54 protein-coding genes and 1 pseudogene (2 of these 55 running past the window's edge) are annotated in these 54,432 nt (G+C 67.9%); 31 read left to right on the top strand and 24 right to left on the bottom strand.

Annotated elements, in window-relative coordinates:
* Positions 1–23, bottom strand: the 5' portion of a protein-coding gene (locus KEC55_RS16795; RefSeq protein ID WP_282508915.1) for a TonB-dependent receptor. Its footprint begins 2,224 nt before the window's first position; 23 of the gene's 2,247 nt are visible here — the first part of the coding sequence; the start codon lies at positions 21–23; its stop codon lies beyond the left edge, outside the window.
* A gap of 309 nt (positions 24–332) precedes the next feature.
* Here KEC55_RS16795 and KEC55_RS16800 point away from each other — a divergent pair, with 309 nt between their 5' ends.
* On the top strand, positions 333–572 hold the full coding sequence (locus KEC55_RS16800) for a FitA-like ribbon-helix-helix domain-containing protein (RefSeq protein WP_059619278.1): 240 nt from the start codon (positions 333–335) through the stop codon (positions 570–572).
* Complete coding sequence (locus tag KEC55_RS16805; RefSeq protein ID WP_282508916.1) at positions 569–988, top strand: PIN domain-containing protein; 420 nt, start codon at positions 569–571, stop codon at positions 986–988. Before KEC55_RS16800 ends, KEC55_RS16805 begins: the two co-directional genes overlap by 4 nt.
* A 136-nt stretch (positions 989–1,124) precedes the next feature.
* Here KEC55_RS16805 and KEC55_RS16810 read toward each other — a convergent pair whose 3' ends face one another.
* Positions 1,125–2,420: an aspartate carbamoyltransferase gene (locus KEC55_RS16810; RefSeq protein ID WP_282508917.1), complete on the bottom strand. Its 1,296-nt coding sequence runs from the start codon at positions 2,418–2,420 to the stop codon at positions 1,125–1,127.
* A gap of 234 nt (positions 2,421–2,654) precedes the next feature.
* On the opposite strand from KEC55_RS16810, the gene KEC55_RS16815 reads away from it, so the two are divergent.
* Positions 2,655–2,789 (top strand): entericidin A/B family lipoprotein, encoded by a 135-nt coding sequence (locus KEC55_RS16815; RefSeq protein WP_009688930.1) that lies wholly within the window; start codon positions 2,655–2,657, stop codon positions 2,787–2,789.
* Positions 2,790–2,884: 95 nt separating this feature from the next.
* Here KEC55_RS16815 and KEC55_RS16820 read toward each other — a convergent pair whose 3' ends face one another.
* From KEC55_RS16820 to KEC55_RS16830, 3 genes are all read right to left on the bottom strand, one after another.
* The gene (locus KEC55_RS16820) at positions 2,885–3,433 is read right to left on the bottom strand and encodes a permease (protein WP_282508918.1); all 549 of its coding nucleotides are present in this window, start codon (positions 3,431–3,433) and stop codon (positions 2,885–2,887) included.
* Between the two features lie 184 nt (positions 3,434–3,617).
* Positions 3,618–4,559 carry a DMT family transporter gene (locus KEC55_RS16825; protein ID WP_282508919.1) on the bottom strand — a complete coding sequence of 314 codons (942 nt, stop codon included), beginning with the start codon at positions 4,557–4,559 and terminating at the stop codon, positions 3,618–3,620.
* 174 nt (positions 4,560–4,733) lie between these two features.
* Positions 4,734–5,528 carry an AraC family transcriptional regulator gene (locus KEC55_RS16830; RefSeq protein WP_282508920.1) on the bottom strand — a complete coding sequence of 265 codons (795 nt, stop codon included), beginning with the start codon at positions 5,526–5,528 and terminating at the stop codon, positions 4,734–4,736.
* Positions 5,529–5,698: 170 nt separating this feature from the next.
* On the opposite strand from KEC55_RS16830, the gene KEC55_RS16835 reads away from it, so the two are divergent.
* Positions 5,699–6,532 (top strand): molybdenum cofactor biosynthesis F family protein, encoded by an 834-nt coding sequence (locus KEC55_RS16835; protein WP_282508921.1) that lies wholly within the window; start codon positions 5,699–5,701, stop codon positions 6,530–6,532.
* Positions 6,529–7,338, top strand: coding sequence for an SDR family oxidoreductase (locus tag KEC55_RS16840; RefSeq protein ID WP_282508922.1), 810 nt, complete (start codon positions 6,529–6,531; stop codon positions 7,336–7,338). Before KEC55_RS16835 ends, KEC55_RS16840 begins: the two co-directional genes overlap by 4 nt.
* A 94-nt stretch (positions 7,339–7,432) precedes the next feature.
* Here KEC55_RS16840 and KEC55_RS16845 read toward each other — a convergent pair whose 3' ends face one another.
* From KEC55_RS16845 to KEC55_RS16870, 6 genes are all read right to left on the bottom strand, one after another.
* Entirely contained in the window at positions 7,433–8,185 is a 753-nt protein-coding gene (locus KEC55_RS16845; RefSeq protein WP_282508923.1) for a dihydrodipicolinate reductase C-terminal domain-containing protein, read from the bottom strand.
* A 163-nt stretch (positions 8,186–8,348) separates the two neighbouring features.
* Complete coding sequence (locus KEC55_RS16850) at positions 8,349–9,116, bottom strand: DUF4410 domain-containing protein (protein ID WP_282508924.1); 768 nt, start codon at positions 9,114–9,116, stop codon at positions 8,349–8,351.
* 244 nt (positions 9,117–9,360) lie between these two features.
* Positions 9,361–10,707, bottom strand: coding sequence for an ATP-binding protein (locus tag KEC55_RS16855; protein ID WP_282508925.1), 1,347 nt, complete (start codon positions 10,705–10,707; stop codon positions 9,361–9,363).
* A complete protein-coding gene (locus KEC55_RS16860) occupies positions 10,707–11,420 on the bottom strand; it encodes a response regulator (protein WP_282508926.1) in 714 nt (237 codons plus the stop codon). Before KEC55_RS16860 ends, KEC55_RS16855 begins: the two co-directional genes overlap by 1 nt.
* Positions 11,421–11,465: 45 nt before the next feature.
* Positions 11,466–11,771 carry an EF-hand domain-containing protein gene (locus tag KEC55_RS16865; protein ID WP_244137758.1) on the bottom strand — a complete coding sequence of 102 codons (306 nt, stop codon included), beginning with the start codon at positions 11,769–11,771 and terminating at the stop codon, positions 11,466–11,468.
* A 90-nt stretch (positions 11,772–11,861) separates the two neighbouring features.
* Positions 11,862–12,953, bottom strand: a complete 1,092-nt coding sequence (locus tag KEC55_RS16870) for a hypothetical protein (protein ID WP_282508927.1) — start codon at positions 12,951–12,953, stop codon at positions 11,862–11,864.
* Positions 12,954–13,592: 639 nt separating this feature from the next.
* Between KEC55_RS16870 and KEC55_RS16875 the strand changes: the two genes are divergently transcribed.
* The 5 genes and pseudogenes from KEC55_RS16875 to creD all read left to right on the top strand — a co-directional run bounded on the left by KEC55_RS16875 (position 13,593) and on the right by creD (position 19,033).
* Positions 13,593–14,501 carry a sterol desaturase family protein gene (locus KEC55_RS16875; RefSeq protein WP_176049903.1) on the top strand — a complete coding sequence of 303 codons (909 nt, stop codon included), beginning with the start codon at positions 13,593–13,595 and terminating at the stop codon, positions 14,499–14,501.
* A gap of 57 nt (positions 14,502–14,558) precedes the next feature.
* Positions 14,559–15,271, top strand: a pseudogene (locus KEC55_RS16880) (SDR family NAD(P)-dependent oxidoreductase).
* Positions 15,272–15,347: 76 nt separating this feature from the next.
* Entirely contained in the window at positions 15,348–16,070 is a 723-nt protein-coding gene (gene creB, locus KEC55_RS16885) for a two-component system response regulator CreB (protein WP_282508928.1), read from the top strand.
* Positions 16,071–16,085: 15 nt separating this feature from the next.
* Positions 16,086–17,537 carry a two-component system sensor histidine kinase CreC gene (creC, locus tag KEC55_RS16890; protein ID WP_282508929.1) on the top strand — a complete coding sequence of 484 codons (1,452 nt, stop codon included), beginning with the start codon at positions 16,086–16,088 and terminating at the stop codon, positions 17,535–17,537.
* A gap of 101 nt (positions 17,538–17,638) precedes the next feature.
* Positions 17,639–19,033: a cell envelope integrity protein CreD gene (gene creD, locus KEC55_RS16895; protein ID WP_282508930.1), complete on the top strand. Its 1,395-nt coding sequence runs from the start codon at positions 17,639–17,641 to the stop codon at positions 19,031–19,033.
* A gap of 75 nt (positions 19,034–19,108) precedes the next feature.
* On the opposite strand, the gene KEC55_RS16900 is transcribed toward creD, so the two are convergent.
* Entirely contained in the window at positions 19,109–19,531 is a 423-nt protein-coding gene (locus tag KEC55_RS16900; RefSeq protein ID WP_282508931.1) for a RidA family protein, read from the bottom strand.
* A gap of 162 nt (positions 19,532–19,693) precedes the next feature.
* Between KEC55_RS16900 and KEC55_RS16905 the strand changes: the two genes are divergently transcribed.
* On the top strand, positions 19,694–19,891 hold the full coding sequence (locus tag KEC55_RS16905; protein WP_176049897.1) for an oxidoreductase-like domain-containing protein: 198 nt from the start codon (positions 19,694–19,696) through the stop codon (positions 19,889–19,891).
* A 66-nt stretch (positions 19,892–19,957) separates the two neighbouring features.
* Here KEC55_RS16905 and KEC55_RS16910 read toward each other — a convergent pair whose 3' ends face one another.
* Positions 19,958–21,418 carry an MFS transporter gene (locus KEC55_RS16910; protein ID WP_282508932.1) on the bottom strand — a complete coding sequence of 487 codons (1,461 nt, stop codon included), beginning with the start codon at positions 21,416–21,418 and terminating at the stop codon, positions 19,958–19,960.
* Positions 21,419–21,563: 145 nt separating this feature from the next.
* Between KEC55_RS16910 and KEC55_RS16915 the strand changes: the two genes are divergently transcribed.
* Entirely contained in the window at positions 21,564–22,436 is an 873-nt protein-coding gene (locus KEC55_RS16915) for a LysR family transcriptional regulator (protein ID WP_282508933.1), read from the top strand.
* A gap of 60 nt (positions 22,437–22,496) precedes the next feature.
* A complete protein-coding gene (locus KEC55_RS16920; protein ID WP_282508934.1) occupies positions 22,497–22,817 on the top strand; it encodes a DUF7660 family protein in 321 nt (106 codons plus the stop codon).
* A 31-nt stretch (positions 22,818–22,848) separates the two neighbouring features.
* Here the strand turns inward: KEC55_RS16920 and KEC55_RS16925 are convergent, their stop codons facing one another.
* On the bottom strand, positions 22,849–23,751 hold the full coding sequence (locus KEC55_RS16925; protein WP_282508935.1) for a LysR family transcriptional regulator: 903 nt from the start codon (positions 23,749–23,751) through the stop codon (positions 22,849–22,851).
* Positions 23,752–23,849: 98 nt separating this feature from the next.
* On the opposite strand from KEC55_RS16925, the gene KEC55_RS16930 reads away from it, so the two are divergent.
* Positions 23,850–24,827, top strand: a complete 978-nt coding sequence (locus tag KEC55_RS16930) for an NAD-dependent epimerase/dehydratase family protein (protein ID WP_282508936.1) — start codon at positions 23,850–23,852, stop codon at positions 24,825–24,827.
* 349 nt (positions 24,828–25,176) lie between these two features.
* Here KEC55_RS16930 and KEC55_RS16935 read toward each other — a convergent pair whose 3' ends face one another.
* The 5 genes from KEC55_RS16935 to KEC55_RS16955 all read right to left on the bottom strand — a co-directional run bounded on the left by KEC55_RS16935 (position 25,177) and on the right by KEC55_RS16955 (position 30,154).
* On the bottom strand, positions 25,177–25,878 hold the full coding sequence (locus KEC55_RS16935; protein ID WP_282508937.1) for a DUF2848 domain-containing protein: 702 nt from the start codon (positions 25,876–25,878) through the stop codon (positions 25,177–25,179).
* A gap of 49 nt (positions 25,879–25,927) precedes the next feature.
* Complete coding sequence (locus tag KEC55_RS16940; RefSeq protein ID WP_282511491.1) at positions 25,928–27,247, bottom strand: MFS transporter; 1,320 nt, start codon at positions 27,245–27,247, stop codon at positions 25,928–25,930.
* 98 nt (positions 27,248–27,345) lie between these two features.
* Positions 27,346–28,035, bottom strand: coding sequence for a DUF4286 family protein (locus KEC55_RS16945; protein WP_282508938.1), 690 nt, complete (start codon positions 28,033–28,035; stop codon positions 27,346–27,348).
* Positions 28,036–28,134: 99 nt separating this feature from the next.
* Positions 28,135–29,178 carry a LysR family transcriptional regulator gene (locus KEC55_RS16950; RefSeq protein WP_282508939.1) on the bottom strand — a complete coding sequence of 348 codons (1,044 nt, stop codon included), beginning with the start codon at positions 29,176–29,178 and terminating at the stop codon, positions 28,135–28,137.
* 184 nt (positions 29,179–29,362) lie between these two features.
* Positions 29,363–30,154 (bottom strand): SDR family NAD(P)-dependent oxidoreductase, encoded by a 792-nt coding sequence (locus tag KEC55_RS16955; protein WP_282508940.1) that lies wholly within the window; start codon positions 30,152–30,154, stop codon positions 29,363–29,365.
* Between the two features lie 399 nt (positions 30,155–30,553).
* Between KEC55_RS16955 and ypfJ the strand changes: the two genes are divergently transcribed.
* The 12 genes from ypfJ to KEC55_RS17015 all read left to right on the top strand — a co-directional run bounded on the left by ypfJ (position 30,554) and on the right by KEC55_RS17015 (position 43,707).
* Positions 30,554–31,435, top strand: coding sequence for a KPN_02809 family neutral zinc metallopeptidase (ypfJ, locus tag KEC55_RS16960; RefSeq protein ID WP_282511493.1), 882 nt, complete (start codon positions 30,554–30,556; stop codon positions 31,433–31,435).
* 164 nt (positions 31,436–31,599) lie between these two features.
* Positions 31,600–32,328, top strand: a complete 729-nt coding sequence (locus tag KEC55_RS16965) for a helix-turn-helix transcriptional regulator (protein WP_282508941.1) — start codon at positions 31,600–31,602, stop codon at positions 32,326–32,328.
* Positions 32,329–32,406: 78 nt separating this feature from the next.
* The gene (locus KEC55_RS16970) at positions 32,407–32,604 is read left to right on the top strand and encodes a hypothetical protein (protein WP_282508942.1); all 198 of its coding nucleotides are present in this window, start codon (positions 32,407–32,409) and stop codon (positions 32,602–32,604) included.
* Positions 32,605–32,839: 235 nt separating this feature from the next.
* Complete coding sequence (locus KEC55_RS16975; RefSeq protein WP_282508943.1) at positions 32,840–34,342, top strand: aldehyde dehydrogenase family protein; 1,503 nt, start codon at positions 32,840–32,842, stop codon at positions 34,340–34,342.
* Positions 34,343–34,412: 70 nt separating this feature from the next.
* The gene (locus KEC55_RS16980) at positions 34,413–35,753 is read left to right on the top strand and encodes an aspartate aminotransferase family protein (RefSeq protein ID WP_011354541.1); all 1,341 of its coding nucleotides are present in this window, start codon (positions 34,413–34,415) and stop codon (positions 35,751–35,753) included.
* 247 nt (positions 35,754–36,000) lie between these two features.
* Positions 36,001–37,503 (top strand): APC family permease, encoded by a 1,503-nt coding sequence (locus KEC55_RS16985; RefSeq protein ID WP_282508944.1) that lies wholly within the window; start codon positions 36,001–36,003, stop codon positions 37,501–37,503.
* A complete protein-coding gene (locus KEC55_RS16990) occupies positions 37,500–38,087 on the top strand; it encodes a DUF3156 family protein (protein WP_282508945.1) in 588 nt (195 codons plus the stop codon). Before KEC55_RS16985 ends, KEC55_RS16990 begins: the two co-directional genes overlap by 4 nt.
* 63 nt (positions 38,088–38,150) lie before the next feature.
* Positions 38,151–39,089 (top strand): helix-turn-helix domain-containing protein, encoded by a 939-nt coding sequence (locus KEC55_RS16995; protein ID WP_174952483.1) that lies wholly within the window; start codon positions 38,151–38,153, stop codon positions 39,087–39,089.
* A gap of 166 nt (positions 39,090–39,255) precedes the next feature.
* Positions 39,256–40,464: a porin gene (locus tag KEC55_RS17000; RefSeq protein ID WP_282508946.1), complete on the top strand. Its 1,209-nt coding sequence runs from the start codon at positions 39,256–39,258 to the stop codon at positions 40,462–40,464.
* Positions 40,465–40,707: 243 nt separating this feature from the next.
* Positions 40,708–41,946: an ABC transporter substrate-binding protein gene (locus KEC55_RS17005; protein WP_282508947.1), complete on the top strand. Its 1,239-nt coding sequence runs from the start codon at positions 40,708–40,710 to the stop codon at positions 41,944–41,946.
* Between the two features lie 34 nt (positions 41,947–41,980).
* Positions 41,981–42,850 carry a carbohydrate ABC transporter permease gene (locus KEC55_RS17010; protein ID WP_282508948.1) on the top strand — a complete coding sequence of 290 codons (870 nt, stop codon included), beginning with the start codon at positions 41,981–41,983 and terminating at the stop codon, positions 42,848–42,850.
* Positions 42,847–43,707 carry a carbohydrate ABC transporter permease gene (locus KEC55_RS17015; RefSeq protein WP_176049878.1) on the top strand — a complete coding sequence of 287 codons (861 nt, stop codon included), beginning with the start codon at positions 42,847–42,849 and terminating at the stop codon, positions 43,705–43,707. The genes KEC55_RS17010 and KEC55_RS17015 overlap by 4 nt, the downstream gene beginning before the upstream one ends.
* A 32-nt stretch (positions 43,708–43,739) precedes the next feature.
* Here KEC55_RS17015 and KEC55_RS17020 read toward each other — a convergent pair whose 3' ends face one another.
* The gene (locus tag KEC55_RS17020) at positions 43,740–44,762 is read right to left on the bottom strand and encodes a LacI family DNA-binding transcriptional regulator (protein ID WP_282508949.1); all 1,023 of its coding nucleotides are present in this window, start codon (positions 44,760–44,762) and stop codon (positions 43,740–43,742) included.
* 6 nt (positions 44,763–44,768) lie between these two features.
* On the opposite strand from KEC55_RS17020, the gene KEC55_RS17025 reads away from it, so the two are divergent.
* A complete protein-coding gene (locus tag KEC55_RS17025) occupies positions 44,769–45,689 on the top strand; it encodes a phosphatidylinositol-specific phospholipase C (RefSeq protein WP_282508950.1) in 921 nt (306 codons plus the stop codon).
* Here the strand turns inward: KEC55_RS17025 and KEC55_RS17030 are convergent, their stop codons facing one another.
* Together KEC55_RS17030 and KEC55_RS17035 are read right to left on the bottom strand one after the other, a co-directional pair.
* Positions 45,690–46,646 carry an alpha/beta hydrolase family protein gene (locus KEC55_RS17030; protein ID WP_282508951.1) on the bottom strand — a complete coding sequence of 319 codons (957 nt, stop codon included), beginning with the start codon at positions 46,644–46,646 and terminating at the stop codon, positions 45,690–45,692.
* Positions 46,647–46,700: 54 nt separating this feature from the next.
* Positions 46,701–47,312 carry a LysE family translocator gene (locus KEC55_RS17035; protein ID WP_282508952.1) on the bottom strand — a complete coding sequence of 204 codons (612 nt, stop codon included), beginning with the start codon at positions 47,310–47,312 and terminating at the stop codon, positions 46,701–46,703.
* Between the two features lie 87 nt (positions 47,313–47,399).
* Between KEC55_RS17035 and KEC55_RS17040 the strand changes: the two genes are divergently transcribed.
* Positions 47,400–47,927 carry a GNAT family N-acetyltransferase gene (locus KEC55_RS17040; RefSeq protein WP_282508953.1) on the top strand — a complete coding sequence of 176 codons (528 nt, stop codon included), beginning with the start codon at positions 47,400–47,402 and terminating at the stop codon, positions 47,925–47,927.
* An 18-nt stretch (positions 47,928–47,945) separates the two neighbouring features.
* Here the strand turns inward: KEC55_RS17040 and KEC55_RS17045 are convergent, their stop codons facing one another.
* Positions 47,946–49,007 carry an alkene reductase gene (locus KEC55_RS17045; protein WP_282508954.1) on the bottom strand — a complete coding sequence of 354 codons (1,062 nt, stop codon included), beginning with the start codon at positions 49,005–49,007 and terminating at the stop codon, positions 47,946–47,948.
* Between the two features lie 81 nt (positions 49,008–49,088).
* A complete protein-coding gene (locus tag KEC55_RS17050; RefSeq protein ID WP_006496873.1) occupies positions 49,089–49,397 on the bottom strand; it encodes an ArsR/SmtB family transcription factor in 309 nt (102 codons plus the stop codon).
* A gap of 576 nt (positions 49,398–49,973) precedes the next feature.
* On the opposite strand from KEC55_RS17050, the gene KEC55_RS17055 reads away from it, so the two are divergent.
* The 3 genes from KEC55_RS17055 to KEC55_RS17065 form a co-directional block, all read left to right on the top strand.
* Complete coding sequence (locus KEC55_RS17055) at positions 49,974–51,095, top strand: polyamine ABC transporter substrate-binding protein (protein WP_282508955.1); 1,122 nt, start codon at positions 49,974–49,976, stop codon at positions 51,093–51,095.
* Between the two features lie 234 nt (positions 51,096–51,329).
* Positions 51,330–52,874 (top strand): DUF3138 family protein, encoded by a 1,545-nt coding sequence (locus KEC55_RS17060; RefSeq protein WP_282508956.1) that lies wholly within the window; start codon positions 51,330–51,332, stop codon positions 52,872–52,874.
* Between the two features lie 86 nt (positions 52,875–52,960).
* A protein-coding gene (locus KEC55_RS17065; protein ID WP_282508957.1) for an agmatine deiminase family protein crosses the window boundary here: on the top strand, positions 52,961–54,432 show its 5' portion. Its footprint extends 34 nt past the window's final position; the window shows 1,472 of its 1,506 coding nt (coding positions 1–1,472); it begins with the start codon at positions 52,961–52,963; its stop codon lies off the right edge, out of view.

Consider the following 54,432-nt stretch of genomic DNA (forward strand, 5'->3'; position numbering starts at 1 on the left):
AACTCGTCGGGACGTGACTTCATGGTGCGCTTCGACCTCGCGGTGTGGCCCCGGGGCGGTGCGCTGCGGAAATGTGCACGCCATCGGGAATTATTACGATTTGTTTTCAGGCGGCATTCTATGTAATTTCAAGTTAAATGAGAAGCGTTCTTGTTCTCGTTTGTTGGGGAATTGTTGACGAATGTGAAAGGGGGGTGTGGCGGCGAGATTGGCCGAACGGCCGGATATGAAGGGCTTGTCGGGCCGGTTAGAGTGGCTGTGTCGCGGTTCACCTGGTATGACAGCAGATTGCTAACATGACTGCATTGAAAGCAATCTTGACGAGGCGCATCATGCCGGTGATCACCGTTCGAAATCTGCCCGATGAAGTGCATCGAGCACTTCGCATTCGCGCGGCCCAGCATGGCCGCAGCACCGAAGCCGAAGTACGCGACATTCTCGAACAGGCCGTGCTTCCAGGCGGGCGGCTGAAGCTGGGAACGATGCTGGCGGCAATCGGGCAGGAGGCCGGCGGATTCGATTTCGACGCCCAGCGCGACAAGACGCCCGCCGATCCGATGAGCTTCGAATGATCCTTGTCGATACGAATGTCATTTCCGAACCGCTGCGACGCGAGCCGAGCGCGGCCGTGATCGAGTGGCTCGATGCCCAGAATGTCGAGACCCTGTTTCTGGCCGCGACCAGTCTCGCGGAAATGCGGTTGGGCGTGGCTGTATTGCCCGAAGGGCGCCGGCGAGAGTGGCTGCATCAGAGCATCGAGCAGCGCGTGCTGCCATTGTTTCGCGGCCGGATCCTGCCATTCGACGATGCTGCGAGCAAAGCGTATGCGAGCCTTCGTGCACGCGCACGTGCCGCGGGTGCCGCAATCGCGCCTTCCGATGGATTTATCGCCGGCACGGCCGAGGCGAACGGCCTGATCGTTGCCACGCGCGACGTCACGCCGTTCGAGGCGATGGGAATTCGCGTAATCGACCCGTGGGCGCGCTAGCGAGCGCGCGGCTGCTGCTCCCGCAGGCTGCGCCCCAATAGCAAAACGCGCCGTGCGATGCGGCGCGTTCTGCTTCAGGCGAGCGCGCTCGCGAGCCTGAAACGATGGCAGGCGGGCGCGAGCTCCTGGATGCGGTTCAATCGACGCCGTGAAACACCGCGTCTTCCGGCCCGAGGTAGGCCGGCGGGCGCCACGTCGCGTCGCGCATCGAATGCTGGACGAGATTCTCGACGCCGAGCAGTACCGCGAAGATCGCCATCCGCACCGGAATGCCGTTGTCGGTTTGCCGGAAGATGGCAAGGCGCGGGTCGCGGTTCAGGTCGACCGACAGGTCGTTCGCGCCGGGCCGGCTGTCGCGCGGCAGCGGGTGCATGATCAGCGTGTCGGGCTTGCACACCGAGTCGACGAGCGCCTGGTTGATCTGGAAATCGGGCGTGTAGCCTTCGAACGACTCGTCGGTGAAGCGCTCCTTCTGGATCCGCGTCGCGTAGACGACGTCCGCGCCGCGCAGCCCGGCCGCGAGGTCGGTGGTCTGCTCGACCACATGGCCGTTCGTCGCGATCTGGTCGACGATGTAGGCCGGCATCTCGAGCGTCGGCGGCGACACGAGCGTGAACTTCAATCCGCGGTACAGCGCGAGCAGCTTGACCAGCGAATGCACGGTGCGGCCGTACTTCAGGTCGCCGACCAGTGCGATGTGCGCGCCGTCGACGATCTTGCCGAGCCGCGAAAACTCGCGCTGGATCGTATAAAGATCGAGCAGCGCCTGGCTCGGGTGTTCGCCGGGGCCGTCGCCGCCGTTGATCACGGGCAGGTTGGTCGCGCGCGCGAACTCGGCCACCGAACCTTTCTCCGGGTGGCGGATCACGAGTGCATCGACGTAGCCGGCCATCACGCGGCTCGTGTCGTAGATCGATTCGCCCTTGGCCATCGACGAGAAGGTGAAGCCCGTCGTGTCGCACACCGAGCCGCCGAGCCGGCAGAAGGCCGCGCCGAACGATACGCGGGTGCGCGTGCTGGCCTCGAAGAACAGGTTGCCGAGCACTGCGCCTTCCAGCACGCGTGAAATCTTGTGGCGTCGCGCGATCGGCTGCATCACGTCGGCCACGCGGAACAGCGCCTCGACCGAATCACGCGAGAACTGGTCGACCGAGATCAATTGCGGCTTGCCTTCAAACAGGAACTGCTTCGAGAGCCCCTGTTTGTCTACGCTTTGCGTATAGTCCCCGCTATCCGGCGCCGGGCGCTCGACGATTTCCGACACGAAGCGCTCGACGATCTCGGGCATCCCGCGCGATTCCTGCGAGTCGTCGGGCAACAGCCAGGTATCCAGTGCGCGCCGGCTGACGCCGATGCGATTGGCGAACGCTTCGCGGGTCATGTTGAGGCGGCGCATCGCGTCGCGGAGGAAGGCTTGCTGGGGAACGGTCATCGGCGGCTCCTGACGGAAAATATACGCGGTGCGTATATTAGTTCCTGGCACAATGAAGTCAAGGAAAATCTGCTCGAACGGGCTGTGTGGCGCGTGTCACACGTGGTGGCGTCGTACTGGCGCGCCGCGTTCGTCTCCGTATAATCAGATCAGGCCCCGTGCCCGGCATCTTGCCGGGCGCCATGCCGCAAACAATTCGCCCGGTCGGGCTTGCTGATTCGAAGGAGAATGAGAATGACGCGTACGATTGCTGCAATGCTGCTGGTGGTGACCGCCGCGCTCGCCGGTTGCAACACGGTCGCCGGCATGGGCCAGGACATTTCGAAGGGTGGCCAGGCGATCAGCGATACGGCTGAAAAGGCCAAGTAAGCCGACCGGTTCCGGAATGCAGAAGGCGCCGGGCCGTCCCGCGATTGCGGGGCGGCCCGGCGCCTTTTTTTCGGCCGGTGCCGACGCTCGCGGCGTCAGGCGTGTTCGACGAACGCGTAGCGGCCTTCGACCTTGCGCGGCGTGAACCAGCCGTAGTCGGGGAACATCCGGTTGCGCACGTACCAGACGTAGCCCACCAGCAGGGCTGTAATCAGGAGACTCGGCAGCGCGGTCGACGGATCGCGTCCGAGCTCGGCGATGGTCTTCGGCAACTGCAGCAGCGACAGCAGGATGAACGCGTGATAGGCACCGACGCGATGGGTCGCGAAGCCCCAGATGAACAGCAGCGACAGCGGCACGGTCAACGCCAGGAACACGGCTACGAGGCCCGTGCCGGCGCCGCTTGCGAAGAAGTAATACGCGAGCATGAGGCTGATCGCCAGTTGGGCGATACCGAGCGCGATCAGGATCCGGACGTGCACCTTGTTCTTGCGGCAGCGCTCGGGGTCGGGGCGCGATGCGATCAGGTGCGCGAGCACGCGATCCTTGAGCCCCTGTCCGGACAGTTCGGCCAGTGCGTCGGCCTTCCTCGTTCCCGCGGAGAGCAGCACCGCGATTCTTGTTTTGGCTTCCTTCCTGTTCATTGCGTGGCGGATTGTTGTTCGATGGTTGTCAAAGGTCCGGCCACGCGAATATTGCATCTTGCGGAGTGGTGCGCAATCGATTTGCGGTACACGGACACATTCCTACAGTCGCCGGGCGCGCGGGCCAGGGGCCATGTGAAGGGAGGAAGTGGCTGTCGTTGCCGCAATCCCGCGACGACCGCGGTCAGTCGGCGGCGGTTTGCGCGGGGCTGGCCGGCCGGGCGTCGTGCGTGTCGGCGAGCCGCTCGCGCCGCCGCGTCGCGCCGACGAGCATGCCTGCAACGACGAGCGCGATGCCGGCGACTCGCGTGACGTTCAGCGTTTCACCGAACAGCGCGACCGCGAACAGCACGGCCGAGACCGGCGCGACCGCCGTGAACAGCGCAGCCTCGGTTCCGCTGGTGCGCGCCGAACCGGCGTACCAGCACAGGTAGCCGAGCACGGTCGGCACCAGCGCGTAGTAGGCGATTGCCGACACGGCGCCGACGGTCCAGCCGTCTGCGACCGCGCGCCATTCGAATACCGCCGGCACGAGCGCGAGCGCGAAACCAAGGCCCGACATCGCGGTGGACAGCACGAGCGGCGGCAGCGGCGCGGCAAGCCGCCGGTTGAGCAGGATGAATACGGCTTCGCAGGCGACCGCGGCCAGCACCAGTGCATCGCCGGCCAGCGTCTGGAGCGACGGCATCGCGTGGCCGGGGGCGAACGTGACGAACAACACGCCGGCCGTGGCGAGCGCGGCGGCTACCCAGTCGCGCGGCGTCTGCCGCTCGCGCAGCACGATGGCCGCGATCAGCGTCGACATGGCCGGCAGCGTGCCGAGCATCACGCCTGCATCGAGCGGCGACGACAGCTTCGTGCCGTTGATCAGCAGCACCGTATAACCGACGCCGCCTGCCGCGGCCTGGATGACGAGCAGGACGGCGTCGCGCGCGGAAACGCGCGGCCAGCGCATCCGTTGTGCGCGCATCAGTGCGAACAGCAGCGGCGTCGCAATCAGGAAGCGCAGCGCGGTGGCCGCGAACGGCGGCAGGCCGCCGGCCGCGAGACGGCTCGCGATGACGGTACTGCCGACGCCCGCCATCGCGGCGGCGAGATAGAGATAGCCAATCAGTCGGGTCTTCATGCACCGCATCGTCGCGTACGGCGGCAACGTGCGTCTTGAACGAAATTGCAGCGGGGCAGGCGCGTTGAACGCGGTGCGTGTGCTTGGCGGTATGGGGAAGGGTTGCCGTCGCCGTGGCAGCCAGCGCCGAATGCGGTGTGGCCGGCGGCCCGTTGCGCCGGGAGAGCGGTGGCGTCAGACCGCCTGCGCAAACCGCCCCGGCGTGATCCCGAACTGGCGTGCGAACGCACGCGTCAGGTGGCTCTGATCGGCAAAACCGGCTTCGGACGCGGCATCCGCGATCGGCATTCCGCTGGCGAGCAGCGCACGCGCCAGCCGCGCGCGCGACTGGATCAGGTACGCATGCGGCGTGATGCCAAGCTCGCGCGCGAAGCCGCGCAGCAGCTGGAAGCGGCTCACGCCGCTCAGGCCGGCCAGTTCGGCGAGCGAAACGGGGGCGGCCGGCGCCGCGTCGAGCCGCTCCCGGGCGACGCGGATCGCCGGCGCGACGCCGGCCGCAGGCAGCGTGCGGTTCGCATGCCGGGCGAGCAACCCGGCGACGAGCATCACGAGTGCCTCGTCGCGGGCGAGCGGCCTGGATTCTCCCGCGACGATGCGAGCATGCAGCCGGCCGACGGCGGCTGCGAGCCGCGCGTCGCGCACGGCCGGGTGCACCAGCTCGACGCCGCCGAGGCCTTCTTCCGCCGCGACGCCCGCGACCAGCGCCGGTGCGAGGTACAGCATCCGCCAGCGCCGGCCCGTGCCGCCATCGATCGGCGAGCCGTCGTGCACTTCGCCCGGGTTGACCATGATCGCGTCGCCGGCCAGCGCGTCGACCTGCCCGCGGCCGCTCCACGACCGGTGCGCACCGCTGACAATCACGCCGACCCCGAATTCGTCGTGCGCGTGGCGCGGGAACGCGCGGTCGGATTCGAGGCTGATCGCCTCGATGCCTTCGCCGGTGCGTCGGTAGTGGGTGACACGGTGCATGTGCGCTCCTCGCGCCGGTCGCGGCGCGGATGACGTGCACTTTAGCGCGTTCCGGCGCCGCGCGCCCTTCATCCTTTTGGCGGATACCGCGCGACGCGCGCAGCCCGCACCATGTGCACATCGGCAGCGTACACGGCCCGCCGGGCCTGAAGCTGCGCGGGAGACGGCAGGTGGAACGACAGGATCCGGTATTCATTCAGGTTGGCGCGCTCGCGGACGGCTTCGCGCCGGAAGCGAACATCCTCGCGTCCGTCGACGCGCTCGCCGGGCGAACGCTCGCACTCGGCGACGCATCGGGCGCATGGCGCGTCTATTCGTTCGAGCCGGGCGCGTTGCAGTGGCGTGACGCGGCGACCGGCACGGGCGGCCGCGAGCCGTGTCGCGTGACGCGGCTGCGCGACGGGCTGTACTTCGTCGACTACATCGACACGGCGGCCCGCGCGACGTCGGCCAGTCTCGTGATCGATCTCGACAATGGCGTCTGGACGTCGGTCGTCGGCGTGCTGCCGACCGAAGCCGACACGCGCATCGACGCCTTCACGCGCGTCGCACGCGGGCTGCCGCTGACGGGTGTCGACGCGCAATTCCGGCACGGCACGCTCGGTGGTCACGCGCAGCCGGGGCCGCTGCACGCGCCCACGCGCGAGCTGATCGGCAAGCGGACGATGTACCGTTACAGCCCGACCGAATGCTACGAGCACATCTACCTGAACGAGAACTTCTACGCGTGGCAGTGCCTGCAGGGCGTCGAAGGCGGGCTGGCCGATGTCGACCGTTGCCATTACTTCAGGATCGCCGACGAACTGTATCTGTTCGTGTGGCGCGAAAAGGTGGTACCGACGCTGGGCGTCGTCCTGATCGACCTCGCGCAGCGCAAGACCGACGGCAAGATCTTCGGTTATCAGGGCGGCGATTTCGGGTCGCTGTCGAACTTCCAGATCGGCGCTTACGCGCAGGTGCTGAACGAAACCGTGCATCCGCTCGGTGGTGAGGCGCAGCGATGAATGCCGTGCTGGGCAGCGGCCGCGTGCGTGCGGATTTCAGCGGGCGGGTCGTGCTCGTCACGGGCGCCGCGCAGGGGATCGGCGCGGCGATCGCACGCCGTTTCGCGGAATCCGACGCGTTCGTCGCGATCGCCGACCTGAACGGCGACGCGGCGGCTGCGCAGGCCGATGCGCTGGCCAGTGCGGGCGGCGATGCGCGCGCCTACCGGGTCGACGCAGCCAGTCGCGACGAACTGGGGGTACTCGTCGCGGCAGTCGAGCGCGACGGCGGCCGGCTCGACGTCGTCATTCATAACGCCGCGTATTTTCCGCTGACGCCGTTCGCGCAGATCGACGAGCCGACGCTCGAACGAACGCTGTCGGTCAACCTGTCGGCGTTGTTCTGGCTCGCGCAGGCCGCATTGCCGGCATTCGAGCGTGCGGGGGCCGGGCGGCTGCTCGTCACGTCGTCGGTGACGGGGCCGCGCGTCGTCTATCCGGGGCTCGCGCATTACGCGGCGTCGAAGGCCGGCGTGAACGGCTTTATTCGCGCGGCGGCGCTGGAACTCGCGCGTCGCAACGTGACGGTCAACGGCGTCGAGCCGGGGATGATCCGTACGCCGGCGGCCGGCAATCTCGGCGACGCGTCGGTCGCGGCGCAGATCGCACGCGACATTCCGCTCGCGCGGATGGGCGAGCCGGAGGACATCGCGAACGCAATGCTGTTTCTCGCATCGGCCGATGCGGCGTACATCACGGGGCAGACGATCGTCGTCGACGGCGGCGCGACCTTGCCGGAGAGCGGTGCAGTGCTGGGAGACGGGTAACGGTGGCGCGAGCCGGCGTGAGCAGCCGCTGCGGCAACGGCGCGGCCGGCTTTGCGCGGTGAGCCGCGCCAAGCCGGCGCGCGCGTCGCGTCGATTACAGCCAGCCGTTGCGGATGAATTCGACGATCGAATATTGGCGATTCTCGAGATCGTGCTGCCGGACGGCTTCGACGATGCGCGATACGCCATCCGCATAGGGCGTCGCGCCGTACACGCGCGACTCGAACTGCAGGCTGCATGCGCCGTCGTCGATGCGGATCCGGTGCACCGCATGGCGGCCGAGCTGATCGTCGGGGATGCCGAATTCGCTGCGCTGCACGTCGGGGTCGCGCACGGAGCGGATGTCCTCCGGCCGCACGCCGAGCGACTGGCCAATGCCGACGGCCGTGCCGGGCACGGACGTCTTGCCGGCCTGATGCGACTCGGTCAGGCTGATTTCGCAATCGCGAAACAGGTGGCCGCTGGTTTCCAGCATGCTCATGAACTTGAGCATCAGGATGTTCGTGTTCGGACAGAGCACGACCGGGAAATCGTGCGACGCGGTTTCGAGGTCGGAGCCGGTGGACAACTCGATGAGTGGCGACGCGGTGGCCTGGCAGAACGCAATCGCGGCGGGGAGTTCGCGGCCGGAACCGGCGTGCACGACGATCGATCGGGCGTCGATACGTCGCGCGTCGCTACGTCGGGCGTCGATACGTCGCGCGTCGATACGTCCGGCGTCGCTACGCGTTGCGTCGGTTTGCGGGCTGTCCGACCACGGCATCACGCGACAGGTTGCCGGATCGAGCTTGTGCGCATTGAGCAGCTCGTTGGCCAGCTTGCCGGTTCCTACGACGATTACTTGCATGGCATTGACGGGTTGGGATTCAGGATTCGAGCAGGGGTGGCGCGGGTAGTCGGGGGGGCCGGTACGGCGATCGCGGCGCGCGTCGCGCCGGACCGGCCTCGCGCATTATGCCCGGCCGCCCGCATCCGTGCCCGCCGGCCCGTGCCCGTGACGTCGCGGCGCGTCAGCTTGCCGACACCGTCGGCAGCCATGCATTCGCCGCATTCTGCGCGGCGAGTTGCTTCGCGATCGAGCGCGCGAGGCGGTCGGTATCGGATGCCACCGTGTCGTGCTTCGCTTCCGACGCACCGTGCAGGCCGGCGCCGACTGCCGCCGATGTCGCGAGGCGGCCGGCCACTGCGCCCACCCCGGCGGTTTCGACCATGCCGGGCAGGTGGCCGCTGTTCGCGCTGGCCGAGAACGTCCCGAGCGGCTGCGGTGCGCCGTGCGCCGGCTGGAACAGCACGGTGACCGATGCGCCCACTTCGCTCTTGCCAGCACCGAGCCCGATCAGGATGCGGCGGCGGCGGTTGCCGGCGTCGATCGTATCGAACCGGCCTTCGATTACCAGCGCGTCGCGGCCATCGGGGACCGGGCCGCGCAGCGCGGGAATGCCTTGCGACCGGAGTTCGCGCACGAGCGCGTCGGCGAGTTGGTCGCGGGTCTTCAGCGCGCTCTGCTGGCGCTTCGCGTCGGCGGACGAACCGGTGGCGAGCGTCGTGAGCTTGTTGATCATTCCCCCGTCGACCTTGACGTCGGTGGTATCCACGCCGAACGCGGATACATAGACGACATCCGCATGGACCTGCGGCAGCGTGCGGGCCGCAGGCGCTGCGGCCGTGGTCGTGGTTGCCGTCGATGCGCAGCCGGTCATCGCGAGCGCGCCGGCAATCAGCGCAGCGGTGGTCAGACGTTTGGCATGGGCAGCCAATGTGTGAAGGGAAGGGAACATGTCGATCTCCGTGGCCTGGATGAATTTGCCGATACTGTCGCGGCATTCAGGAACGCGAACGATCGGAAGCGGGGCGTGATTGCTGGCGAGGGAGAGGTTTCATGCCGCTGCGCAACACGCAGGCGCAAGTATGCGGAGGTCGGGTGTCACGCGCCACGCAGGAATTATGTCGGCGCATGTCACATGCCGGAGCGCGTGGCAGCGCAACGAACTCGGGCCATCAAGCCATCAGGCTGTCAGGCCGTCACGCCGACAGTGACGGCCGGGCCGGCGCGGACGGATCGAGCGGCAGCGCGACGACGGCTTCCAGGCCGCCGCCATCGCGGTCGCGAAACGTCAGCGAACCGCCATGCAGGCGGGCGATCCGTTCGACGATCGCAAGGCCGAGCCCCGTGCCGCCCGCATGGCTGCGCGCATTCGCGCCGCGGCTGAACGGCGCCTTGAGACGTTCGAGTTCGGCGGCGCCGATGCCGTTGCCGCGATCGCTGACGACCGCATATGCGATGCCGCGCTCGGTCCAGGTCCGAACGCCGAGGCCCGTGCGGCCGTAGACGACCGCGTTCTGCATCAGGTTCATCAGCAGCCGCATCAGGCTGATCGGGCGGAATGCAAACGCGGGCACGTCGCCTTCGTCGAATTCGAATGCGTGCCCGAGCCCCGCGAAATCCGCGACGAGCTGGCCGATCAGCGCATTCAGGTCGCCGGTTTGCGGGGTCTCGCGCTCGCCGCTGCCCGCGTAATCCATGAATTGCTGCAGGATCGTATCGATCTGGTCGAGGTAGTGCTCGGCCGACGCGGTGAGCGCGTCATGCGTGCCGCGCGGCAGTGCCATCGCGATCGCCAGGCGCAGCTTCGTGAGCGGCGTGCGAATGTCGTGCGACACGCCGGCCAGCATCAGCGAGCGGGTCGCTTCCGCCTGTTGCAGCGCGTCGGCCATCCGGTTGAACGCGCGGCTCACGTCGGCGATTTCGGTCGGGCCGTCGGTCGGCAGGGGCGGCGGCCGCTCGCCCGCGCTGACGCGCTGCGCCGCGCGCGCCAGCGCATCGAGCGGCCGGTTCAGGTGGAGCTGGATCAGGTAGCCCGTCAGCGCCGCGAGCAGCGCCAGCGCGACCGACAGCACAAGGGCCGTCGTGATGCCGCTCGCCTGCGCGTCGGCGGCCATCGGCAGCGGTACCCATACCGGCGAGCCGGCAGCATGGAGCCGGATCCACAGGCGTTCGTCGTCGCCCGACTGCCACCGTGCCGGCAGGTCGGGCGGCAAGTGGCGTTCGAGCGCCTGCATGAACACGTCGCGCTGCCAGGTGCGGAAGAAGGCCGCGAGGTTCGGCGCATGCGGCGGCGCGGCAGGCGGCGGCGACGCGTGGCCGCCGAGCTGCGCGACGATCGTGCGGCTCGCGTCGGGCGGCAGGCCGGCCAGTGTCCGGTCGAGCAACTGCACGTAGTCGGAGAAGATGATCGATGCGCGCTCGATGTGCGGACGCTGCACGTAGTGCAACAGAACGCCGAGCGAACAGACGAGCGACAGCGCGACGAGCGCGACCAGCAGCGCGATGTTGCGCGCGAGCAGCGAGCGCGGCAGCGGGATGCGCATCACGATTCGACGCCGGCCACCAGCATGTAGCCGATGCCCCAGACCGTCTTGATGAAGCGCGGCTTGCCAGGATCGTCCTCGACGATCTGGCGCAGCCGCAGGATCTGTACGTCGACGCTGCGGTCGAGGGCGGCGTGGTCGCGGCCGCGTGCGCGGGCGAGGAGGTTCTCGCGGCTCACCGCGCGGTTCGGCGACGAGCCGAGCGCATGCAACAGCAGCATCTGCGCCGAATGGATCTCGACGGGCACGCCGTCGCGCATCAGCGTCTGCTGGCCGACGTCGAACGTAAACGCGCCGAAGCGCAACCGTTGCGACGTCACCGTCGGTTCGCCGGCCGCCATCTTCTGACGCCGCAACAGCGCCCGGATGCGGGCCACGAGTTCGTCGGGGAGAAACGGCTTGGCCAGGTAATCGTCGGCGCCCGTCTCGAGGCCGACGACCTTGTCCGCTGCGTCGCCTTTCGCGGTGAGCATCAGGATCGGCAGCGTCTGGCCTTCGGCACGCAGGCGCCGGCACACGCTCAGGCCGTCCTCGGGCTCCATCATCAGATCGAGCACGAGGAGGTCGTACGGTTCGCGCTGCAGCAGGCGGTCGAGCCGCTTGCCGTCGGCCACCGCGCGGACCTGGAAGCCGTGGCCGGTCAGGAAGCGCTGCAGCATGTTGCGCAACTCGGCTTCGTCGTCGAGCACGACGATCCTGCAGGTCTGTTCCATCGGCTGCCTCCCGGTGCGTGCCGCGCGGCCGGACTCGCGCCGCGATCAGCGGGCCGCCATGCGCTGGCGCATGAAACCGGCGAGCTGCGCGAGCGTGACGTAGCCGTTGTGCTGCACGTCGATCTCGTCGAAATGCTGCGCCACCATCGGCATGCCCGCGGCGGCCTGCTCGCGGGTGAGCTTGCCGTCGTGCGTCGTGTTCGCGTTGGCGAAGCGGGTCTGCAACTGCATCAGCGCATGTTCGGCGCGTGCGCCGCCGGCCGCCGCACCCGGCGGCACCTGCTGGGCCGACGCTGCTGCTGAGACGATACACAAAACGACGGCGGCAATCATCTTCTTGATGGACTTCATGGGGTTTCTCCTTGCGTGGCCGACGGTCTGCGCCGGCTGGGTGGTTGATGAAACTGAATCGGGTGGCATGCGAAACGGATCGATGCGGGATTACGCCCAGTGCGCGGGAACCCAGACGCGGCCGGCCCAGTGGGCCGGCACCCAGACGACGGCGCGCGGCGGGTGAGCGACATACACGGCGCGCGGGGCGACGTACACGGAGCGCGGCAGCGGCGGTGCGAGGTACAGCACCTTCGGCGGCGGCGGCGCGACGTAGACGACGCGCGGCGCGGGGGTGACCACGACGGCCTTCGGCGGTGCGACATGCACGACCTTCGGCGGCGGGGGCGGCGGCGTGACGATGACGGCAGCCGGTGCGGGCGGCGCTGCCGCAACCACGACGGCGGCCGGTGCTGGCGCCGGCGCGGCAACGGCGACCGTGGCGGTAGCCGGCGCTGCCGCCACGACCACGGCGGCCGGCGGGGGCGGTGCGACGGGAACCGGGATCGGCACCGGCACGGGCACCGGCCCGCCAGCCACGACGACCGCGCCGCCCGCTGCCGTGCTGCCGTGGATCACCGTCGTGCCGCCGGCCGACACCGTGCCGCCATGAACGATCGTCGAACCACCCGACGTCGTCACGACGCCCGGCGCTACGCGCGTCGCGCTGCCGGAGTGCGTGACGCTCCCGCCGTCCGTGCCGGTCACGGTGCCCGAGCGCGAGCAGGTCGAGCCTGCACAGTTCGTCGATGCGGCGTGGCTGGCCGTGTTGCCGCCCGAACCCGTGATCGTGCCGCTCGACGTGTACTGGCCCGGGCCGTTGCGTGTCACGCTGCCTGACGTCGACGCGCTGCGACCGTCCGAGCCCGTCAGCGAACCGGTGTGGGAGCAGGTGCCGTCCGCGCAGCTCGTGTCACCGCTGTGCTCGACCGAGCGCCCGTTCGGGCCGACGGCCGTGCCGCTGTTCGAGAACTGGCCCGGCGCGGTGCGCGTGACGGTGCCCGTATTGGTGGCGAGACCGCCGCCGGGGCCGATCACGCCGCCCGCATGCGAGCAGCTGCCACCGCCGCACGAACCGGCATGCGCGCCGCTGTAGGTGCCGCGCGGCGTGTAGGCCGTGCCGTGGCCGGACCAGCCGGCGAAGGCCGGCGCGCTGGCGAGTGTGACGAGGGTGGCGGCGGTGACGAGGAAGCGGGTTTTCATCGGGTGTCCTTGCGGTTCGTTTCGGTGCACGCGGTGGCGTGGCGACGGGACGAACTTTAGGACGGCGACGCGCGCCCGTCGCGTCATGAAAGATGTCGCGGTGTTACACGCGGCGCGGTGTTTTTCGGTACGACGAATGCGCGCATCGGTCGCGTCGGGCGCGGGTGTGCCGCGCCAGGCAAGGCCGACGGCGATGCAGTGGCGACAGGGTGATGTTGGGCGGCCTCGGTCGGCGCATGTCGTCCACGGTCCGGCGATGTGTCGCGGTGACATGCGACGACATATTTGCCGACCGGTTCATGGATGCGCCGTGTCGATCCACATGCGTCGCACCGTCGACGTCGAATCCGTCGACATGTATTTCACACGCCGCCGGCTGGCTTCGCCACGACATGCAGCGACACATTTCTCGCTGGGTGAACACACGCCCGACAGCCGCCGGCCCGATTCCCCCTCCATGAATGCCCGCGACCGCCGTCCACCGCGCGAACGCATTGCACCGCGACATACCGCGACACACGGCGACATATTTCCTGCGTGGCCTTTCCGTTCCTCGCCCACTACAGTGCGTTCCATTCGACGCGACGGCAGCACGTGCCGCCCATGACGCGTCCGACTCAACCGAAGGAAAGACCCATCATGCTCACCACCACCGGAAAGCTCGCGTACTTCGTCACGCTCTTCATCGTCGCCGTCTCGCTCGTCGAGGCGGCCGTGCTCACCTGGCGCCGCAGCCGCCAGCCCGAACCGTTCGACTGGAACGAGGTGTGGCTGTCGCTGGCCGATCTCGCGGGCCGCAAGCTGCTCGCGCTGGTGCCGCTGTCGCTCGCCACGCCGCTGTTCGATTTCGCGTGGGCGCACCGGCTCTTCACGATCCCGCTCCACAGCGTCGCGCTCGCGCTGCTCGTGTTCGTCGGGCAGGAGTTCTGCTACTACTGGTACCACCGCGCGTCGCACCGCGTGCGCTTCTTCTGGTCGACGCATGCGGTGCATCATTCACCGAACCAGTTGACGCTGTCGTCCGCGTTCCGCCTCGGCTGGACCGGCAAGATCGCCGGGGCCGCGATGTTCTTCACGCCGCTCGTGTGGCTCGGCGTGCGTCCGGAAGCCGTGCTCGCGATCCTGTCGTTCAACCTGATGTACCAGTTCTGGTTGCACAACACGTGGATGCCGAAGCTCGGCTGGCTCGAATACGTGTTCAACACGCCGTCCGCGCATCGCGTGCATCATGCGTCGAACCTCGATTACCTCGATGCGAACTACGGCGGCGTGCTGATCGTGTTCGACCGGCTGTTCGGCACCTATGTCGCCGAGCGCGCCGACGAGCCGTGCCGCTACGGCCTCGTCACGCCGACGCGCTCGCGCAATCCGTTTGTCGTCGAGCTCGAGCACTGGGCGAGCCTGGCGCGCGACGTCGCGACGGCACGCGACGTGTGGACCGCGATCCGTTTCGTGATGCTGCCACCGGGCTGGCGGCCGGGCAACCAGGGCGAAACGACGGAGGAACTGCGCCGCCGCAGGCTCGTCGCCGTGCGCACGGATGCGTGAACGGCGCTACGCTGTCGAAACTTCGTCCATTCACCCTCGATCCTGGAGAACCTATCGATGGAACACGACCTGACAGGCAAGGCAGTCGCGATCACCGGTGGCTTCGGCCACCTGGGCGTCGCAACGGCTGCGTGGCTCGGCGAGCGCGGTGCACGCGTCGCGTTGATCGGGCGCGGTGCGGCTCCGGCGGCGCAGGCGCTGCCCGGCGTGCCGGCCGATGCGCTGCGCATCGGCGGAATCGATCTCGTCGATCCGCAGGCTGCCGTGCGGGCGCTCGAATCGATCAACGGCGAATTCGGCCGGGTCGACGCACTGCTGAACATCGCCGGCGCATTCGTGTGGCAGACCGTCGCCGACGGCGATGCCGCCACGTGGGACCGCATGTACGAACTGAACGTGAAGACGGCGCTGAACGCGTCGAAGGCCGCACTGCCGTACCTGGTGGCGAGCCCGGCCGGCCGCATCGTCAACATCGGCGCGGGCGCGGCGTTCAAGGCCGGCGCGGGCATGGGCGCGTATGCGGCCGCGAAGGCCGGCGTCGCGCGGCTCACCGAGGCGCTGGCGGCAGAACTGCTCGACCGCGGCGTGACGGTGAACGCGATCCTGCCGAGCATCATCGATACGCGCCGAACCGCGCGGACATGCCGGACGCGGATTTCACGCGCTGGGTGCGGCCGGAACAGATCGCGGCGACGATCGGGTTCCTGCTGTCGGCCGATGCGCAGGCGATCACCGGCGCATCGATTCCGGTGAGCGGCCGCGTGGCGTAACGCGTCGGGGAGGGGCTGACCGGGCCCGGCCGTGCGTACAATGTCGCACCGGATTGCGCGACCCAAACCCGAGACCATGAATCAGCCCAATATCCTGATCGTCGAAGATGAAATGGCGATCGCGGACACGATCGTCTACGCCCTCGGCACCGACGGCATGCAGACCGTCCACTGCACGCTCGGACAGGCGGCGCTCGACCAGCTGCGCGACACGCGTTTCGATCTCGTGGTGCTCGACGTCGGCCTGCCGGACCTGAGCGGCTTCGAAGTGTGCCGGCGGCTGCGCACGTTCACCGATATTCCGGTGATCTTCCTGACCGCGCGGCACGACGAGATCGACCGGATCGTCGGGCTCGAAATCGGCGCCGACGATTACGTGGTCAAGCCGTTCTCGCCGCGCGAGCTGGCGGCGCGGGTGCGCGTGATCCTGCGCCGCTTCTACCGGACGGCCGCGCCGGAACCGGCGCCTGCGCCCGCGCCCGCGCCCGCGGCCTCGCCGGCCGAAACGTCGGCCCCCGGCTTCACGCTCGATACGGACGGCGCGCGCGTATCGTGGCTCGGCCACGCGCTGGACCTCACGCGCTACGAATTCGGCCTGCTGGCGCTGCTGGTCCGGCATCCGGGGCGCATCTATTCGCGTGAACAGCTGATGGACCTCGTGTGGCACGAGGCATTCGATTCGGCCGATCGCACGGTCGACACGCACATCAAGACGCTGCGCGCCAAGCTGCGCGCGATCGATCCCGAGCGCGACCCGATCCGCACGCATCGCGGAATGGGTTATTCGCTGCAACCGTAACGACCGGCACCGCCCATGCATATCGGCCTGCGCATCTTCTTCGGTTTTTTCCTGATCGTCGGTCTCGCTGCGCTGATCACGCTGCGCGTGTTCGTGCAGGAGGTGAAGCCCGGCGTGCGCGAGGCGATGGAGGACACGCTCGTCGATACCGCGCAGGTGCTCGCGACGCTGGCCGCCGACGACATGGCGAACGGGCATATCGCCGACGGCGCGTTCGCGCGTCAGCTCGGGAAGCTGCACGAGCGTCCGGTCAGCGCGAACGTGTGGGGCATCCAGAAGAACGCGATCGGCTACCGCCTCTACATCACCGACGCGCACGGCATCGTGCGCTACGACTCGTCCGGCAGCGCGGTCGGGCAAGACTATTCGCGCTGGAACGACGTGTACCGGACGCTGCGTGGCGAATACGGCGCGCGCAGCACGCGCAGCGATCCGAACGACGACAGCAGCACCGTGATGCACGTCGCGGCGCCGATCCGGCGCGGCAACGAGATCATCGGCGTGCTGACGATCGCGAAGCCGAATCAGACGGTCGCACCGTTCATCGCGCGCAGCCAGCGCAAGATCATGCTGTACGGCGCATTGCTGATGGGCGGCGCGATCCTGATCGGCGTGGCGTGCACGTGGTGGCTGGTGCTCGGGCTGCGGCGCCTGCAGCGCTATGCGCGCGCGATCGCGGCCGGCGAGCGCGCGGCGATGCCGCTGCAGGGCGCGAACGAGCTGGCCGAGCTCGGGCGCGCGGTGGAAAGCATGCATCAGCGGCTGGAGGACCGGCAGTACGTCGAAACCTACATCCACACGCTCACGCACGAGATGAAGAGCCCGCTGGCCGCGATCAGCGGCGCGGCCGAGCTGCTGCAGGAAGACATGCCGGTCGCGAACCGCCGGCGTTTCACCGAGAACATCCGCCGCCAGGCCGGCCGCCTCGAACAGATGATTCGCAAGCTGCTCGCGCTGGCCGAGGTCGAGCAGCAGCAGCGCCTGTCGGTGCACGAACCGGTCGCGCTGCGGCCAGTGCTCGAACAGCTCGTCGACGATATCGAGCCGCGCGCGCGGCAGCGCGGCGTGAGCCTGCGGATCGACGCGAACGATGCGGCCGATCCGGCGGTCGTCGAAGGCGATCCGTTCCTGCTGCGCCAGGCGCTCGGCAACCTGCTCGACAACGCACTGGATTTCGCGCCGCAGGGCAGCACGATCCGGATCGCGCTTGAACGGCAGCCGGCGGGCAGGGCGCAGGTCGCGGTCGTGCGCGTCGACGACGACGGCCCCGGCGTGCCCGACTACGCGCTGGCGCGCGTGTTCGAGCGTTTCTATTCGCTGCCGCGCCCCGACGGCCAGGATCGCAGCACGGGCCTCGGGCTGTGCTTCGTGCGCGAAGTCGCGATGTTGCACCGCGGCCAGGTCGCGCTCGCGAACCGCGACGAAGGCGGCGCATGCGCGACGCTCACGCTGCCGTCGGCCGGCTGACCGCTTCACCCTCGCCACACATTCGCTTCACGCCGGCTTCAATCGCCCTTCACCGGGGCCGCTCATGCTGACCGCATCTTCCACTTCGGTATCCGTCAGCAATGAATCGAGTCCTGTTGTTCAAGTCCGTGATCACCGCGTTTCTTGCGCTGGCGATCCTGATCCCGCTGCAGATGGTCCAGAGCATCGTGCGGGAACGCGCCGACTATCGGCAGAGCGCGCTGCAGAGCATCTGGGCGAGCTACGCGGGCCCGCAGACGGTGACGGGCCCGGTGCTCGTCGTGCGTTACACGGAAGTCACGCGCGTGCGCGACGATTCGCCGGCAGGCGGCAAGACCAAGACGAGCCTGAGGAGCGAGACGAAACGCCTGCTCGTGTTTCCGAGGACGCTGAAACTCGACGGCACGCTGTCGGTCAACGTGCGCTATCGCGGCATCCACAAGGCGCTGGTGTACGGGCTCGACAGCCGGATGACGGGCACGCTGCCGTTGCCGGACCTGAAGAAGCTGCCGCAGGCCGACGGCCACGTGAGCTTCAAGATCGACAGCGCATATGTCGCGCTCGGCATCGGCGATCTTCGCGGGCTGAAGGCGCAACCCGACCTGCGCATCGGCGGCAAGCCGCTCGACGTGGAGCAGGGCACGCTGCTCGACAGCCTGCGCCAGGGCGTGCACGCGAACGTCGATCTCGCGGCGCTGGCGGAGTCAAACGCCGGCGCGGCGATCGTGCCGTTCAGCATCGGCCTGCCGCTGGCGGGGGCGGAATCGGTTGCGTTCGCGCCGGTGGGCGACCAGAACGACTTCTCGCTGAAATCGACCTGGCCGCATCCGAGCTTCGGCGGCGAGTTCCTGCCGGCCGAGCGCACGATCGACGCGCGCGGTTTCACGAGCAACTGGCACGTGACGTCGTTCAACACGAAGGCGCGCGAACAGGTCGCGTCCGGCAACGGAGGGGGCGAGATCGAGATGGCGTCGGTATCGGTGATCGAACCTGTGAACGTCTATCTGCAGGCCGAGCGCGCGACGAAGTACGGTGCACTGTTCGTGATGCTTACGTTCGCGAGCTTCTTCATGTACGAACTCGTGAAGCGGCTGCGCATTCACCCGATCCAGTACACGCTGGTCGGCCTGTCGCTCGCGCTGTTCTTCCTGCTGCTGTTGAGCCTGTCCGAGCACATCGCGTTCGGCTACGCGTATCTCGCGGCGAGCGGCGCATGCATCGGGCTGCTCGGCTTCTACCTGTCGTTCGTGCTGCACAGCGTGAAGCGCGGCGCGACGTTCACGGTGCTGCTAGCGATGCTGTATGCGGCGCTTTACGGGTTGCTGCTGTCGGAAGACAACGCGCTGATGCTCGGTTCGCTGCTGCTGTTCGCGATTCTCGCCGGCATCATGACGTTGACGCGCCGGGTCGACTGGTATTCGCTTGGCGCGGCTTGGCAGCCGCTGGCCGACAAGCAGGGTGCGGCGGCCGTGAAGCCGGCGGCGCCGGCGAAGTAAGCGCACGGGTCGCGCGCCAGCGCGCCGGTCGGGAATGCCGAGGCCGGCGCGTGATGTCGTGCGCGCCTTCGCGTTTCATGTGGGCGATGCGGGCCGGTGAAAGCGCGCCTGCGGAATCTCGGCGACGGCCGTGATTTCGATCAGCAGGTCGGGATGGTAGAGCCGTTCGACCTGAACGGTCGTCGTCACCGGATAGGGCTCGACGAAATACTGCTTGCGGATGTCGCCCGCCTGCATGAATGCGTCGATGTCGGTCGCGTAATGGACGAGCGAGATCACGTCCTGCATCTGCCCGCCCATCGCGGCCAGCACGGCGCGGATGTTGTCGAGCGTCTGACGTACCTGGGCGCGCATGTCGCCCTGGCCGACAACCTGCCCGTCGCGGTCGAGCGCGACTTGCCCCTTCAGGTGCACGATCCGCCCGTCGCCCTGGATCACGGCCATCGAGAACGCGCCGAACGGCGCCCAGACTTCCGGCGGATTCAAGGCTTCGGCCATTGCGCGGCTCCGGTGGGGCGGGAACGGGGCGAGCGCCGCCGATCGCGGCGCCCGGCTATCGCCGCATTATGGCGGCATTCATCGTCGCTTCGCCCGGTTTGCCGAAAGCGGCGCTGGCCCGGATCGACCTATACTTGCCGTTCCACATCACCGGACCACGCCGTGCCGAACCAAGTTTCAGGGGATCCGTCCGTCGACGATCCCCGTCCGACCCCACCTGTCCAACCCGAACTGGAAGACTGCTGCAACAGCGGCTGCTCGCCGTGCGTCTTCGACCTGTATGACGAAGCGCTTGCGCGCTATCGCATCGAACTGGCCGAATGGGAGGCGCGGCAAGCGCAGCGCAAGCAGCACCATTGAACCGGGTGACGCCCGTTTCCTGTTCCCGCCCCGGTTGGCCTGCCGGCGAGTCGGCTTCCAGCCCGTTTACGCGCCTGCATGCAGCCGACGATGCAGCGGCCCGAGCGCCGTCGACAATGCGACGCACGCCAGCAACACGACCGTCAGCGTGAACATCGACGTCCTGAATCCCTGTACGTAGTCGGCCGCCGCCGGATGCATGCCGAGCCGCGCGAAGAACACGCCGCCGATCGTCGCGGCGCCGACGGCCGCGCCGATCTGCAGCATCGCGCTGACCATGCCGGACGCGACGCCCGCGCGGGCCGCATCGACTTCCGCGAGCACGATCCGCACGACTGACGGCAGCACGAGCCCTTGCCCGATTCCGATCGCCGCGATGCCTGCATAGAAGCCGGGCCCCGGCGCGCCTTCGCGCGCGAGCGCGGCAGCGATCGTGACGCCGGCCGCGAGCATCACGAAGCCGAGCGTGAGCACGCGATAGCCGCCGAACCGGCCGACGAGGCGCGGCATCAGCAGCGGGCTCGCGAGGAAGCCGAGCCCGAGCGGCAGGATCGCGAACCCCGACGCGAGCGGCGACCAGTTCAGGCAGCCCTGCAGATAGATCCCGTAGCTCAGGAAGAACGCGCTCAGCATGTAGAACAGGAACGCGAGCAGGAGCCCGAGCGCGACGACCGGGTTGCGGAGCAGGCGCACGTCGAGCAGCGGATCGCGGCCGCCGGCGAGCCGGCGCGATTCGACCGCCAGCAGCGCGCCGAGCATCGGCAGCGTGCCGACGAGGCACGCGATCATCCACAGCGGCCAGCCGGCTTCGCGACCGTGCGTGAGCGGATACACGAGCATCAGCAGGAACAGCGACATCAGCACCGTGCCTGGAACGTCGATGCGCTGGCCGCGTGGCGGCCGGTTTTCCGGAATGAAGCGCCAGCTGCCGATCAGCGCCAGGATGCCGATCGGCAGATTGACGAGGAAGATCGCGCGCCAGCCGAGCCCGAACGGATGCAGGCTGATCAGCGCGCCGCCGCCGAGCTGGCCGATCACGGCCGCGAGGCCGAACGCGAACCCGTAGAAGCCCATCACGCGTACCTGTTCCTGCGGACTGAACACGCTGCGGATCGTCGCGAGCACCTGCGGCGCGAGGATCGCGGCGAACAGGCCCTGCAGCACGCGGCCGCCGACGAGCACCGTGCCGTTGCTGGCGAGGCCGCACAGCGTCGACGCGAGCACGAAGCCGGCCATGCCGATCATGAACATCCGCTTGCGGCCGTACAGGTCGCCGAGGCGGCCGCCGGTGATCTGCACGACCGCGCTCGCGCACGCATAAGCCGACACGACGAGCTGCAATTCGGCCGGTCGCGCGCCGATGCCGTCGCGGATGGCCGGTAACGCAAGATTCACGATGAAGTAGTCGAGCGGCGGCAGAATGGCGCCGACCAGCAGGACCACGAGTGCCCAGCCGTGATGGCTGCGCGGCGTCGCCGCGGCAGCCGCGCCGGCCGGCGCGCAGGGAGCAAGGGTGGGGTTCGTCATGGAAGCAGGGTCCAAAAAATGAGGGCCGTATGTGCGGGTGGCGCACGCGGGCCGTTGACCCCGTATTCTGGCGACGGCCTATGGTTCGGAAAAGCGGGAAAGAGTGGTAGCATCCATCGGGTTATTCGATGGATGGAGGATGGCGATGCGCGGTTTCGATCTGGACCAGTTGCGCACGTTCGCGGCGGTCGCGGATGCCGGCAGCCTGTCGGCTGCCGCGCCGCTGCTGCACCTGTCGCAGTCGACGGTCAGCGAGCAGGTGCGCAAGCTCGAATCGCGCGCCGGCGTGCCGCTGTTCGTGCGCAGCAAGCGCGGTGTCGAGCCGACGCCGGCCGGCACGCGGCTGCTGCAGCACGCGCGGCGCATCGTCGCGCTGAACGAGGCCGCGTTCGACGAGCTGCGCGGGCAGGCGATCAAGGGCGAGCTGCGCGTCGCGATCACCGACTACTACCGCACGAATGAAGTGGCGGGGATGCTGGCGCGGCTGCGGGAGTGCTATCCGCAGTTGAGCCTGCACGTGAGCGCGATGAAGAGCGTGGACATCGAGGCGGCGCACGCACGGGGGCAGATCGATCTCGGCGTCGTGATGAACATGTCGAGCGGGCCGTTCCGGCCGGCGTCCGGCGATACGCGCTGGGTGCTGCGGCGCGAGCCGCTGTCGTGGGTTGCATCGCCCGCGCTCGCCGAGCAGTTGCCCGAGCCGCTGCCGCTCGTGCTGCTGCCGGACGACTGCATGATGCATCAGGTGGCCGTGCGTTCGCTCGACGAGCAGCACACGCCGTATGTGCTCGTGCACAGCGCGTCGGGCGTCGCGGGGCTGCAGTCGATGCTGGCGGCGGGGCTCGGGGTCGGCTGCCTGTGCGCGTCGGCGATCGGCGACGGCCTGATGCGGCTCGGCGCGAAATACCGGTTGCCGCCGCTGCCCGACGCGGTGTTTTCGCTGACGCCGCCAACGCCGGGCGAACGCGAGACCGTCACCCAGGCGCGCGAGGTGCTGTCGCGTCAGTTGCTGATGTAAAACCTTGCCGCGCGACACGCGGCGGCGCGTAACCGAGAGGCGCGCCAGGGGACCACAAGCATGAACGACGATCTGAAGAACCAGATGGCCGACAGGCTGCAGGATGCGCTGGAACGTGTGGTCGACGAGCGCTCGCTGATCCATTTCCTGCGCGTGCTCGGCCATGACTGGCACAAGGAGCGGCAGCTCGAGGCCGACCTGCCGCCGTCGCCCTACGCCCGCGCCGCGCTCGGCTGGGAAAACCGCGCGATCGGCGAGTACCTGGAGGCGATGGTCGATTGGGCCGAGGCGTCGGAGGAGGGGCTGCGTTTCTACGAGGTGCCCGAGAGCCCGTGGCGCCGTATCGCGGACATCCTGTTCGCCGGAAAAAGCTACGAGTAGCGCGGCCCGCGCGATTCACGCAAGCCGCGGTCTATTCGGCGGCCTCGCCATCGGCATACGCGCGCAACCCGTTGGCCAGTGCGTCGAACACGGCACGGCAGCGCGGGCTCGTGCGCAGGTCCTCGTGCATCACGACCCAGGTTTCCAGCTGCATTGCAAGGTGATCCGGCAGCACGCGCACGATCCGCGCGTCGCGTTTCGCGAGTGCCGACTGGCAGAAGCCGATTCCGTAGCCGGCGCGGATCATCGCGAGTTGCGCGAGGTTGCTGTCGGTGCGCAGCGCGAACGCATCGCGCTTCCATAGCGGCATCCCGCGCCCCGCCGAGCGGATGAACGGCGTGACCGTATCGAAGCCGATCAGCGCGTGATGTGCGAGCGCGTCGATCGTCGCGGGTGTCCCGTTGTGCGCGAGGTAGTCGTCGCGCGCATACAGCCCGACCTCGATTTCGCCGACGCGCCGCGCGACGAGCGCGTCCTGCGCGGGCGGCGCCATCCGGACCGCGATGTCGGCCTCGCGCTTCAGCACGTCCTGGATGCGGTCGGTCGGCACCAGTTCGATCACGAGCCCCGGATGCGCGCGCCGCAACTGCGCGAGCATCGGCGGTAGCACCTCGACGGCGATCACGTCGCTGGCCGAGATCCGCACGATGCCGCGCACGCCCGCGCCGTGGCTCGCGGCCGCGCGCTCGAACGCAGCGGCCGCGCTGCGCAGCGCTTCCGCGTGGCCGCGCAGCGCAAGCGCCGCCTCGGTCGGCAGCAGGCCCGACGGCGAGCGCGTGAACAGCGTCTGGCCAAACGCGGCTTCGAGCGCCGCGACATGGCGGCCGGCCGTCGGCTGCGTAATGCCGAGTGCGCGCGCCGCACCGGAAAGCGAGCCCTCCGTCAGCACCGCAAGGAAGGTCCGGTAACGTTCCCAGTTCAAATCGATGGTCATGCATAAATGTATAGCTGATCTTCTGGGTTAGGCAATTTCTTGTTGATCGCCGGCGCGCCAGAATGCGTCTCACGATGGTTCATTCAAGGAGCGCGGCAATGACGACGAACACAGGCGGGACGCAACGGCAGGCACTCGTGCTCGGTGCGAGTGGCGGGATTGGCGGGGAAGTCGCGCGGCAGTTGCGCGATGCGGGCTGGCAGGTGCGCGCGCTCAAGCGTGGGCTCGACGCCGGGGTCGTGGAACGCGACGGCATCGCGTGGATGCGCGGCGACGCGCTGGATCGCGAGGCGGTGGTCCGTGCCGCACGCGGCTGCAGCGTGATCGTGCATGCGGTGAACCCGCCCGGATACCGGAACTGGGCGCAGCAGGTGCTGCCGATGATCGACAACACGATCGCGGCGGCGCGGGCCGCGCAGGCGACCGTCGTGCTGCCGGGCACGGTCTACAACTTCGGCGCCGACGCGTTCCCGGTGCTGCGGGAAGATGCGCCGCAGCATCCGTCGACCCGCAAGGGCGCGATTCGCGTCGAACTGGAGCGGCGGCTGCAGGACGCCAGCGAGCATGGCGTGCGGGCGATCGTCGTGCGTGCCGGCGATTTCTTCGGGCCACACCTCGGCAACAGCTGGTTTTCGCAGGGGCTGGTCAAGCCCGGCCGGCCCGTCGCGGCCGTCAGTGTGCCGAGCCGCGGCGTCGGCCATCAATGGTCGTATGTGCCGGACGTGGCCCGCACGATGCTCGAGCTGATCGAGCGCCGTGAGACGCTGGAACCGTTCGCGCGCTTTCATCTGGGCGGGCATTGGGACGCGGACGGCACGCAGATGGCGAAGGCCGTGCAACGCGTCGCGCAGCGGCACGGGATGCGGCCGGTGCTGCGTGATTTTCCGTGGTGGCTCGTCTGGGCCGCGGCGCCGTTCGTCACGACGCTGCGCGAATTGCTCGAGATGCGTTACCTGTGGCGCGATCCGATCCGGATGGACAATGCGCGCGTGACCGCGGTGCTCGGCCGCGAGCCGGTGACGCCGCTCGATACGGCGGTGGAAGCGACGCTGGCGGGGCTGGGGTGTCTCAAGTGAGTCAGGGCCCGTGCCACGGCTACGCCCGGGCACGGGAAAGCGTCATCGCGAATCGAAGCACCGCGGGACCACAATTCTCCACATACCCGCGCGCGTCCGGTGCGCATCATGTCGGTCAATACCGATAAGGCGAAAACGGGGGCGCGATGTGGTATCTCGGATGGAAAGTGTCGGTTGCGGGAGCAATCATGTTCACATTGAGTGGCTGTACCAACCTGGCAGGTGTGCTGTACTGCGACAACTCGCAGTTCAACTTCCCGGACTACCACTGCTTCGAGTCGTACAGGTAGGAACAGGCGCGACGACTGAACGCCGCCGCGCCCGCGTCCCGTGCGGTTTGCCGTTGCCGTTACGCCACGACGGGCAACACCTCGACCGCATACCGGTGCCGCAGGCTGCGCCCGAGCACCGGATCGTGCAGTTCCATTTCGAACGCATCGCCGTCGCCCATCGCGGCAATCGCGCCATGCACGGCGACGGTGCCGCCATACATCGCGCAGCGCGCGGGCATCGTGCGGCGGTCGTCGAAACGCTGCCACAGCAGCTCCGGCGCGAGCAGGCCGCTCACCGCGCCGTGCTGGTACGCAACCCGCTCGCCATCGCGCGCAATCAGCCACGAACGCATCTCGATCGCATCCCAGTGATCGGCGACGTCCGCATAGCGCCACGCATCGCGGCCGAGCGGTTTCGCGCATACCTGTTTCGACACCGCGACGCCGTACGCCTCGACTTCGCGATCCGTATGATCGGACCCGACCGTGACCAGCGTGCCGGCCGGGCTGTCGACGAGCACGCACTCGATCTCGCCGCCCGAGCGCGCACCGAGCACGCCGATCGACGGCGCCTGCGTGAGCAGCGCGGACGAGACGCGGTAGAAGCACGGCGTGGTCGACGGCGGCGCAACACCGAGTGCTGCGAGTTCGTCGATATGCGCCTGGATCGCGGCCGGGTCGCGGCCGGCCCAGCCGGCAATCACGACGCGCTCGATATCGGCGTCGACGGCGGCCGGCGCGCCTTGGCGGGAAATCACGTTGAACGACAGGGCTTGCATGCGGATATCCGTTTGAAGTGCGAAGAAAGGAAGCGGCTGACGGCGACGCTCAATCCTCGAGCGGTCGGTGCGCGGTCTCGCGCGCGGCGAGCAGCGCGATCGACGTGACGACGAGCGCGGCGGTGACGTACAGCGATACGGCCGTCGTCGTGCCCGTCTGCCGGAACAGCGCGGCGATCACGAGCGGCGCGAAGCCGCCGCCGACGATGCCCGCGAGCGTGTACGCGAGCGATGAGCCGGCATAGCGCACGCGGGTCGGGAACTGCTCGGTCACGAACGCGCCCTGCGGGCCGTACATCACTGCATGGATCACGAGACCGATCGCAACGGCCGCGACGATCGCCGTGGGGCGTGCCGAATCGAGCATCGTGAAGAACATGAACGCCCACACGATGCCGGCGATCGCACCGGCGAGATACACGGGGCGTCGGCCGAAGCGGTCCGACAGTGCGCCGAAGAATGGCACCGCGAGCGCGTTGCACGCCGTGCCGATCATCACGGCCGTCAGCGCGACGGGGCGCGACAGATGCAGCACCGTCGTCACGTAGGTCAGCGTGAACACGACGATCAGCGCATACAGCACGTCCGAGCCGATCCGCGAGCCGCCCGCGATCAACAGGCGCTTCCAGTGATACTTCAGCACGTCGGCAACGGGCACTTCGGCGGTCGCGTGCGATTCGGCGAGTTGCTCGAACTGCGGCGTTTCGTCGACGCCGCGCCGCAGCCAGAAACCGAACACGACGAGCAGCGCGCTGGCCGCGAACGGCACGCGCCAGCCCCACGACAGGAAGTTGTCGGACGTGGTCGACAGCGTCACGAGTGCGATGCAGCCGGTGCCGAGCAGCGTGCCGAATGACGGGCCGATCTGCGTCCACGACGCGGACAGGCCGCGCCGGTTCTGGTCGCCATGCTCGACCGACAGCAGCACCGCGCCGGCCCATTCTCCGCCGAGCGCGACGCCCTGCACGAAGCGCAGCGCGACGAGCAGGATCGGGCTCAGGATGCCGGCCTGCGCATAGGTCGGCAGCGCGCCCATCAATGCGGTCGTCACGCCCATCAGCACGAGCGTGAGCATCAGCACCGCGCGGCGGCCGATGCGGTCACCGAGGTTGCCGAACACGAACCCGCCGAGCGGGCGCGACACGTAGCCGACCGCATAGGTCGAGAACGCGAGGATCGTGCCGGCCAGCGGATCGACCGACGGGAAGAACAGGTGATTGAAAACGAGCGCGGCGAGCGTGTTGTAGATCGTGAAGTCGTACCACTCGAGCGACGTACCGATCATGCTCGCGGTCGCGAGTCGGCTGGTGCGGACGCGGCGGGGCGCGTGGGCGGCGGGCTGGGCGAGAGTGCTCATGGTATCGGGCAGGTCGTGACGGATGACGGGAGGAAGCACACGGCCGGCGTGCCGGCTGTGTGCGAGTGCGGTACGGCGGGCGCCGGTGTTCGGCGTTTGGCGTTCGACGTTCAGGCAGGCAATGCGGCGGCGGTAGCCGGATCGGCTTCGGCGTCGCGGTACGTCACCTGCAGCGGCGCGGCGGCGCGCCACAGCAGGTCGAACGTACGGACGTCGTCGTGCCCGGCGAGCACGGCGGCCACACGGCGCGTCGTGGCGGCATCGCTGCCCTCGACCAGCACGAGCGCGTCGGCGGCCGGGCGGGCGGCCGCATCGGCGCCGATCGGCGCGGACAGGTCGGGCGTGGTGCGGAAGAGTCGTGCGGCATGGATGCCCGGTTCGTGCAGGGCGTCGTCGAATCGCTCGCGCAGTTGCGGCACGTCGATGCGCTCCGGCGGCAGCACGAACAGCGCGAGGTGCGCGCCTTCACCGTCGCCGGCCTCGATCGTCAGTTCGCCGACGCGCCGCTGCGTGCCCGTCATGCGTTCGAAGTTCGCGAGCGACCACGCGGTCTGCTGCGTGAACGCGCGCCGGTACGCATCGCCGCGGAATACGTCGAGCGCGTCCGTCACGTACAGCGCGAGGTACTTGCGCGGGCCGCTGTCGGTCGCGCGAAAGCGCCGCGCATGCGTGAAGCCCGGAATCGCGACACGTTCCTGCATGTGCTCGCGGTCGTACCACGCGTTGAAATCGGCTTCGTGCGCGGGGTCGATATCCGTCCAGACGCAAAGCTGGCCGTGCGGAAGGGGAAGGCGGGTCATCGCGGGGTTCCTCGTGACGGGGGTGTCAGGAACCGCAGTTTCCCGAAGACGGGCCGCGCCCGTCCAACAAGAAAACAAATTCGCGGTGAACAGGTTTTCTTATGAGCGGCGCGGGCGGCGTTTCGCGGCCGCGGTGGCCGGTGCGGCTTTCGGCGTGCGCGTCGTTTTTGCCGGCGTATTCGTTTTCGTCCTGGTCGCCTTTCGAGCGGGCGTTGCGTCGACCCGATCGGGCGCGACCGGTGCGGCCGGCTTCGCGTGGCTGGCGGCGGCCGTCATTGCGCGTGCGACTTCGCTCGCGAGTTCCGCGATGCGCGCGGCCACCGGCAACCCCTGGCTGCGGTACGTCGCGACGAGCGGCAGCGCGGGGAATTCGGGTTCGACGTCGAGCAGTTCGAGCGCGCCTTCGTGCAACTCGCGCCCGATGATCGCGGGCGGCAGTGCGGCCACGCCGAAGCCGTCGGCGACGAGGCGGATCATCGCGGCGACCGACGTGATGCAGTTGATGCTGGCCGGCCGCTCGACGGCCGCGAACAGCCGCTCGATCGTCGCGTGCGGCCCCGAGTGGCGCGAGAAGCTGATGATCGGAAACTCGGCCAGGCGTGCGACGTCGAGCGGCTGGCCGCCGAGCCCGAGGCGCGGGCTGGCGGCCCAGCGCACCGGGAATTCGCACAGCGGCAGGTTCGTGAAGTCGGGGCCCGGCACCGGGTCGGTCTGCAGGATCAGGTCGACGCCGTCGGTGCTGAGCAAACGGATCAGGTGCAGCGTCGTGTCGCTCGTGATCTCGACGTCGAGGCGCGGATAGCGCTCGCGCAGTTGCGCCATCAGCGCGGGGAACCAGCTGTGCACGATCGATTCGATCACGCCGATGCGAATCAGGCCCGCGTCGCTCGCCGCATCGATGTCGCGGCGCATTTCGCCGTCGAGCCGCACGATCCGCTCCGCGTACGCGAGCATGCGCCGGCCCGCGGGCGTGAGTGTGGCCGAGCGCGTGTTGCGGTCGAACAGGCGGACGTCGAACGCCTCCTCGAGCGACGCGATGCGGCTCGATACGGCGGCCTGCGTCGTGTGCAGCTTTTCGGCCGTGAGCCGGAAGTTTTCCAGCTTCGCGAGCCAGACGAAGGTTTCAAGAAACCGGATGTTCATCGATGTCCGAACTGTGAGGCGGCGCCGGGTGGGGCGGCGGGATCGGTCGATGGTAGCGGATTTTCAGCGCGGGGAAACGGGTGGGCGGCGCGGCGAGTGCGTCGCGGCGGGTACAGGCGCCCGCGGCCCGGTGCCGGCGCACTGCCCGCCGCGGCGTGTCACGCGGCTGGCGGGCCGATATGCGTCAAAGCCGGTCGAACGCGAGCGTCGGCACGTCGACGACCATCGCGCCGCCGTCGGCGACGAGCGTCGCGCCGGTCACGAACGACGCATCCGGCGACGCGAGGAACGCGCAGACGGCCGCGATTTCGTCCGGTTCGGCCGCGCGCCGCAGCGGCACGTCGGCGCTGACGCGTGCGTATGCACCATCGAGCGTGTCGCCATGGGCGGCCATCAGCGGTTCCATTTCGGCATCGGCCATCGGCGTGCGGACCCAGCCCGGGCACACGGCGTTCGCGCGCACGCCGTGCGGGCCGTAGTCGCGTGCCAGCGAACGCGCGAGCCCGAGCAGCGCATGCTTGCCGACCGTGTAGCCGCATACGCCGGGCCCGGCCGCGAGCGCCGCGATCGACGCGACCAGCACGATGCTGCCGCGCTGCGCGATCAGGTCGGGCAGGCACGCGCGCGCACTGACAAACGCGGTGTCGAGGTTCGCGTGCATCGCGTTGCGCCACTGCGCGTCGTCGGTTTCGTCCGCGCGGCCGACGCCGTGGCCGCCCGCGCACGTAACGAGCGCGTCGACGCGGCCGAAGCGTTCGGCGATGCGCGGCAGGAACCCGGCCCAGTCGGCGGTGCTCGCGGCGTCGCCCGCGAGGACGAGGCCGCCGGTTTCGGCGGCCAGTGCGTCGAGCGGCGCCTGACGGCGCCCGATCAGCACGACGCGGTCGCCGCGGCTGGCGAAGCGGCGCGCGCACGCGGCGCCGATGCCGGTGCCCGCGCCGGTGATCGCGATCGTGCGGGGTTGCGGGTGCGTCATGTCGTTCTCCGGAAAGGTGTCGTTACCGGCCACTTTAGGCGGCGCCGGCGCGCGACGGTATCGGCCGAAAGGATGAACGGGGGTCGTCCGGACGGCCGGGGCGGTCATGGCCCATTTTGCAAAGGCTGACGATGTGCGGCGCCGAATCGCTCTATCCTCCACATTTTTGCGACAATTCACGAAAGCCCGGCAAAATAGCGCGGGCGAGCGCGCGCATCGACGCGCGGCGGGCCGGTCGCGCCGATTCCGTCGTGCGAGCGGGGCGGGCGGCCGGATCGGCACGAGCGTGCATCCGATGCGCAGGTATCGCGTCCGCCGATGGATCGTGTCGCCGCCGCGTATCGCCCGGTTGCGCGCTGGCGCGGCCGGACCATCGACAAGAACAGGGAGGGGCCGGCAATGAGGCTGGACGACGAAAGAGAAAGCATGAACGTCGAGGATCGCCGCGGTGCCGGCGGTTTCGGCGGCGGGCGCGGTGCGACGATCGGCATCGGCACGATCGTGGTCGCGCTGGCCGCGTCGTATTTCTTCGGGATCGATCCGCGCGTGGTGCTCGAGGGCGCGTCGGCGCTGCAGGGCCGCCAGCAGCAGGCGCAACCCGTGCCGGCGCAACGCCAGGGCGCGGCGACAAACGATCCGGGCGCGGTGTTCACGCGCAAGGTGCTCGCCAACATCGAGGACACGTGGACGGGTGTCTTCTCGACCCAACTGCACGCGCAGTATCAGGCGCCGAAGCTCGTGATGTTCACGAACTCGACGCCGACCGCCTGCGGCACGGGCCAGACGGCGATGGGGCCGTTCTATTGCCCGGCCGACCGCAAGGTGTATATCGACCTCGGTTTCTACGACGAACTGCGCAAGCGTTTCGGCGCGGGCGGCGATTTCGCGCAGGCCTACGTGATCGCGCACGAAGTCGGCCATCACGTGCAGAACCTGCTCGGCATCTCCGACAAGGTCGACGCGGCGCGCCGGCGGTCGAGCCAGGCGCGCTCGAACGCGTTGTCGGTGCGGATGGAACTGCAGGCCGACTGCTTCGCCGGCGTGTGGGCGAACAACGCGCAGCGCGCCAACCAGAGGCTGATGGAGCCGGGCGATTTCGAGCAGGGGCTCAAGGCGGCGGCGGCCATCGGCGACGATCGGCTGCAGCAGCAAGGGCAGGGCTACGTCGTACCGGAAAGCTTCACGCACGGCACCAGCGACCAGCGCGTGTACTGGTTGCGGCGCGGGATGGAGTCGGGCGAGGTGAGCGCCTGCGACACGTTCGCCGCGAACGCGCGCTGAAAGACGGCGCGCGCACCGTCGCGCGCCCGTATCGTCCCGGCTGAACCGGCCGCCGCGGGCGGACCGGGACGATTTGCCGATTTGTGCTCACCGGCGCTTTTCGGCGCCGGTAGGCTGGCCCGGACTTCGTTACGCGATCCGTTCGCCCGCCAGCCGACTCCATCATGCCGACCCTCTCCGTTCCCGCCGACCAGGACGCCGCCGACTGGCAGCGCGCGCTGCGTGCATGCGTGGATGCGTTCGACGCGTTCGCGAGCCCGTCCGCGATCGTGTTTTATCGGCTCGACCAGAGCGGCGAACCGGCCGATTTCGAGCTGTTCGGGATGCCGGAATCGATGCACCGCACCTATGTCGCGCGCTACCGGATGCTCGATCCGCTGCATCCGTCACGCTGCGCGGCGGGCGACTGCGCGGTCGTGACGCTTGCCTCCCAATTGCCTGACGAAAGACGCGAGGCGTCCGCGTACTGGACCCGTTTCCTGCGGCGGCACGACGTGGCCGACGTCGTCGAAATCTGGCTGCGCGACGCGGGCCGCACGGTCGGTGCGTTCTCGCTGTTGCGTTTCGGGAAGGGGGACGCGAGCGGCAACAGCACGGCAGGGCGGTTCGCGCCCGGTGAAGTCGACGCGCTCGCGCGGTTGCAGCCGGTGGCCGAAGCCGCGCTGAGCCCGCTGCTGCGCGCGCGGCGCGGGATCCACCGGATCGGCTGCGAAGAGCGCCTGACTTATCGTGAGGAGCAGATCGCGCGCCTCGTGCGCGACGGCCGCTCGAACAAGGAGATCGCGCGCGATCTCGCGCTCGGTCAACCGACGATCAAGACCCACCTGATGCGTATGTATCGCAAGCTCGGCGTGTCGAACCGCACGGAGCTGGTCGGGGCTTTGTTCTTGTAATTGTTCCGCTCGCTGGCCCTTGAGATCGTGCAGTACCATGCGCGATCGTCGTTTCCATAACAACCAAGGGACCGAAAAATGGACGTCGCGATCATTGCCGCTTCGCTTGTGGTCATCGCCTTGAGCCTTGCGCTGCCGATTTTCATCATCAGAACGGCCAGAAGCGGGACGTACGATTCGCTGTACTTCCTGATCCCGCTTGCGCTCGGTGTTTACTGGCTGGATTACCAGGCATACGACTTCCTCGCATCGATGGCGCACGGTTTCAGAAACTAGCCATTCGACGACCGGACTCGCAGTCAGGTAGCTGGACAGCGGTTGTCCGGGCCGATATCGGCCCGGTTTCCGGCCTCGCCCCGCCAGACGTCCCCGCGGGGTTCGAACCCGCCACCTTCCCCCCCACGCGCTGCCAATTTGCGCTCACCGGGCGTGATCCCTCGTCGATACAGTGGTTCGACGCCCGCGTGCCTCACCGGCACGCGGTCCAGCCACGACAATCCTCGAGACGCCCATGAGCAACACGAACTTCGTCGCCGTCAGCGACACCGTGCGCACTTTCGTTGCGCGCGATTTCGGCCTCTTCATCGACGGTGAAATGCAGCCCGCGCACGCGGCTGCGCGGCTCGACGTGTACGACCCCGCCACGGGCGAGCGGCTCGCAACGGTCGCGGATGCCGACGCACACGACGTCGACCGCGCGGTCGCCAGCGCGAAGCACGCGTTCGACACGCGCGTGTGGAGCGGCCTGCGCCCGGCCGACCGCGAACGCATCCTGCTGAAACTCGCCGACCTGATCGAAGGCGACGCCGAAACGCTCGCGCAGCTCGAAACGCTGAACCAGGGCAAGTCGATCCACGTGTCGCGCGCGATCGAAGTTGGCGCGAGCGTCGAATACGTGCGCTACATGGCCGGCTGGGCGACCAAGATCACCGGCCAGACGCTCGACGTGTCGATCCCGTTCCCGCCCGGCGCGCGCTATACGGCCTATACGCGCAAGGAGCCCGTCGGCGTGGTTGCCGCGATCGTGCCGTGGAATTTCCCGCTGATGATCGCGGTGTGGAAGCTGATTCCCGCGCTCGCGGCCGGCTGCACGATCGTGTTGAAACCGTCGCCGGAAACGCCGCTCACCGCGCTGCGCCTCGCCGAACTCGCACGCGAAGCCGGTGTGCCGCCCGGCGTGTTCAACGTCGTCACGGGCGGCCGCGTCTGTGGCTCGGCGCTCGCGAGCCACCCGTCGATCGCGAAGATCTCGTTCACGGGCTCGACCGCGACCGGCAAGCTGGTCGGCGCGGCGGCCGTGCAGAACATGACGCGCTTCTCGCTTGAGCTCGGCGGCAAGAACCCGATCGTGATGCTCGATGACGTCGACGTCGCGCAAGCGCTCGACGGCGTCGCGGCCGGCGCGTTCTTCAACCAGGGCCAGGTGTGCGCGGCCGCGTCGCGCATCTATGTGCACCGCAGCAAGTTCGCGCAGCTGGCCGACGGCCTCGCGGGCGTCGCGCAATCGATGAAGCTCGGCGCGGGCCTCGACACGACCGCGCAGATCAACCCGCTGGTATCCGCGCACCATCGCGACAAGGTCGTTCAGCACATCGAAGGCGCGCGCCGCGCGGGCCTCACGTTCCTCGCGGGCGGCACGCCGGCCGACGACCTGCCCGGTTACTACGTGAAGCCGGCCGTGATCGCCGATCCGCATCCGGACAGCGCGATCGTACGCGACGAGGTGTTCGGACCGGTGATCGTCGTCGTGCCGTTCGACGACGCGGCCGAGGCCGTGCGTCTCGCGAATGCGTCGCCGTACGGCCTCGCCGCGAGCATCTGGAGCAACGACCTGAAGCGCGTGATGAACCTCGTGCCGCAGATCGAGGCCGGCACCGTGTGGGTGAACTGCCATATCCCGCTCGATCCGTCGATGCCGTTCGGCGGCTACAAGCAATCGGGCATCGGCCGCGAATTCGGCCAGTACGCGATCGAAGGCTTCACCGAAACCAAATCCGTCTGCATCGCGCACTGACGCGCGGCATCAACCTCGAACCCTGAACCCGAACGACCCAAGTTCAAACGATCCGACAGTGGAGACTGCAATGAGCTACAACGAAGCGAAATTCTGGCATCCGATGGTGCACCCGAACGAGATGAAGCAGCGCAAGCCGATCCGCATCGTGCGCGGCGACGGCTGCTACGTGTTCGACGAAGAGGGCCGCAAGCTCGTCGACGGCGTCGCGGGCCTGTGGAACGTGAACGTCGGCCATAACCGCCAGGAAGTGAAGGACGCGATCGTGCGCCAGCTCGACGAGCTCGAATACTTCCAGCTGTTCGACGGCATTTCGCATCCGCGCGCGGAAGAACTGTCGAAGAAGGTGATCGACATGCTCGAACCGGAAGGGATGCGCCGCGTGCTGTACAGCTCGGGCGGCTCGGATTCGATCGAGACCGCGCTGAAGATCGCGCGCCAGTACTGGAAGGTGCGCGGCCAGGCCGACCGCACGAAGTTCATCTCGCTCAAGCAGGGCTACCACGGTACGCACTTCGGCGGTGCGTCGGTGAACGGCAACACGGTGTTCCGCCGCAACTACGAACCGAACCTGCCCGGCTGCTTCCACGTCGAGACGCCGTGGCTGTACCGCAATCCGTTCACGCAGGATCCCGAAGAACTCGGCCGGATCTGCGCGGAAATGCTCGAGCGCGAGATCCAGTTCCAGAGCCCCGATACGGTCGCCGCGTTCATCGCGGAGCCGATCCAGGGCGCGGGCGGCGTGATCGTGCCGCCGGCCAACTACTGGCCGCTCGTGCGCGAGGTGTGCGATCGCTACGGCGTGCTGCTGATCGCGGACGAAGTCGTGACGGGCTTCGGCCGCAGCGGCAGCATGTTCGGCAGCCGCGGCTGGGGCGTGCGCCCGGACATCATGTGTCTGGCGAAGGGGATTTCGTCGGGCTACGTGCCGCTCGGCGCGACGGTCGTGAACGCGCGGATCGAGGACGCGTTCGCCGCGAACGCCGATTTTGGCGGTGCGATCATGCACGGCTACACGTATGCGGGCCACCCGGTTGCATGCGCGGCCGCGATCGCGAGCCTCGACATCGTCGTGAAGGAAGACCTGCCGGCGAATGCGGCGAAGCAGGGCGCGTATCTGCTCGAGGCGCTGAAGCCGTTCGCGGAACGCTTCGCGGCGGTCGGCGAAGTGCGTGGCAAGGGGCTGATGCTTGCGCTCGACCTCGTCGCGAACAAGGACACGCGCGAGCCGATCGACCCGCTGTCCGGCTATGCGAACGCGGTCGCGGAAGTCGCGCGCGAGAACGGCGTGCTGGTGCGACCGGTCGGCACGAAGATCATCCTGTCGCCGCCGCTCGTGATCCAGCGCGAACAGCTCGACCGGATCGTCGACGCGCTCGCGGCCGGTTTCGAGGCCGTGCCGTTCGCATGACGCCATGACGGGGTAGTCGCACGACGGCAAACCTGGGGCGGAGCGTGTGAATGCCGCCGCGGGTTTGCCGATTTGCGCTATGACCGGATTATTTTGCCTGCGTATTTTTTCGACATCGGATCACGATGTGATCGACAGGGGACCCGGGTACCGAAGCGCTGAAGCGCCGCCCCGGGCCGACCGCAAAGCATGTGGCCTCAGCCGCCGACGAAGCGCCGGTTCAGGCCAGTCAAGGAAGGAGACAAAGATGTCGGGATGGTCAGGAGTGACCGGCGCCGCGGGCGAGTCGTCCGCAGGCTCGCCGGCGGAAGCGGGTGGCGGCATCGGGCTGAAGGCCGGTGCGGTCGGTTTTCCGACCGCGCTGGCGAGCGCCGTCGGCCTCATCATGGCGAGCCCGGTGATCCTCACCGCGACGTCGGGCTTCGGGATGGGCGGCTGGGCGTTCGCGGTCGCGATGATCATCGCGTTCGTGATGATGCAGGCGCAGGCCACCACGTTCTCCGAAGCCGCCGCGATGCTGCCGACGGCCGGCTCGGTCTACGATTACCTGTCGTGCGGGCTCGGCCGCTTCTGGGCGATCACCGGCACGATCTCCGCGTATTTCCTCGTGCACGTGTTCGCCGGTACGGCGGAAACGATCCTGAGCGGCATCATGGCGCTCGTCAACTTCGAATCGCTGAACGCGGCGTTCGAGAAGCACAACAGCTCGTGGCTCGTCGGCGTCGGCCTCGTGGTCGCGTTCGCGATCACCAACATCATCGGCATCAAGGTGTTCAGCAAGCTGGAGATCGTGCTGACGGCCGGCATGTGGCTGTCGCTGATGATCTTCGGGATCCTCGGGCTCGCGGCCGCGCCGGCCGTGCATCTCGACGGCTGGTTCGGCGGCTCGGAAGTCGGCACGTCGGTGCCGGCCGTGCTGTCGCTGGTCGGGATGGCGATGTTCATGTTCGTCGGCTGCGAGTTCGTCACGCCGCTCGCACCGGAAATGAAGTCGCCGGGCCGCACGATTCCGCGTGCGATGGCGATCGGCCTCGTCGGCGTCGCGATCTGCATGTTCCTGTACGGCGCGGCGATCCGCCGCCAGGTCGCCAACGTGCCGGTGAGCCCCGACGGTCTTACGCACCTGCTCGACACGCCGGGCGCGATTCCCGCGTTCGCGCTGCAGGTGCTGGGGCCCTTCGGCCGCATCTGGTTCGGTATCGCGTTCCTGTTCGCGGGCGCCGCGACGATCAACACGCTGATGGCCGGGCTGCCGCGCATCCTGTACGGGATGGCGATCGACGGCGCGCTGCCGCGCTGCTTCGCGTACCTGCATCCGCGCTTCAAGACGCCGGTGGTCGGCATCGTGGCGGCGGCGATCGTGCCGATCTTCCACGCGTGGCTGATCAACGGCAATCTCGACAGCATCCTGCACCTCGTGCTCGCGGCGACCTGCGCGTGGGGCACCGCATACCTGCTCGTCACGGCGTCGGTCGTGATGCTGCGCATCCGCCGCCCGGACCTGCCGCGCCCGTACCGGTCGCCGCTGTTCCCGCTGCCGCAGATCGTGTCGAGCGTCGGCATCGTGCTCGCGATCTGGTACATCACGCCGCCCGGCATGAATCCGCGCGACATCTACGTGCCGTTCGGCGCGATGCTCGGGCTCACCGCGCTGTACGCGCTGTTCTGGACGCTCGTCGTGCAGCGCCGGCATCCGTTCAAGCCGGTGCCGGTCGAGGAAGTGCTGCGCAACGAGCACGTCGCGTCGTGAGGGCCGCGCTTGCCCGCTGGCGCACCGCGCCCGACGCACCGCCGCCAGGCCATCGGCCCGGCGCGATCGCCGCGCGCGTGCTCGCCGACCTGCAGGCCGCGCGCGACGCCGACGGTGCCGGCGGCGCCACCGCGCGGCTGCCGAACGGCGTGCGCGTGAGCGTCGACGAGCGCGTCGAGCGTCAGTTCCTGATGCATACGGTCAGCGTGAAGGTGGCGGCGACCGCACACGGTCCGGCCGCGCAGGGCAGTGCCCGTGTGCGGCAGACCGGCTGGCTGCGCAGCACGGGGATCGACGCCGTGCCTGCATCGGGATGCGACCCCGTATTCGCTCGCACGCTGACCGCGCTGGTCGCCGAGCCGTCGCTGGCCGACGCGCTGCGGCCGCTGCACCTGACCGATTGCACGATCGACGCGTGCGACGGCCGCTGGACGCTCGCGATCGTGCCGTTCGGCGGCAGCGAGGTCGTGAACCGGATGCCGTCGTTCCGCCGCTACGTTCGCCTGACGGGCGAGCAGGCTGCCGCGCTGTCGGCGGCCTTGCTTGCGTTCGAAACCGCACTACGCAGGATTTTGCACGGGTAAGCTGTGGCGTTGCGCGCCGGGGGAACCCGGCGGCCGCGTTTAGGGGTTTTACCGGAGATGCCGATGCTGTTCCAGTCACGCTCACACGAAGACGTGCACGATCACGGGCTCGCGATCGCGGGCTGGCATCAGGTCTACCGCCAGATGACGCCCGGCCGCTTCAAGGGCACCGTCACGCAGGTGCTGTACGACGATTTCCACTTCTTCCGCGAAACGACCAACCGGCGCGTCGCGCAAACGGGGCTTGCGCCGGCCGGGCGCACGTCGCTCGCGGTGCCGCTGTCCGTGCCGCTCGCGGGCACCTTCCAGGGCCAGCCGATCGACGGTTATGCGCTGCTCGCGCTGCGCGCCGGCGAGGATTTCGAATTCCACACGCCGGAAGGGATGGGGCTCGTCGGGATCAGCGCGGCGTCCGACATGGTCGACGAGCTCTGCGAGGCCGAATTCGGCGCGTCCGGCGCGCGCAAGCTGCGGCATGTGACGCGGCTGTCCGACGAACAGGGCGTCGCGCTCGGCGTGCGGCTGTCGGCGCTGATCGACGAAGCGCAGCGCAATCCAGGCCACCTCGAATACGCAGCCACGCGCAAAATGTTCCGCGACGCGATGCTCGGCATGTTCCTCGACGCGCTCGAACAGGGCATCGGCGTCGAGCGCCGTGACATCACGCACGCGACCTACAGCGATATCGTGAGCCGTTGCGAGAAGCATCTGCGCGACCGGCCCGAGGAACCCGTCACCGTGCTCGAACTGTGCCGCGCGCTGCGCTGCAGCCGCCGCACGCTGCAAACGAGTTTTCAACGCGTGGCCGACGTCACGCCGGTCGGCTATCTGCGCACGATCCGGCTGAACGCGGTGCGCCGCATGCTGCGCACGACGTCGGTGCAGCAGCTCGGCGTCGGCGAGGCCGCTGCAAGCTGGGGATTCACGCATCTCGGCTATTTCGCGCGCGAGTATCGCGACCTGTTCGGCGAGCTGCCTTCCCAGACGACGCGTCCCGAATGATGCGCGCGCCCTGCGACGGCGCCGCCCTGCGCCGTTGCGGGCAGCGCATTCCACCGTTTGCCGATTTGCGATAGAGGTCCTGAATTTTCGCTGGATAGAGTCCTGTCACCCATATCGACAACACCATCGATTTGCACTGCGAATCGATGACCACAGAGGGCGGGACATGAAAATCGGACGACGACTGGCCGCAGCCGCGGCGACGCTGGGATGCATGCATGCACACGCGCAGACCTCGGGGAGCGTGACGCTGTACGGCACGGTGGATACCGGCATCATCTACTCGACGAACCAGCAGTTCACGCGCGCCGACGGCAGCACGGGCGGCGGCCATGCGTGGCAGATGGGCGGCGGCAACCTCGTACCGTCCCGCTTCGGCTTCCAGGGCGCCGAGCCGCTCGGCGGCGGGCTCGATGCGGTGTTCACGCTCGAGCAGCAGTTCCTGTCCGCGAACGGGCAGGCGCTGCAAGGCGGCACGGCGTTCAGCCGGCAGGCGTGGGTCGGGCTGCGCCAGGACGGCATCGGCACGCTCGGCCTCGGCCGTCAATACGACTCGTACACGGACATGCTCGGCGCGTACGTGTCGAGCAACAACTGGGCGACGCCGTACGGCTCGCATCTCGGCGACGTCGACAACCTGAACGCCGCGTTCAACTTCAACAACGCGGTGAAGTTCACCAGCGCCGATTTCAACGGCCTCACGTTCGGCGGCACGTTCAGCTTCGGCGGGCAGGCCGGCGACTTTTCAGCGAAGCGTGGTTATGCCGTGGCCGCGACGTACACGCGTGCGCCGGTGGCGTTCTCGGTCGGCTACCTCGACCTGCACCAGCCGCTCGACGCGGCGCTCGGCGGCGCGAGCGGCTACATCGGCGATTTCGCGTGCAGCAACCCGGGTGCGATGTACTGCCTGCTGCAGGATGCCGGCTCGATGCGCGCGTTCGGCGCGGGCGGCTCGGTCACGCTCGGCGCGGCGACGGTCGCGCTGACCTACACGCATACGCGCCTCGGCGACAGCCGCTATTTCTCGACCACGGCGCAGCCGCGCACGCAGGCGTTCACGTTCGACATCGGCGAGTTGAACGTCACGTACATGTTCACGCCCGCGCTGCAGGGCGGCGTCGCGTACATCTTCAATGCAGCGCATACCGACGGGCGCGGCACGACGCGGTTCCACCAGGTGAACGTCGGCACGAACTACAGCCTGTCGAAGCGCACCGCGCTGTATGCGGTCGCGATCGGCCAGATCGCCAGCGGGACGGGGCTCGGCACCGACGCGGACGGCAACGCGGTGAACTACGCACAGATTCCGGTGCTCGCGAACAGCAACTCGAGCCGGCAACTGGCCGTGATGGCCGGGATCCGCGTGAACTTCTGATCTGGCCGGGAAGGTCCGGCCGGGGAGGTCTGGCCGGGAAGGTCCGGCCGCGGAGGCCGGGCCGAGGCAGCCAGGCGGGCGGGGCGGCCAGGTACGGCGGCTGCCTCTCTCGCCGCGTGCCATAAATCCTTAACGATCGGCGTGAACAATGGCGTTCGCATCAGGCGGCCAGAAGCACCGCCCGCGTTGCACACGTGTGCAACGCATGGCTGTCCCGCCACCACGTCGAACGAGAGAGACCTCATGACCTTGCTGAGCCGCCTGCGCGCGCTGTCCGCCGCCCTTGCGTTGTCCTTCGCCGCCACGCACGCCGGTGCCGCGGATCTCGTCATCGCGGGCCGCGACGACATCTACGGCAAGGGGCTGGCCGACGCCGTCGCCGGCTTCAACAAGCTGCACCCGGGCACCGAGATCGAGCTGCTCAAGCTGCCGAACGCGAACCTGTACCAGAAGCTCAAGCTGTCGATGCGCGAAGGCACCGGCACGTACGACCTCGTGATGATGGACGACACGTGGGCGCCCGAATTCATCGGCAACGGCTGGTTGAAGCCGCTGCCGGCATCGCTCGCGGACGCCGATCTCGTGCCGTCCGCCGTCGCGCTCGGCCGCAACGCGGCCGGTGCGCTGTACGCGCTGCCGATCGTCGGCAACGTCGAGATGTTCGCGTACCGCAAGGACCTGCTCGCGAAGTACAAGCTGCAGCCGCCGCGCAACTGGGACGACGTGCTGAAGATCGCGCAGACCATTGGCGGCGCGGACAAGAGCATGTCGGGCGTCGTGTTTCGCGGCACCAAGGGCAACCCGGTCGTGACGGGCTTCCTGCCGATCCTGTGGGCGTACGGCGGCGACGTATTCGATCATGCCGGCAACGTGACGATCGATTCGCGCGAAGCGCAGGCCGCGCTGAAGACGTTCCTCGCGCTGAAGGCGTCCGCGCCGAAGGATGTCGACGTGTACGGCGCGGCCGAAGTGCGCGATGCGTTGCAGCGCGGCACGGCCGCGCAGTCGATCGAGGTGTGGCCGGCATGGGTGCCGGCGCTCGACGATCCGAAGCAGTCGCGCGTGGTCGGGCAGATCGCGCTGCAACCGCCGCCCGGGCAGACCGCCGGCCCGGCGCCGATGCTCGGCATCTGGCAAATGGGCATTCCGAAGGACGCGCCGCACGCGAAGCTCGCGCAGGACTTCCTGGCGTACCTGACCAACCGCGATACGCAGACGCGCCTCGCCGGTATCGGCATTCCGCCGACGCGCCGCAGCGTGTTCAACGATCCGGCGCTGGTGCGCCAGTACCGCTGGTATCCCGATCAGCTGAAGGCGCTCGAAGCCGGCCGTGCGCGGCCGCGCGTGAAGGACTGGCAGCAGGTCGAAAGCATTCTCGGCGACCAGCTGCAGCTCGCGCTGACGGGGCAGGCCGCGCCCGACGCGGCGCTGCGCCAGGCGCAGCAGAAGATCGCGCAGGCGACGGCCGCGGCCGGCAAGTGACGGCGCGCGTCAACTCGGTGGCCGGAGGTCGCGCATGAAGTCCTTTGGCCGCAGCCTGCCGTTCGTCGCGCTGCTCGGGCCCGCATTGCTGGTGCTCGCCGCGCTCGCCCTGTATCCGGTCGCACAGGTGCTGATCGATTCGTTCTGCCAGGTCGACTACTCGGCCGGGCGCCGCGCATTCACCGGGCTTGCGAACTATCGCGCGGTGCTCGGCGACGATGCGTTCACGGCCGGCTTCGGCAACACGCTGCGCTTCACGATCGTCGCGTCGCTGGCCGAAGTCGCGCTGGGCTTCGGCCTCGCGCTGCTGTTCGTGCGCGCGTTTCCGGGGCGGCGCATCGCGCTGCCGCTCGCGATCCTGCCGATGATGCTGTCCACGCTCGTGTGCTCGGCGATCTGGCGCAACTGGCTCAACTTCGACGGCTTCCTGAACGCGCTGCTCGCGGTGTTCGGCATCGACGGCGTGCGCTGGCTGTCCGATCCGCATCTCGCGCTGTGGTCGCTCGCGCTCGTCGACGTATGGCAGTGGACGCCGATGGCGTTCCTGATCGTGCTGGCCGGGTTGCAGTCGATTCCGCAGGAACTGTACGAAGCCGCACGCACCGACGGCGCGAGCGAGTGGCAGTGCCTGCGCGACATCACGCTGCCGCTCGCGGCGCCGCAGATCGGCCTCGCGCTGCTGCTGCGCTCGATCGACACGTTCAAGCTGTTCGACAAGGTCTATGCGCTGACGGGCGGCGGCCCTGGCAATGCGACGCAGACCTTGTCGACCTATATCTACGACACGGGCTTCCGCTTCTTCAATGTCGGGCCGGCGAGCGCCGCGTCGGTGCTGATGCTCGCGGCGTCCGCGGTGCTGGTTTCGGGGTACGTATGGCAGACGGTTCGCAAGCGGCGCGCATGACGGCGCATCCCGCAGGCATCACGGGCGCGCGAACGGGCGCCGCATTCGGTCGCGCGATGCCGTGGGTGTTGCGCATCGTCGCGCTCGCGCTGTTGCTGCTGCCATGCCTGTGGATGGCCGGCGCGGCTTTCATGCCGACGCTCGAACGCCTCGATCATCCGTTACGAATCTGGCCGGCCGCGCCGACGCTCGAGCATTTCGCATCGGTATGGTCCAACGGCATTGGCGCGCCGCTGTTCAATTCGCTGCTGGTCGGGTTCGGCACGACGTTGCTGGCGCTGGCGCTCGCGTTTCCGGCCGCGTATGCGCTCGTGCGGTTGCGGTTTCCCGCACGGCTCGACCTGCTGTTCCTGGTGCTCGTGCTCGCGTTGAAGCTGATGCCGCCGATCACGATCGCGGTACCGCTGTTCGCGCTCGCGAAGCGGCTGCACCTGCTTGATTCGACGCTTGGTCTGATGCTCGCGTACCAGATTTATGCGTTGCCGATGGCGATCTGGATGCTGCTCGCGTTCGTGCGCGAAGTGCCGATCGAGTACGAAGAAGCGGCGTGCATCGACGGTGCCGGGCTCGCGCGACGGCTCGTGCAGATCGTGCTGCCGCTGTGCGCGCCGGGGCTGATCGCGACCGCGATCTTCGTGTTCATCGCCGCGTGGAACGAATTCCTGATCGCGCTGCTGTTCGTGTCGACGCCGAGCCGTTTCACGCTGCCGCTCGCGATTGCCGGCTACGTGACGGAGAACGGTATCGACTGGGGCGACCTGATGAGCGCGGGGCTGATGGCGTCGCTGCCCACGCTGGCCGTGGCCGGCTATGTGCAGCGCTACCTGTTGCGCGGGTTCGCGGGCGGGCTGAAGTGACGCGCGGCCGCGCCGCGCCCGATTTCATTCCGTCACACGCAGCTGTCCCGCACCACCTGCGTGACCGGCACGACGCGCGTGCGCGACGGGCCGTCGAAGGTCTGCATGCGGTCGGCGAGCAGGTCGATCGCTGCATGCGCGAGGCCGCGCGTGTCCTGCCGCAGCGTCGTCAGCCGATACGCGTCGTACTCGGCAGCCGGGATGTCGTCGAAGCCGATCACGCACAGGTCGTCCGGCACGCGCAACCCGAATTCGCCGCGCGCGACATCGATCACGCCGAGCGCGAGCAGGTCGGACGAGCAGAACACGCCATCGGGCCGTTCGCGCGCCGCGAACAGTCGCCGCGCCGCGTCGATCCCGCTGGCATGGGTGTCGGACGGCGTGTCGATCACGTGCGCGAGCGTCGCGTCGAACGCATCGCCTTGCCCGATCGCGTGTTCGAATGCCGTGGCGCGCGACCGCGCGCTGTAGCTGGCGCCGCGCGGCCCGACGAACGCGAGCCGGCGCGCGCCGGCCCGCACGAGCCGCTGCGCCGCATGGACGGCGCCCGCCGCGTTGTCGCTGACGACGACATCGGCGCCCGGCAGGTTCGCCTCGCGGTTGATCATCACGACCGGAATCCGGTGTTCGAGATACTGCTGCGCGACCGACAGCGGCGGCGACGCGGACGTCATCACGAGCCCCGCGATCCGGTAGCTGAGCAGTTGTTCGAGCGATTGCCGGACCTGGCGCGGATCTTCCGCGTTGGTCACGAGCGGCGTGAGCGCACGCTGCCCGAGCGTGGCCATCAGGTCCGACAGCAACCGTGCGCGGAACGGGTTCTCGAACCCGGCCGTCACGACGCCGATCATGCTGCTGCGCTGCGTGATCATGTCGCGCGCGATCAGGTTGACCTGGTAGCCGAGCGCGCGCGCGGCGACCATCACGCGTTCGCGCGTCTGCGGTGCGATGCTTGCCGTCGGCGAAAATGCGCGCGACACCGCGGAGCGCGAGACACCGGCCCGCGCCGCGACATCCGACGCCGTCACCCACGGTTTTCTTTCCTTGTCATTCATCGATTCATGATCCCTTCGAGCCACGAAACGTGCATGCCGCTCGCCGACTGGATGTCGGCGCTCGACGATGCGCGGCTGCTGCATACGCTGACCCTACCGGGCAGCCATGACACCTGTGCGTATACGGTCGACGATTTGCTCGTGCGCACGCAGCGCGCGCCGCTCGACGCGCAGCTCGCGCATGGCGTGCGGCTGCTCGACATCCGCTGCCGACACGTGCGCGATGCATTCGACATCCATCACGGCGGCATTGCGCTCGGCATGACGTTCGACGACGTGCTGGCCGATTGCATGCGCTTTCTCGACGAACATCCGCGCGAATGCATCGTGATGTCGGTGAAGGATGAATGGCCGGCGCACGCGTGCACGCGCAGCTTCGACGCGACGTTCGACGCGCATCGCGCGCGGCATCCACGGCTGCGCTGGCATGCCGGCGGCACGCTGCCCGCGCTCGGCGACGTGCGCGGCGCGATCGTGCTGCTGCGGCGCTTTCGCAGCGGCCGGCCGCTCGGCATCGACCTGACCGCGTGGCCCGACAACGCGACGTTCACGATCGATCATCCCGACGGCGCGTTCGTGATCCAGGACGAATATCGCGTGCCGGTGGCTGCATCGATCGCGTGGAAGTGGCGTGCGATCGACGCGCTGCTGACGCACCTGCCATTGCCGGACAGCGGCCGCTGGGCGATCAGCTTCTGCAGCGGGACGGGGATGGGCGCGAATCCGTCGGTCGTTGCACGCGGTGACGGCAGGGTGCAGGGCATTCATGCGCGACTGGCCGAACGGTTGCGCGAGCAGCGCGGCCCGTATGGCGCGATGCTGCTCGATTTCTGCGATGACGATGATTGGGCGCTGGTGCGTGCGCTGATCGCGTGCAACGACCATGCGCCGGAGCAGGGCGTCTGGCGCAAGGCGTTTCGCTGCTAGTCAGCGCAGATTCGCGTTGAAGAACGCGAGTGCATCTGCGTCGAGTGTCTGGTGGAAGGCCACGCGATCGAAGCCCTTCGCGTCGGTGCAGATGTCGGGCGCATTGCGTGCCAGTTGCTCGGGGCATGGCGCCAGAAAGGCGAAATGCGCGGCATTCGGCACGACGTGGAATTCCGGCCGTTGCGGCAGCAGGGCGGCCAGCGCGGGCGCCATTTTCGGCTCCACGCCGTCGCCGCCTGCTTCGGATGCCCAGAGCTGAATCGGCGCATGCACGCCCTTCAGCGTGTCGGCGGTCGGGAATTCGTCGAACGGATCGGCGAGCACGTAGGCCTTGATGCGCGGATCGTGCGTCGGCGGCGCTTTCGGCAGGTCGCCGTCGTGGATTTGCCGGCAGATCGGCCAGGCCGGGTCCGGGCAGGGGATCCCCGCATGCATGAAGTCCGGGTTGGCGCCGGCCAGCACGAGGCCCGTATAGCCGCCGCGCGAGAAACCGAAGAAACCGATGCGCGCCGGATCGATGCGCGCGGCATCCGGCGCTTTGGCCAGCATGTAGTCGACCAGGCGCTTGATGTCGGCCGGACGCTCGGCGAATTCGCCCAGGTCGGCCGCGCGGCTCATGTCGGAGAACGTGTCACCCGGATGGTTGATCGCCGCGACGACGTAGCCCGCGTCGGCAAGCGTTTCGGCGAGGTCGTGGTGACCGAGGAACGTGCCGCCGTGACCGTGCGAGATCACGACGAGCGGCAGCGTGTCGCCGACGGTCGGGCAGTCGCGCCGCCCTTTCAATTCGAAAGGCCCGATCGTGAGTGTCTGCGCGGCATCCGCGCAGGGCGTCCATATGATCGCCTTCAGTTCGGGGCCGCCGGCGTCGGCAGGAATCTTGGCAAACTTGACGCCGGCCGCGTGCGCGACCGTTGCGGACAGGCAGAGCAGGACAGCCGGCAGCCAGGTTTTCATGTGCAGTCCTGAGGCAAGGGCAGCGGGCGCGCGATGTGCGCCGGAAAGGGGCGCTTACCGCGTCGCGATCGCCACCGCCGCACCGGCCATCGCCGCCGCGCTCGTGCGATTCGCCATCCGCTTCGCACGCGTCGACGTCAGGAACGCGCGTGCGCGCGACGCGAGCAGCGACCAGAAGCAGTCGGTAAGGATCAACACGGCGAGCATCGTACCGACCAGTTCGGCCCACGCAGCGATACCGACGTGGGTGAGGTCGACGATGGTCGGCAGCAACGCGAGATAGAACACCATGATCTTCGGGTTGCCGAGCGTCACGAGCATGCCGGCGACGAACATGCGCCACGGCGACTGGCCACGCGGCAGGTCGTCCGCACCCGTGTCGGTCGGCGCGGTCCACATCTTCCATGCAAGAAACAGCAGGTACGCGACGCCGAGCAGCTTCAGCACGATCAGGCCCGTCGCGAACGTGCGCGCAAACGCGGACAGCCCCGCGACCGCGAGCGTAAGCCACAGCGCTTCGCCGAGCCACATCGCCGCAAGGAACGGCAGCACGTCGCGTACGCCGTTCGTCAGCACGCGTGCGACGAGCGCTGCGACGCTCGGCCCGGGCGTGCCGGCGGTGACCAGCAGCGCGAAGGCGAAGACGGCGAGGGCGGATAGCGTCATGGCGAGCCTCGTGGGTCGGGCGTTAGAAACGTATGAAGTTTCGATTATAGTGACGGCCGTTCCAGACTGTCTGCCTGAATTGCCGTCATGACTGCATCGATCCTGATCCGTCCCGCCACGCCGGAAGACGCGGCCGCGATGGCCGCCGTGGAAGTCGCCGCCGCGCAGCGGTTTCGCGACATCGGCATGACCGACATCGCCGACGGCGAGCCAACCGATGCGGCCGCCGTGCTCGTGCGCATCGACGATGGCCGCGCGTATGTCGCGGTCGATGCGCAGGGTGCGTGCGTCGGGTTTGCGTTCTACCGGCTGCTCGATCCGCAGCGGTTGTATCTGGAGGAACTGGATGTCGCGCCGTCGCATGCCGGACAGCGGATCGGCGCGCGCCTGATCGAGCAGGTGATGGCGCGCGCGGCGCAGGAGCACGTCGAGCAGGTCGTGCTGTCGACGTTTCGCGATGCGCCGTGGAATGCGCCGTACTACGCGCGCCTCGGTTTCAGCATCGTCGACGATGCATCACTCGACGATGCGCTGCGCGCGATCCGCGCACACCACGTCGCGCTCGGTCTCGACGAAACACAGCGCGTGTTCATGCGCGCGGACGTGCGCGCCTGAACACGTGCTGCCCGGCCGTCAGGCCGCGTCGCTCAGTGCCGGGTAATCGGTGTAACCCGTTTCGCCTTCCGCATAGAACGTCTCCGGCACCGGCTTGTTGAGCGGTGCGCCGAGTTCGAGGCGGCGCGGCAGGTCCGGGTTCGCGATGAACAGCTTGCCCCACGCGATCGCGTCGGCGCTGCCGCTTGCGAGCGCGGCCTGCGCGGTGTCGAGCGTGAACTGCTCGTTCGCGATCAGCGGGCCGCCGAACGCTTCCTTCAGGCGCGGGCTCAGATGGTCACCCGAATACGATTCACGCGTGAAGATGAACGCGATCTTGCGGCGGCCGAGCTCGCGAGCGACGTAACCGAACGTTGCCGCCGGATCGGAATCGCCCATCGTGTGCGCGTCGCCGCGCGGCGCGAGGTGCACGCCGACACGGCCGGCGCCCCACACGTCGATCGCTGCGTCGACCACTTCGAGCAGCAGGCGTGCGCGGTTTTCGATCGGGCCGCCGTACGCATCGGTGCGGCGGTTGGTGCTGTCCTGCAGGAACTGGTCGAGCAGGTAGCCGTTCGCGCCGTGGATCTCGACGCCGTCGAAGCCGGCCGCCTTCGCGTTCTCGGCACCCTTGCGGTAGGCGGCGACGATGCCCGGGATCTCGTCGAGTTCGAGTGCGCGCGGCGTCACGTACGGGCGCTGCGGACGCACGAGGCTCACGTGGCCGCCTGCGGCGATCGCGCTCGGCGCGACGGGCAGGTCGCCGTTCAGGAACACCGGATCGGAGATCCGGCCCACGTGCCAGAGCTGCAGCACGATACGCCCGCCGGCCGCGTGCACGGCCTGCGTCACCTGCTTCCATCCTTCGACCTGCGCGTCGGACCAGATGCCCGGCGTGTCCGCATAGCCGACGCCCTGCGGCGTGACCGACGTTGCTTCGGTAATGATCAGGCCGGCCGATGCGCGCTCGGCGTAATAGCGCGCCATCAGTGCATTCGGCACGCGCGCCGCGCTCGCACGGGAGCGGGTGAGCGGCGCCATCACGATGCGGTTCGGCAGGGTCAGGTCGCCGAGGGTAACGGGATCGAACAGCGTAGGCATGGCAGATAACCTCTTCACGAAAGGAGGGAGCGCCGTCGCGTCATGTGCGGCGGCGCACCGCATGGCCGGTTGGGCCGTTGGCTAGAGTTCGCGGCGCAGGGCGTCGTGAAATGCGTCGATGACGGCCTCGTTGCGTTGGAAAAACGCCCACTGGCCGATCCGCGTCGACGTCACGAGCCCCGCGCGCTGCAGCGTGGCGAGGTGCGCGGAGACGGTCGACTGCGACAGCCCGCAGCGCGCATCGATCTGGCCCGCGCAGACGCCGTGTTCGTACGGCAGCGTCTGTTGCGGGAAATGCTCGCCGGGCGTTTTCAGCCAGACGAGGATCTCCCGGCGCACGGGGTTCGAGAGCGCTTTCAGGATGGCGTCGATGTCGAGTTCGGTCGGCATGGAAGGGTGTGGCGTTTCGGTCGGGCAAACGGGTATCGTCGATGGGCGAATCTTATATCGTAAATCGACGATATGCGGGAAAGCACTGCTGTCTATGGGGTTGATAGGTGCCGACGGCATGGCCGGATGCACTTGTCGGGATGCGTGAGGGAGGTTTTCGTGTCGGACCCGGATTGCGTACCGGCCGGCCGGGGTGCGTGCCGAGTGCTACCGAGATATGAGGGAAATTGATCGAATCAAGCAAAAAACATCAATTTTCACCAGGAATTGTTCTACCCACAATGGCTCACTCGTCGGCCAGGCGAGTACAGCGACACCTGACGGGCAGCGGGTTCCATTCAATCCCGTTGCCGTTCATATCATCCGATTATATAGGACTAGAAAGCAAATTGTCATCGGATTGCGATGCAAGAGAAAGCATCAAGGGAGCCCGTACGCCGCTGCGTCTTGTCGTCGGCACGGATTCGCGACTGCACGGGCAGGGACGATTCGTACGGAGTGCACCGATCGCGTTCCGGCTTCTTTCAATTTGCCGTCGACCCTCACGCCGATCCATTACCTTCAAGGAAAACAGCAATGCGCTTCTGTCATCTTCGCCAGCAGGTCGCGGGTGTTGCGCTCGTTGCAATTGCAGGACTTCTTCCATGCTGTTCGCTGCCGGCGCTCGCGGCCGCTCCCGAGCTCAACGTCTACAACTGGTCCGACTACATCGCCAGGGACACGATCCCGAACTTCGAAAAGGCGTCCGGCATTCACGTGCGATACGACAACTACGACAGCGACGACACGCTTCAGGCCAAGCTGCTGGCCGGGAGTTCGGGTTATGACATCGTGGTGCCGTCGTCGCTGTACATGGCGAGGCAGATTCAGGCCGGCATGCTGCAGAAGCTCGACAAGTCGAAAATCCCGAACCTCAGGCATCTCGACCCGGTCCTGATGAAAATGATCGCGGATGTCGACCCGGGCACGCAGTACGGCGTGCCCTGGGCGTTCGGCACGGACGGGATCGGCTACAACGTCCAGGAAGTGAAGAAAGCACTGGGCGACAACGCGCCCGTCGACAGCTGGGCGCTCGTGTACGACGTGGATAACGTGTCGAAGCTGAAGCAGTGCGGCGTGTCGTTCCTGGATCAGGCCGCCGATGCGTTCGCGAGCGCGTTGCAGTACCTGCACAAGGATCCGAACAGCGCGAATCCCGCCGACTATCAGGCTGCCTTCGATTTGCTGAAGAAGGTGCGCCCGTACATCACCCAGTTCAACTCGTCGGGCTACATCAACGACCTCGCCAACAACGATGTCTGCGTCGCGATCGGCTGGTCGGGTGACGTGGGTATCGCGCGGCGGCGCGCGGCAGATGCGAAGCGGTCCTACGAAATCCGTTTCTCGAACGTCAAGGAAGGCGGCCTGATGTGGTTCGACATGATGGCGATTCCGAAGGATGCGCCCCATCCCGAAGCAGCCATGAAGTGGATCGACTATATCGAAGACCCGAAGGTCAATGCGGCGATCACCAACGAAGTGTTTTATCCGAGCGCAAACCGCGCTGCCCGAGCGCTCGTCGACGCCGTCGTGTCACGGGATCCGAGTGTGTATCCGCCCGACGACGTGCTGCGCAAGATGACGCTGATGAAGCCGGTGCCGATCGAAATCGTCCGTCTCGAGAACCGCCTCTGGGCGCAACTGAAGGCCGGACGCTGACGGCGTCGCACAGCGCGGCTGCGGCAAGCGCCGCTTGCCGTGCGCACTGAAACCGCAGTCACGCCGGGCTGCCTGCACCGATAGCGAGCGGGCGCATTCCTCGAACGCCGCACACCCTGTGAGCCGCCTCGCGCGTCTCGCACGGGCGCGTTCGTGCTCGCGCCAGCCGAACACTTGGCTTCGACAGCCCGGCCAAAGCGGCATTAACCGCAATAAAAAACATGGAGACTTCGTATGAGAAGAAAGCTGATCGGTTTGCTGGTGGCGGGCTGTCTGCCCGGTGTCGCGGCGGCGGACCCCCTGTCTGACCAGATCCGGGCGCTGCAGGCGCAACTCGACGTATTGCAGAAAGAGGTGGCGAGATTGCGGGCGCACGCGTCGGACAGATCCGCAGCCGTCGAGCTTGCGCCAGCACCGATCGATCCGTCGTCGCCTGCCTACGGCAAAGCGCAGGCGGCGCTCACCAACGACGACGTCACGGCCATGAAGCAACAGCTTGCCGTCCAGCAGCTGAAGGTGAACACGCTCGAGGACGCGGCGAATACCGGCCCGATCGCGGGCCTCTCGGTAACGGGCTACATCGATCCGACCTATGTGTACAACCGCGCGCAAGGCGGTTCGTCGTTCCTGTTCGCCAATCACGAAAGTACCGGCGGCTACTTCAACAGCACGTTCGGCGATCTGTACCTGGACATCAAAAAGACCTTCGGTGTCGGGCCGATGGCGCCATCGGCCGAAATCACGCTGATGCCCAATCGAGGCAACGGCATCACGCTGATGCAGAACGAGCATGGTCAGATCGGCAACAACATCCTGAATACGGCGGTCGTCAGTGTGCCGCTCACCGGCACGACGACATTCGTCGCGGGCCTGATGCCCAGCTTCGGCGGCTACGAAGTGCAGCAGTCGAATCAGATGCTCACGCTGACCCACAACCTGCTGTACGACTTTTCCGACCCCGGCAGCTACGTCGGCCTCGGTGCGAATTATACGAAGGGCAACTGGACCTGGAAGTTCCTGCTCGGCAATGAACAGTACCGGACCAATGGCGCCATCACGCAGACGGGGACCAACGCGCTGGGCGATCCGGTCACGACCAGCAACAAGGTACCGACGTTTACCGCACGCGCAGATTACGCATGGTCCAGTGCGCTCGATATCGGCGCGTCGTTCAACATCGGCCGACAGACGTTGCCGAGTGCCGTCAACCCCGCGACCGGTGCCGTGAACTATGGCATCGGCGGCCAGGCGCCCAGTGGATTCGGCGCATTCTTCTTCTCGGAAGCCGATCTGACTTATCAGCTCGCCGACGTTCAGTACAACGCAGAAATCGACTACGGCCAGCAGCAGAATGCCGCGTTCAATGGCGGCCAGGCGCAATGGTATGGCATTTCGCTGCTCGCGCACCGCAAGTTCAGCCTGCCGGGCGTCGGCAGGATGGGCGCGACGCTCCGCTACGACTTCCTCGCCGACAGCAAGAACGGCGGTGGTGGCGGCGGTGTCGCGCTCAACGGGCAGGGGCGCGACCCGTACAACGGCTTCGGTATCGGCGCGGACTGTTTCGCCAATTCGCAGGCAAGCGGTGGCATGGGCCTTCAGTGCAAGGGTTCGAATCGCCAGGACGTCGCGCTCGATCTGCTGTTTTTCCCGACCGCCCAGATCACGGTGAAGGTCGAGTATCGACACGACTGGGCCAATAACAAGGTGTTCCTGCGAAACGACGGCTCGTACAGCAAGAGCAACGACTTGCTCGCGACGCAGTTCATCTACTCGTTCTAGCGCCGGACAACGCGCTGTCGTGCCGGCCGCCGGTAATTCGCCGTCGGTCGGACCTATCCAGTTGGTTCATTGCTTATGGAGATGCCATGAAAAACAAGCGCACCAAACTGTCGTGTGCGGCAACCGGCGAATCGCCGCTCACGCGCCGCGGCTTTATCAAGGGATCGGCGGTGCTGCTCGGCGCGTCGTGGGTGGGCGCGTTGGCGGGATGTGGCGGCGATGATGCGTCGACGAATCCCGCGGCGCTTCGCGCGTCCAGGCGCCAGGCGGCCAATCCTGCGGCGTATCTGCTGCCGGGCGAGGATGCGCCGCACTCGGCGACGTACATGGCATTTGCGTCGGGCTCGGAAGGCATCTGGACACCGCTCACCGCGCAGAGCACCGATGCGGGTATCGACCGCGTTCGTGCCGATCTGATGGACGTCGCGAAGGCGATCGGCACCTACGAGCCGGTCAACATGCTGGTGCTGCCGGTCGACCTGAGTGCCGCGCAGGCGCTGCTGGCGACGGCCAGTGGCGCGAACCCCGCGATCCACGCCAACTACCTGGCGCGCGGAGCCGGCGTGGGCGGCGTCAACCTGATTGCGCTGGCCGATGGCTTCGACGATCTGTGGACGCGCGACACCGGCTGTGTCTTCGTGAAGGATACGGCCAATGGCAATGCATTGTGCGCGGTGAACTTCAACTTCAACGGCTGGGGCAATGCGAACACCGACGGCTTGAACCTCAATGCGGGAATGACGCTGCCGCCTGCCGTTGCCGCGAGCAGCAACAAGTCCAAGGCCGGCAAATTCTTCCAGCCGTTCGCCAATGACCGTACGCTGGCGGGATGGATGGCGCAGGCAAACAACGCGACGCTGATACAGAGTACGTTGACGCTGGAAGGCGGCGCGATCGAATTCGACGGGGAAGCGACGGCGATCCTGACCGAATCCGCCGTGCTGCATGTCAGCCGCAATCCGCAGCTGTTCAATATTCCGGGTGGCGTCGTCGCCAACGCGACACTGCTGCCGACGGCCAAGGACACGGTGCTCGCGGAACTGCAGCGCACGCTCGGCGTGCAGAAGATCATCTGGATTCCCGGAACGGCGATCTTTCCGCAAGGCTGCGGGGCCGGTGGGCAAGGCGGCGCCGCCACGCCGGCAAACGAGACCGACATCACGAACGGGCATGTCGATTTCTACGCGAAGTTTCTTGCTCCGGGCGTCGTCGCGTACTGCTATGACGCGTCGAATTCGATGGGGGAGCGGGCGCTGAGCGAAGCCAACTGGCAGCGCCTGAACAATCTGACGGACGCCAGCGGGCGAACGCTGCAATTGATCGAACTGACGACGCCGGCAAACTACGGGACCTCGAACGGCGTGACGTTGACCACGCGCCAGACGACAAACTTCGCGGCCGGCTACATCAACTTCTACAAATGCAATGGCGCGATCATCATGCCGAAATTCAACGATGCATCGGCCGACTCCGCTGCGCTGACGGCGATCCAGCCGTATGCGGGTTCGCGGGATATCGTTCAGGTCGATATTCTGGGCATTGCGTCAGGGGGCGGCGG

Origin of the sequence: Burkholderia cepacia, from assembly GCF_029962485.1 — a bacterium.
Lineage (GTDB): Bacteria > Pseudomonadota > Gammaproteobacteria > Burkholderiales > Burkholderiaceae > Burkholderia.

What these genes read in the sequence shown, in the direction of transcription:
- KEC55_RS16800 (WP_059619278.1), top strand. Translation starts at nt 333, where the DNA reads ATGCCGGTGATCACCGTTCGAAATCTGCCCGATGAAGTGCATCGAGCA.
- KEC55_RS16805 (WP_282508916.1), top strand. Translation starts at nt 569, where the DNA reads ATGATCCTTGTCGATACGAATGTCATTTCCGAACCGCTGCGACGCGAG.
- KEC55_RS16810 (WP_282508917.1), bottom strand. Translation starts at nt 2,420, where the DNA reads ATGACCGTTCCCCAGCAAGCCTTCCTCCGCGACGCGATGCGCCGCCTC.
- KEC55_RS16815 (WP_009688930.1), top strand. Translation starts at nt 2,655, where the DNA reads ATGACGCGTACGATTGCTGCAATGCTGCTGGTGGTGACCGCCGCGCTC.
- KEC55_RS16820 (WP_282508918.1), bottom strand. Translation starts at nt 3,433, where the DNA reads ATGAACAGGAAGGAAGCCAAAACAAGAATCGCGGTGCTGCTCTCCGCG.
- KEC55_RS16825 (WP_282508919.1), bottom strand. Translation starts at nt 4,559, where the DNA reads ATGAAGACCCGACTGATTGGCTATCTCTATCTCGCCGCCGCGATGGCG.
- KEC55_RS16830 (WP_282508920.1), bottom strand. Translation starts at nt 5,528, where the DNA reads ATGCACCGTGTCACCCACTACCGACGCACCGGCGAAGGCATCGAGGCG.
- KEC55_RS16840 (WP_282508922.1), top strand. Translation starts at nt 6,529, where the DNA reads ATGAATGCCGTGCTGGGCAGCGGCCGCGTGCGTGCGGATTTCAGCGGG.
- KEC55_RS16845 (WP_282508923.1), bottom strand. Translation starts at nt 8,185, where the DNA reads ATGCAAGTAATCGTCGTAGGAACCGGCAAGCTGGCCAACGAGCTGCTC.
- KEC55_RS16850 (WP_282508924.1), bottom strand. Translation starts at nt 9,116, where the DNA reads ATGTTCCCTTCCCTTCACACATTGGCTGCCCATGCCAAACGTCTGACC.
- KEC55_RS16855 (WP_282508925.1), bottom strand. Translation starts at nt 10,707, where the DNA reads ATGCGCATCCCGCTGCCGCGCTCGCTGCTCGCGCGCAACATCGCGCTG.
- KEC55_RS16860 (WP_282508926.1), bottom strand. Translation starts at nt 11,420, where the DNA reads ATGGAACAGACCTGCAGGATCGTCGTGCTCGACGACGAAGCCGAGTTG.
- KEC55_RS16865 (WP_244137758.1), bottom strand. Translation starts at nt 11,771, where the DNA reads ATGAAGTCCATCAAGAAGATGATTGCCGCCGTCGTTTTGTGTATCGTC.
- KEC55_RS16870 (WP_282508927.1), bottom strand. Translation starts at nt 12,953, where the DNA reads ATGAAAACCCGCTTCCTCGTCACCGCCGCCACCCTCGTCACACTCGCC.
- KEC55_RS16875 (WP_176049903.1), top strand. Translation starts at nt 13,593, where the DNA reads ATGCTCACCACCACCGGAAAGCTCGCGTACTTCGTCACGCTCTTCATC.
- creB (WP_282508928.1), top strand. Translation starts at nt 15,348, where the DNA reads ATGAATCAGCCCAATATCCTGATCGTCGAAGATGAAATGGCGATCGCG.
- creC (WP_282508929.1), top strand. Translation starts at nt 16,086, where the DNA reads ATGCATATCGGCCTGCGCATCTTCTTCGGTTTTTTCCTGATCGTCGGT.
- creD (WP_282508930.1), top strand. Translation starts at nt 17,639, where the DNA reads ATGAATCGAGTCCTGTTGTTCAAGTCCGTGATCACCGCGTTTCTTGCG.
- KEC55_RS16900 (WP_282508931.1), bottom strand. Translation starts at nt 19,531, where the DNA reads ATGGCCGAAGCCTTGAATCCGCCGGAAGTCTGGGCGCCGTTCGGCGCG.
- KEC55_RS16910 (WP_282508932.1), bottom strand. Translation starts at nt 21,418, where the DNA reads ATGACGAACCCCACCCTTGCTCCCTGCGCGCCGGCCGGCGCGGCTGCC.
- KEC55_RS16915 (WP_282508933.1), top strand. Translation starts at nt 21,564, where the DNA reads ATGCGCGGTTTCGATCTGGACCAGTTGCGCACGTTCGCGGCGGTCGCG.
- KEC55_RS16920 (WP_282508934.1), top strand. Translation starts at nt 22,497, where the DNA reads ATGAACGACGATCTGAAGAACCAGATGGCCGACAGGCTGCAGGATGCG.
- KEC55_RS16925 (WP_282508935.1), bottom strand. Translation starts at nt 23,751, where the DNA reads ATGACCATCGATTTGAACTGGGAACGTTACCGGACCTTCCTTGCGGTG.
- KEC55_RS16930 (WP_282508936.1), top strand. Translation starts at nt 23,850, where the DNA reads ATGACGACGAACACAGGCGGGACGCAACGGCAGGCACTCGTGCTCGGT.
- KEC55_RS16935 (WP_282508937.1), bottom strand. Translation starts at nt 25,878, where the DNA reads ATGCAAGCCCTGTCGTTCAACGTGATTTCCCGCCAAGGCGCGCCGGCC.
- KEC55_RS16945 (WP_282508938.1), bottom strand. Translation starts at nt 28,035, where the DNA reads ATGACCCGCCTTCCCCTTCCGCACGGCCAGCTTTGCGTCTGGACGGAT.
- KEC55_RS16950 (WP_282508939.1), bottom strand. Translation starts at nt 29,178, where the DNA reads ATGAACATCCGGTTTCTTGAAACCTTCGTCTGGCTCGCGAAGCTGGAA.
- KEC55_RS16955 (WP_282508940.1), bottom strand. Translation starts at nt 30,154, where the DNA reads ATGACGCACCCGCAACCCCGCACGATCGCGATCACCGGCGCGGGCACC.
- ypfJ (WP_282511493.1), top strand. Translation starts at nt 30,554, where the DNA reads ATGAGGCTGGACGACGAAAGAGAAAGCATGAACGTCGAGGATCGCCGC.
- KEC55_RS16965 (WP_282508941.1), top strand. Translation starts at nt 31,600, where the DNA reads ATGCCGACCCTCTCCGTTCCCGCCGACCAGGACGCCGCCGACTGGCAG.
- KEC55_RS16970 (WP_282508942.1), top strand. Translation starts at nt 32,407, where the DNA reads ATGGACGTCGCGATCATTGCCGCTTCGCTTGTGGTCATCGCCTTGAGC.
- KEC55_RS16975 (WP_282508943.1), top strand. Translation starts at nt 32,840, where the DNA reads ATGAGCAACACGAACTTCGTCGCCGTCAGCGACACCGTGCGCACTTTC.
- KEC55_RS16980 (WP_011354541.1), top strand. Translation starts at nt 34,413, where the DNA reads ATGAGCTACAACGAAGCGAAATTCTGGCATCCGATGGTGCACCCGAAC.
- KEC55_RS16985 (WP_282508944.1), top strand. Translation starts at nt 36,001, where the DNA reads ATGTCGGGATGGTCAGGAGTGACCGGCGCCGCGGGCGAGTCGTCCGCA.
- KEC55_RS16995 (WP_174952483.1), top strand. Translation starts at nt 38,151, where the DNA reads ATGCTGTTCCAGTCACGCTCACACGAAGACGTGCACGATCACGGGCTC.
- KEC55_RS17000 (WP_282508946.1), top strand. Translation starts at nt 39,256, where the DNA reads ATGAAAATCGGACGACGACTGGCCGCAGCCGCGGCGACGCTGGGATGC.
- KEC55_RS17005 (WP_282508947.1), top strand. Translation starts at nt 40,708, where the DNA reads ATGACCTTGCTGAGCCGCCTGCGCGCGCTGTCCGCCGCCCTTGCGTTG.
- KEC55_RS17010 (WP_282508948.1), top strand. Translation starts at nt 41,981, where the DNA reads ATGAAGTCCTTTGGCCGCAGCCTGCCGTTCGTCGCGCTGCTCGGGCCC.
- KEC55_RS17015 (WP_176049878.1), top strand. Translation starts at nt 42,847, where the DNA reads ATGACGGCGCATCCCGCAGGCATCACGGGCGCGCGAACGGGCGCCGCA.
- KEC55_RS17020 (WP_282508949.1), bottom strand. Translation starts at nt 44,762, where the DNA reads ATGAATGACAAGGAAAGAAAACCGTGGGTGACGGCGTCGGATGTCGCG.
- KEC55_RS17025 (WP_282508950.1), top strand. Translation starts at nt 44,769, where the DNA reads ATGATCCCTTCGAGCCACGAAACGTGCATGCCGCTCGCCGACTGGATG.
- KEC55_RS17030 (WP_282508951.1), bottom strand. Translation starts at nt 46,646, where the DNA reads ATGAAAACCTGGCTGCCGGCTGTCCTGCTCTGCCTGTCCGCAACGGTC.
- KEC55_RS17035 (WP_282508952.1), bottom strand. Translation starts at nt 47,312, where the DNA reads ATGACGCTATCCGCCCTCGCCGTCTTCGCCTTCGCGCTGCTGGTCACC.
- KEC55_RS17040 (WP_282508953.1), top strand. Translation starts at nt 47,400, where the DNA reads ATGACTGCATCGATCCTGATCCGTCCCGCCACGCCGGAAGACGCGGCC.
- KEC55_RS17045 (WP_282508954.1), bottom strand. Translation starts at nt 49,007, where the DNA reads ATGCCTACGCTGTTCGATCCCGTTACCCTCGGCGACCTGACCCTGCCG.
- KEC55_RS17050 (WP_006496873.1), bottom strand. Translation starts at nt 49,397, where the DNA reads ATGCCGACCGAACTCGACATCGACGCCATCCTGAAAGCGCTCTCGAAC.
- KEC55_RS17055 (WP_282508955.1), top strand. Translation starts at nt 49,974, where the DNA reads ATGCGCTTCTGTCATCTTCGCCAGCAGGTCGCGGGTGTTGCGCTCGTT.
- KEC55_RS17060 (WP_282508956.1), top strand. Translation starts at nt 51,330, where the DNA reads ATGAGAAGAAAGCTGATCGGTTTGCTGGTGGCGGGCTGTCTGCCCGGT.